The sequence below is a fragment of the Curtobacterium sp. C2H10 genome (assembly GCF_025407985.1).
Classification (GTDB): domain Bacteria; phylum Actinomycetota; class Actinomycetes; order Actinomycetales; family Microbacteriaceae; genus Curtobacterium.
The window spans coordinates 1-51,363 of record NZ_JABXGF010000023.1 but is presented as its reverse complement, the minus strand read 5'-3'; the positions used below and the strand labels follow the sequence as shown (position 1 = coordinate 51,363).

The window sequence follows — 51,363 nt, the reverse complement described above, 5'->3', positions numbered from 1 at the left end:
GCGAGGAGCCGTGAACTGTCGCGCAGCGCGAAACGTCGCGAACCGCGCCGCGCACCGCGCCGCGACCGCGACGCCGCGCACCGCGCCCGGACGAGCGGAGGCACGGCGCGACGTCCGAGACGGACGCGCACCGTGCCTCCAGGCAGCCAGCTCCTACGAGCCCGCGGGCTCCTTCGAACCGTCACCGGACGACGGCACGTCGCCCGAGATGATCGGGATCTCGCTCGTCGAGAAGTCCTTCGCCCAGTCGGACTGCGCCAGCTCGGACTCCGGGTCGTTGTAGTCCTTGATGACGCCGGCGATCTCGTCCTCGTGCGCCACCGTGGGGCCGGACCCCATCAGCGGCGTCGCGGCCGTCTCCTTGGTGAAGTAGACGGCGACGAGCCCGATCAGGGCGGCCAGCATCAGGTAGAACGCCGGGATGTCCTCGGCCCAGCCGTAGCCGGCGTCCTTCGCAGCGTTGATGAGCGCCGAGGTCGCGAGCGGGGTCGTCCCGCCGAAGAGCGACACCGACACGTTGAACGCGATGGCGAGCGCGCCGTAGCGGATGATCGTCGGGAACAGTGCCGGCAGGGTCGACGGCATGGTCGAGGTGAACGTCACGAGCACCACGCCCAGGATCAGGAGTCCCGCGAAGACCCCCACGCCGGTACCGGTCTGCACCAGCTTGAGCGCCGGCCACGACAGCAGGATGAACCCGACGCAGCCCGCGGCGAGCACGGGACGTCGGCCGAACTTGTCGGACAGGCGACCACCGAACGTGATGACGACCATCATGAGGATCATCACGATCACGATGAGGATCAGGCCGAACGTGGCGTTCTGGCCGAGGTTCTGCTCGAGGTACGTCGGCATGTACGACAGGAGCATGTAGTCGGTCACGTTGAACACGAGGACCAGACCGATGCAGATGATCAGCGAGCGCCAGTTCTCGGCGAAGAGCTTGAGGAACGGGGTCTTCTGCCCCTCGCGCTCGGCGGCCTGCTCCTGCTGCTTCTGGAACGCCGGGGTCTCCTCCAGCTTGAGGCGCAGGTAGAGACCGATCAGGCCGAGCGGACCGGCGATGATGAACGGGATGCGCCAGCCCCAGCTGAGCAGGGCGTCCTCGGAGAGGCCGAACTGCAGGCCCGTCACGATCGATGCGCCGAGCACGTAGCCGGCGAGGGTGCCGAACTCGAGCCACGAGCCCATGAACCCGCGGCGCTTGTCCGGCGAGTACTCGGCGATGAACGTCGCCGCGCCGCCGTACTCACCACCGGTCGAGAAGCCCTGCACGAACCGCGCCACCAGCAGCAGCACGGGCGCCCAGAAGCCGATCGAGTTGTACGACGGGATCAGGCCGATCATGAGCGTGCCCGCGGCCATCAGGATCATCGTGAGGGCGAGGACCTTCTGCCGGCCGATCCGGTCGCCGATCGGGCCGAAGACCGCACCGCCGATGGGGCGCACGATGAACGCGGCGGCGAAGAAGCCGAAGGTCGCGACGATGTTCGCGGCGGGGTCGCCCTCGGGGAGGAACACCTTCGAGATCGTCACCGTGAGGTAGGCGAAGATGCCGAAGTCGAACCACTCCATGGCGTTGCCGAGCGCGGCGGCCGCGACGGCACGCTTGAGCAGCGACTCCTCGACGACGGTGACGTCGTCCTCGGTCAGCTTGCGGCGTGCGCGCTTCGCGGCGCCCTTGGTGCGCAGCGGGCGGTCGCCCCGTGCGTTTCCTGCTTCGTTCGGTGCCAAGTGAGTTCCTCCGGTAGTGCTGTGTCTTGCCTTCGGGCGCCCGGCGGACGGCGACGCTGCAGTCCCTGCGAACCCCGCGTCCGCCGGACAAACTCCGACAGACTATCAGCTGCCCGGCGTGTCTGCCGGATCCGTGTGCTATTGGCCGCCGGAGGGTCGGTGCGAGCCGCTACGATCGTGGGACTGCGCAGCACGCGCACACACTCAGGCACCTCATCACGGACTCGGTGCCGCACACAGCGGTCGCAGCACCGCACCGAACGGAAGGCCCGCCATGTCGAAGCCCATGCCCGAGAAGCCCACGGTGGACGGACTCGAAGACGTCTGGGGCCCGGTCTGGGCGCAGGACGGCACCTACCGGTTCGACCGCGACGCCGCCGGCGACCGCAGCAACGTCTACTCGATCGACACCCCGCCGCCGACCGCCTCGGGTTCGCTCCACATCGGGCACGTGTTCTCGTACACGCACACCGACCTCAAGGCCCGGTACGAGCGCATGCGAGGCAAGCACGTCTTCTACCCGATGGGCTGGGACGACAACGGTCTCCCCACCGAGCGCCGCGTGCAGAACTACTACGGCGTCCGCTGCGACCCGCAGCTTCCCTACGACGCCACCTTCGTGCCGCCGTTCGAAGGCGGCGACAACAAGTCCTCGAAGGCGGCCGACCAGATCCCGGTGTCGCGCCGCAACTTCATCGAGCTGTGCGAGCGCCTGACCGTGCAGGACGAGCAGCAGTTCGAGCACCTCTTCCGTACGCTCGGCCTCTCCGTCGACTGGACGCAGTCGTACCGGACGATCGACGACACCTCGCGGGCGAGCGCCCAGCGTGCCTTCCTCCGCAACCTCGAGCGTGGTGAGGCCTACCAGGCCGACGCCCCGACGCTCTGGGACGTCACGTTCCGCACGGCCGTGGCCCAGGCCGAACTCGAGGACAAGGAGATGCCGGGCGCGTACCACGGCATCGCCTTCCACCGCACGGACGGCGGCGACGACGTCGTCATCCAGACCACCCGCCCCGAGCTGCTCCCCGCGTGCGTCGCCCTCGTCGCGCACCCGGACGACGAGCGCTTCCAGGACCTCTTCGGCACGACGGTCCGCTCCCCGCTGTTCGACGTCGAGGTCCCGGTGCTCGCGCACCACCTCGCGCAGCAGGACAAGGGCGCCGGCATCGCGATGGTCTGCACCTTCGGCGACACCACCGACGTCGTGTGGTGGCGCGAGCTGCAGCTGCCGAACCGCGCGATCATCGGGTTCGACGGCCGCGTCCGCTCCGACGAGCCGGCCTGGATCGAGTCCGACGGCGGCAAGGCGCTCTACGCCGAGATGGCCGGCAAGACCGTGTTCTCGGCGAAGAAGGTCGTCGTGGACGCCCTGACCGAGTCCGGCGAGCTGATCGGCGACGTGAAGACGATCAACCACCCCGTGAAGTTCTTCGAGAAGGGCGACAAGCCGCTCGAGATCGTCTCGACCCGCCAGTGGTACATCGTGAACGGTGCCCGCGACGAGCAGCTCAAGGCGACGCTCCGGCAGCGCGGCGACGAGATCGCGTTCCACCCGGACTTCATGCGCGTCCGGTACGACAACTGGGTCGGCGGCCTCTCCGGCGACTGGCTCATCTCGCGCCAGCGCTTCTTCGGCGTGCCGCTGCCGGTCTGGTACCCGCTCGACGCCGACGGCAACCCGGTCTTCGACCAGCCGATCGTCCCGACCGAGGCACAGCTCCCCGTCGACCCGGCGTCCGAGCCGGCCCCGGGCTACACCGAGGACCAGCGTGGTGTCGCCGGCGGGTTCCAGGGCGAGCTCGACGTGATGGACACCTGGGCCACCTCGTCGCTCACCCCGCAGCTCGCGGGCAAGTGGGAGACCGACCCGGCGCTCTACGACCTCGTCTACCCGTACGACGTCCGCCCGCAGGCGCAGGACATCATCCGCACGTGGCTGTTCACGACGGTGCTCCGCAGCCAGCTCGAAGCGGACACCGTGCCGTGGAAGCACGCGAGCATCTCCGGCTTCATCGTGGACCCCGACCGCAAGAAGATGTCGAAGTCGAAGGGCAACGTCGTCACGCCGCTCTCCATCCTCGAGCAGCACGGCGCCGACGCGGTCCGCTACTGGGCGGCCTCGTCGAAGCTCGGCACCGACGCGGCCTTCGACCCGCAGAACCCGAAGCAGATCAAGGTCGGTCGTCGTCTGGCGATCAAGGTCCTCAACGCCGCGAAGTTCGTCTACGGCTTCCCGCTGCCCGAGGGCGCCACGAGCGTCACCGAGCCGCTCGACGTCGACGTGCTCGCCGAGCTCGGATCGGTCATCGACCAGGCCACCACGGCGTTCGACGCGTTCGACCACGCCCGTGCCCTCGAGGTGATCGAGCGCTTCTTCTGGACCTTCTGCGACGACTACCTCGAGCTCGTCAAGGAGCGCGCGTACGGCACCGCCTCGGACGGGACGCACGAGACGCAGGCGAGCGCGGTCCTCGCGCTCCGCGCCGCGATCGACGCGCTGCTGCGCCTGCTGGCACCGTTCCTCCCGTTCGCGACGGAGGAAGTGTGGGCCTGGACCCACGAGACCAGCGTGCACCGCGCCTCCTGGCCGACCGTGGCCGAGCTGCCCACGCAGGCCGAGCCGACGGGGCTCCTCGGGGCGGTGGGCCAGGCGCTCATCGGCATCCGCGGGGCGAAGACGGCCGCCAAGGCGTCCCAGAAGACGCCCGTGACGCGCGCCGTCGTGCAGGCCCCGGCCGAGACGCGGGCGCTCATCGAGCGCGCTGCGGTCGACCTGGCGGCCGTCGGCCGCATCGAGAACCTGTCGTTCGAGGACGGCGCGGAACTGGCCGTCACCGAGATCGAGCTGGCGGAACAGCAGGCGTAACGTCGGTCGTCCGGGCCGGGTCGCGTGTGCGATCCGGCCCGTCCACCACCGGACTGGAGGCACGGATGCAGTTGGGCAGACGCTGGAACGTGGGTGCCGAGGCACCCGGGCAACTCCCCGAGGCGATGGTCGTCGCCGTGCGGGGCGTCGAGGACGAGCTCGCGTCGGAGTCGGTCGACACGGCGGGGTGGGGCTGGACCCTGACGTTCCTCGAGGGCAAGCCGATGGTCGCGCTCGACGACGGCACCTCGATCCACCTCGACGACGCCGGGCACGCCCAGGTCACGAACCCCGACGACGCCCCCGAGGAGGACTGAGGGCGCCGCGCGCGCCGCGCGCCGCGTGCCGCGTGCATCGCTTGGTGAGCAGAAACGGTCGGGTCCCGCTGGGGAACCCGACCATTTCCGCTCACGATGCGAGCACGCGCGCTACTTCGCGAGCCACCCCAGGAGCACCTCGTTCACCTCGGCGGTGTGCGTGGTGAGCAGGCCGTGCGGGGCGCCCTCGATCTCGACGTACTCCGCCGCGGGCAGGGCCTTGGTGAAGCGGCGGCCGGTGGCGTCGATCGGCAGGATGTTGTCCGCCGTGCCGTGCACGATGAGCGCGGGGACGGTGACCTTCGGGATGTCCTGACGGAAGTCGGTCGGCCACGTCAGCGGTGCTGCGGCGGACGCGATGGCACCCGACCCGGCAGCGACGTTCCACGCGTTCCGGACGGCCTCTTCCGAGATGCGGGAGCCGAGGTTGTCCGACAGGTTGAAGAAGTCCTGGTAGAAGTTCGTGAAGTACGCGTACCGGTCCTTCTTCACGTCGGCGGCGATGCCCTCGAAGAACGACATCGGGCCGGCGCCGTCGGGGTTGTCGTCGGTGATCGCCAGGAAGGGCTCGAGCGAGGCCAGGAACGCGACCTTCGCGATCCGGTCCTCGCCGTGACGGCCGATGTACCGGGCGATCTCGCCGGTGCCCATCGAGAAGCCGACGAGGATCACGTCGTGCAGGTCGAGGGTCGTCAGGACCGTGTGCAGGTCGTCAGCGAAGGTGTCGTAGTCGTACCCGGTCGACGGCTGCGAGGACTGCCCGAAGCCACGGCGGTCGTACGTGATGACGCGGTAGCCGGCGTCGAGCAGTGCCGGGACCTGGCCCTCCCACGAGTTGCCGTCGAGCGGGAAGCCGTGGATCAGCACGATCGGCTGGCCGGTGCCCTTGTCCTCGTAGTGGAGTTCGATGTCGACGCTGTTCTCGGTCCCGACGGTGATGGCACCCATGGTCGTTCCTTCCCTGAACCTCGCGGAGAACGGTCGTTCTCCGTCAATGTGGCTTACACTAGAGAACGGTCGTTCCCGGCGCAAGTCGAGAACGGTGAACACGCAGCGAACGGGGTACGCCATGGCAACCAGTACGCTCCCGACCGTCGACCCCGACGTCCGGGCACACATCGTCGACGTCGCCGACCAGCTCTTCTACGCGCGCGGCATCCAGTCCGTCGGCATGGACGAGATCCGCACCGGCGCCGGGGTGTCGCTCAAGAAGCTCTACGCCGCGTTCCCCGGCAAGGAGCAGCTGATCGCCGCGGTCCTCGCCGGACGCCACGACGTCTGGGAACACGGGGTCCACGGCGCGGTCGACACCGCCACCACCCCGCGTGACAAGCTGCTCGCGGTCTACGACTTCCTCGAGTCGTGGTTCGGCGACGACACCTTCCGCGGCTGCGGGTTCATCAACGCGTTCGGCGAGCTCGGAGCCACCTCCCCCGCCGTCGCCGAGATCGCCCGTGCCCACAAGGACTCGTTCCAGCGCTTCGTGCAGGACCTCGCGGCCTCGGTCGTCCGCGACCCCGCCACCGCCGAGGAACTCGCCGCCCAGCTCGCCCTCCTCGCCGAGGGGGCGCAGACCACGGCCGCCATCGCCGGGTCGACGACGCCGGCGCGGCACGCGCGGCGGGCGGCCGAGACCCTCATCGACGCGGCGACGCGCGCCTGAGACGCGACCGACCGTCGGACAGGAGGCGCGGGTCGGGTCCGCACCGCGCCTCCCGTCCGACAGCGTCACCGGTCCGTAGGGTGGAGCGATGGCAACCCCGTTCGATGGACCGAGCACCCTTCCGTACGCCCTCCCGCCGTTCCGCGAGGTACGGCTCGAGCACTACCGCCCCGCGTTCGACGCCGGCATGGCCGAGCAGCGCACCGAGGTCGAGGCGATCGCCGCCTCCCCCGACGAACCCACCTTCGAGAACACGCTCGTGGCGCTCGAGCGCACCGGGCAGCTGCTCGCCCGCGTGAGCCACGTGTTCTTCACGCTGTCGTCGGCGGACTCGACGCCGGAGCTGCACGACCTCGAGGCCGAGGTCTCCCCGCTCCTCGCTGCACACCGCGACGCGATCACGCTCGACGGACGCCTGTACGCGCGGGTGGCGGCGGTCCGTGATTCGCTCGACGACCGGGCCGACCTCACCGACGAGGACCGTCGGCTGGTCGAGCGGACGCACACCGAGATGACCCTCGCGGGCGCCGGGCTCGACGACGCCGGCAAGGAACGGCTCACCGCGATCAACCAGGAGCTCTCGACGCTCACGACGACCTTCGAGCGGAACCTGCTCGAAGACACGAACGACCTCGCCGTGCACGTGTCGGATGCTTCGGAACTGTCCGGCCTCGACGACGGCGCGAAGTCCGCCGCCGCCGCAGCCGCTGCCGACCGGGGGCTCGACGGCTGGCTCATCACACTGCCGCTCTACACCGGGCATCCGTGGCTGTCGTCGCTGGCCGACCGCGGGCTGCGTCGGCGGATCATGGAGGCGTCGCTCTCCCGTGGCCGTCGGGGCAACGACCACGACAACCGTGACGTCCTCCTGCGCATCGTCCGGCTCCGGGCCGAGCGCGCCGAACTCCTCGGCTTCCCGAACCACGCCGCGGTCGTCACGGCCGACGAGACCGCCGGGACGCCCGAAGCCGTCGACGGTCTGCTGTCGTCACTCGTCGGCGCGGCCGCCCGCAACGCCGACGACGAACGGGACGTCCGCGCCCGGGTGCTCGGTCACGAGGTCGAGTCGTGGGACTGGGCGTACGCGACCGAGCTCCTGCGCGGTGAGCAGTTCGCGGCGGACAGCTCGGCGCTCCGCCCCTACTTCGAGGCCGACCGGGTGCTGCACGACGGCGTCTTCCACGCTGCCGGCGAGCTCTACGGCCTGACGTTCACCGAGCGCCCCGACCTGCACGGGTACAACGACGAGGTGCGGGTGTTCGAGGTGCGCGGCGCCTCCGGTGAGGAGGTCGGGCTCTACCTGCTCGACCTCTACACGCGGGACGGCAAGCGCGGCGGCGCGTGGATGAACCCCGTCGTGGAGCAGTCCGCGCTGCTCGGCACGCTGCCCGTCGTCGTGAACAACCTCAACGTCGCGAAGCCGGCCGCCGGATCGCCGACGCTCCTGATCCAGGACGAGGTCGAGACGCTCTTCCACGAATTCGGGCACGCACTGCACGGCCTCATCGCCCGCACCACCTACCCCCGCTTCTCGGGCACGAACGTGGAGCGGGACTTCGTCGAGTTCCCGTCGCAGGTGAACGAGATGTGGGTGTCGTGGCCGTCCGTCCTGGCGAACTACGCCAAGCACCACGAGACCGGGGCGCCGCTGCCGCCGGAGCTCGTCCTGGGGCTCAGCGACTCCGCGGGGTTCAACGAGGGGTTCGCGACGACGGAGTACCTCGCCGCGGCGCTGCTCGACCAGGCGTGGCACCGGCTCTCCGCTGCCTCGGCGGCTTCCGTGATCTCGGTCGAGGACTTCGAGCGGGCGGCTCTGGAATCCGCGGGCATCGCGGTCGAGGCCGTCCCGCCGCGGTACTCGTCGACGTACTTCGCGCACACGTTCTCGGGCGGGTACGACGCCGGGTACTACGGGTACATCTGGTCCGAGGTGCTCGATGCCGACACCGTGGAGTGGTTCCGCTCGAACGGTGGGCTCTCGCGCGCAGCGGGTGAGCGGTTCGCGTCGAAGTTGCTCGGGGTCGGTGGGGCGAAGGACCCGCTCGAGGCGTACCGGGACTTCCGCGGGCGCGATGCCGAGGTGGGGCCGCTGTTGCGGCGCCGCGGGCTGGAGTAGGGGGGGCGCGCGGCGCGCGCGGCGGGCTGTCGCGCGCGCGGCGCTGCGGCGCAAGCTGCCGGCGCACAATCAAAGTCACCCCGAACCGCGCGCATACGCGGCTCGGGGTGACTTGGGTTGTGCGCGGGGGGCCGACGCGCAGCGTGGAACCACGTTTCCGAGGTCGAACCGCCACCGAAAGCCGGTTCGACGTCGGAAACGTGGTTCGAACGTGCGCCCGGCCCGCCGCCGCAGCCGGCGCACAACGCGGAGCGCAGCGGCGCGCAAGCGCGCGCCGCGCGCCCCCGCTACGCGGACTTCTCGACGCGCTTCGCCCTCGGCCGCGGGACGATCGTCGGCGCAGCGTTCTCGAGCACCGACTCGCGGGTGATCACGACACGTGCGACGTCGTCGTCCGACGGCACGTCGAACATCACCGGCCCGAGCACCTCTTCGAGGATCGCCCGGAGCCCACGAGCACCCGTCTGCCGCAGTACCGCGAGGTCCGCGATCGCCTCGAGCGCACCCCGATCGAACTCGAGCTCCACCCCGTCGATCTGGAACATCCGCTGGTACTGCTTCACGAGCGCGTTCTTCGGCTCGGTCAGGATCTGCATGAGCGCCGACTGGTCGAGCTGCGACACCGTGGTCACGACGGGGAGACGCCCGATGAACTCCGGGATCAGCCCGAACTTGTGCAGGTCTTCCGGCAGGACGTCGGCGTAGAGGTCCTGCTGGTCGAGCGGGCTGTGCAGGGGTGCACCGAAGCCGATGCCCCGCTTGCCGACGCGCGACGAGACGATGTCCTCGAGCCCGGCGAACGCCCCCGCCACGATGAACAGCACGTTCGTCGTGTCGATCTGGATGAACTCCTGGTGCGGGTGCTTCCGACCGCCCTGCGGCGGGACGGAGGCGACCGTGCCCTCGAGGATCTTGAGCAGCGCCTGCTGCACGCCTTCGCCCGAGACGTCACGCGTGATCGACGGGTTCTCGGCCTTGCGCGCGATCTTGTCGACCTCGTCGATGTAGATGATGCCGGTCTCGGCACGCTTCACGTCGTAGTCGGCTGCCTGGATGAGCTTGAGCAGGATGTTCTCGACGTCTTCGCCGACGTACCCGGCCTCGGTCAGGGCAGTGGCGTCCGCGACGGCGAAGGGCACGTTGAGCCGCTTCGCCAGGGTCTGGGCGAGGTAGGTCTTGCCGCAGCCCGTCGGCCCGATGAGCAGGATGTTCGACTTCGCGATCTCGATGTCGTCGCGGTCTTCCGCTGCCGTGATCTGTCCCTGCGCGCGGATGCGCTTGTAGTGGTTGTAGACCGCCACTGCGAGGGAGCGCTTCGCCGGGTCCTGCCCGATGACGTACTCCTGCAGGAAGTCGAAGATCTCGCGCGGCTTGGGGAGCTCGAAGTCACCGCTGGCGGTGTCCTCGCCGGCTTCGGCCAGTCGCTCTTCGATGATCTCGTTGCACAACTCGACGCACTCGTCGCAGATGTACACCCCGGGACCGGCGATCAGCTGCTGGACCTGCTTCTGGCTCTTGCCGCAGAAGGAGCACTTGAGCAGGTCAGCGCTCTCTCCGATGCGTGCCATGTCGGTGCCCTCCTTGGTAGACCGATGCAGGTCGACGACCTGCCCGACTCGTACCGAGCCTAATCGCAACCGGTGACACCGACCGCGACGCCGAGCCGGTTTCGCCCGGCGCGTTCGCCCAGGGCGTTCGATCCTGCTACCGTGTCCACGACTTCTCTACAAGTTGTAGAACCGCAGTCGCGGGTCGGAGGACCCGCAGTCCCGGAAGGAACCCCATGTCCAAGCGCCTCGCCGTCGTCGGCACCGCGACCCTCGGCGTCACCGCTGCGATCGTCCTCGGCACCGCGGGTGTCGCCAGCGCCCACGTCTCGGCGACGGCCACCTCGACCGCGGCGAACTCGTACACGACGGCGACCTTCTCGGTCCCGCACGGCTGCGACGGCTCCCCCACGACGAAGATCGAGTTCCAGGTGCCGGAGTCCGTCATCGAGGTCACGCCGACCGTCAACCCGAACTGGACGATCACGAAGGCCACGGCGCCGTACACGAGCCCGTCGGCCTCCGCGGACGACGAGTCCGCCGAGGACGCGGGCGAACGCGTCACGAGCGTCACCTACACGGCGAAGACCCCGCTCCCCGCCGACGAGCGCGACACCTTCGCGCTGTCCTTCTCGCTCCCGGACGGCAAGCCCGGCGACCTCGTCGAGTTCCCGGCCCTGCAGACCTGCGAGAAGGGCTCGGTCGAGTGGAACCAGGAGCAGAAGGCCGGAGAAGCCGAGCCCGAGCACCCCGCGCCCTCGATCACGCTGACCGCGGCCGAGGCCACCGACGACGACGGTGACCTCGTCGCCGCCACCCCCACGGCCGCAGCGGCAGCGGAGTCCACGCCCGCCGACCCCGACCTCGTCGGACGCTTCCTCGGCCTCGGCGGCCTGGTGCTCGGCGCAGCCGCCCTGGTCGTCGCCGTCGCCGGCACCCGCCGTCGGAGCGCCTCCAAGTGACGGAGCGCGACACCTCGACGAGGCGCGTCACGTCGACGGACCGCGTCACGTCAACGGAGCGGTCACCGCGCCTCCGGCGGGCCTGGAGGCGCGGTGCCGGTGTCGCCGCCACCCTCGCCATCGCAGGCGGTGCGGTCCTCGGCTTGGCCGGCCCCGCCAGCGCGCACAACTACATGATCGCCTCGACCCCGAAGGTCGACGGCACGCTGACCGCGCTGCCGAAGGCCTTCGAGATCACGACGAACGACAAGCTGCTCGACATCGACGACACGAACTCGGGCTTCGCCTACCGGATCGTCGGCCCCGACGGGAAGTACTACGAGGACGGCTGCCTCGACGTGGACGGCCCCTCGATGACCACGAAGGCGGCACTCGGCGCCTCGGGGAAGTACACCGTCGAGTGGCAGATCGTCTCCGCCGACGGGCACACCGTGTCCGACGAGTACCGCTTCACGTGGGACGCCCCCGCCGGGTTCACCCCGTCGAAGGGCTCGTCCACCCCGCCCGTCTGCGCCACGGCCGGCAGTGCGGCGAGTGCCAGTGCCGACACCACGGGCACCGCCTCGGGCGACACCGACTCCACGACGTCCGACGCCCTCTGGATCGGTGCCGGCGGCGTCGTGCTCGTCGGGCTCGTCGTCGCGCTCCTGCTGCTCCTGCGTCGTCGCCCCGCCCCCGCGGCCGACGACGACCCCACCGACGACTGACCCCACGGCACGACGAAGGCCCCGCACCGATCGGTGCGGGGCCTTCGTCGTGCGGGTCGCCGGTACTACTTGACGAGCGCCGGCAGGTTCTTGCGGCTCGTGAGGACCTGGTCGATCAGGCCGTACTCGAGCGCCTCTTCGGCGGACATGATCTTGTCGCGCTCGATGTCGTTGTTGACCTGCTCCGGCGTGCGGTTCGAGTGCTTCGACAGGGTCTCCTCGAGCCAGGTGCGCATGCGGAGGATCTCCGCTGCCTGGATCTCGATGTCGGAGGCCTGACCGCCGCCCTGCTGGACCGCCGGCTGGTGGATGAGCACGCGGGCGTTCGGGAGCGCCAGACGCTTGCCGGGGGTACCGGCAGCGAGGAGCACCGACGCCGCCGAGGCAGCCTGACCGAGGCAGACCGTCTGGATCTGCGGACGGATGTACTGCATCGTGTCGTAGATCGCCGTCATCGCGGTGAACGAGCCACCGGGCGAGTTGATGTACATGACGATGTCGCGGTCCGGGTCCATCGACTCGAGCACGAGCAGCTGGGCCATGACGTCGTCGGCCGACGCGTCGTCGACCTGGACGCCGAGGAACACGATGCGGTCCTCGAACAGCTTCGCGTACGGGTCCTGCCGCTTGTAGCCGTAGGCCGTGCGCTCTTCGAAGCTCGGCAGGATGTACCGATCAGTGGGGGCCGGGACGTTCTGCGCGCCACCGAGCATGGGGAGATGCATTCTCGTTTCCTTTTCTTCGGTGGGTGGGGTCAGGACTGGGCGTCGGGCTCGGCCGCGTCGGTGGGGGTCTCGCCGTCGCCGACGGTGCCACCACCGCCGATGACCTCGGTCGACGATGCGCGGAGGTGGTCGACGAAGCCGTACTCGAGGGCTTCCTGCGCCGTGAACCAGTTGTCGCGGTCGTTGTCCTTGAGGATCTGCTCGATCGACTTGCCGGTCTGCTCCGCCGTGAGCTCGGCCATCCGCTGCTTCATGTCGAGGATGACCTTCGCCTGCGTCTGGATGTCGGCGGCCGTACCACCGAACCCACCCGACGGCTGGTGCAGGAGCACACGCGCGTTCGGAGTGATGTAGCGCTTGCCCGGGGTGCCCGACGAGAGCAGGAACTGCCCCATCGAGGCGGCGAGGCCGATGCCCACCGTGACGATGTCGTTCGGCACGAACTGCATCGTGTCGTAGATCGCCATACCGGCGGTGATCGAGCCACCGGGCGAGTTGATGTAGAGGTAGATGTCCTTCTCAGGGTCCTCGGCGGCGAGCATCAGCAGCTTGGCTGCGATCTCGTTCGAGTTGTCGTCGCGGACCTCGGAGCCGAGCCACACGATCCGGTCTCTCAGAAGGCGGTCAAAAACACTGGGGTTCAGTGTCGCTTCGGCCATGGAAAAGCTCCCGTTCAGTTGTCGCTTGTTGTCGAACTTATCGGGTGCAACGCACCACTTCTCGTCTGTTCGCTGTCGGCAATGCGGTGGTGCCGAAATACGGGACGGGAGGCGCGGTGCCAGCTGGCACCGCGCCTCCCGTCCGTCGTGCTGGTGGCGTCGAGATCGTTACTCGGCGTCCTCCGCAGGCGTCTGCGCGACCCCCGCCGTGAAGGCGGAGAGGTCGACGTCGTCACCGTTGGTGTCCTTGACGGTCACCTTGGAGAGGACGGTCGCGACGGCCTTGGAGCGCGCGACCTCGCCGACCATGCCCGGGATCTGCCCGTTCTGGTCGATGACCTTGATGAACTCGCCCGGCTCCATGCCGTACTGCGCAGCGGCCTGGATGAGGTACTGCGTGAGCTCTTCCTGCGAGACCTGGATCTCTTCCTTCTCGGCGATCGAGTCGAGGAGGATCTGCGAGCGGAAGGCCTTCTCGCTGGACTCGGAGACCTCCTTGCGGTGCTCGTCGTCCTCGAGGCGGTTCTCCTGCTCGAGGTGGCGGTGCACCTCGTCCTCGATGAGCTGCTCCGAGATCGGGATGTTGACGTCCTCGATGAGCTTCTCGACGAGCTTGTCGCGAGCCGCGGCGCCCTGACCGAAGGTCTTGGACTTCGCGATCTGCTCCTTGAGGTCCGCCTTGAGCTCGTCGATCGTGTCGAACTGGCTGGCGATCTGCGCGAACTCGTCGTCGGCCTCGGGGAGCTCGCGCTCCTTGACGGCGGTGACGGTCACGGCGATCTGGGCGATCTCGCCTTCGCGGTCGCCACCGACGAGCTTCGACTCGAAGGTGGTGGACTCGCCGGCGGTGAGGGACTCGAGCGCCTCGTCGATGCCCTCGAGCAGGTCGCCGGAGCCGATCTCGTAGGAGACGCCGGTGGCCGAGTCGACCTCGTCGTCGCCGATGGTGGCGATGAGGTCGATCTGGGCGAAGTCACCCGTGGTCGCCGGGCGGTCGACCGTGACGAGCGTGCCGAAGCGGGTGCGCAGGTTCTGCAGCTCCTCTTCGATCTCGTCGTCCGAGACCTCGACCGCGTCGACGGTGAGCTCGTACTTGTCGTACTCCGGCAGGTCGAACTCGGGACGGACGTCCACCTCGAAGGTGAGGACGAGGTCGCCCGTGAAGTCCTTGACGTTCGGGAGCTCGGCGACGTCGGCCTCGGCGCGACCGAGGATGCGCAGCTCCTGCTCCTCCACCGCCTGGCGGTAGAAGTTGTCGATGGCGTCGCCGACGGCGTGGTTCAGGACCTCGCCGCGGCCGACGCGCTGGTCGACGATCGCCGGCGGGACCTTGCCCTTGCGGAAGCCGGGGATGTTGATCTGCTCGGCGATGTGCTTGTACGCGTGGTCGATGCTCGGCTTGAGATCTTCCGGCGTCACGTTCACGGTGAGCTTGACGCGGGTGTCGCTCACCTTGTCGACGGTGCTGGTGGCCAAGGGATGTTCTCCTGTTGGTTGACGTTCGTGTGGTCCTGGTCGGGGCGACAGGATTTGAACCTGCGACCTCCCGCTCCCAAAGCGGGCGCTCTACCAAGCTGAGCTACGCCCCGTTTGACTGGGCCAGGGGTGTCCGCGCACGCCGGTGGGGCGCATGCGACGCCGATGAGTCTAGCGGTCCCCGGGCGCGCGGTTCCCGGCAGGTTCGGAGCCGTCTTCGGCGTCGTCCTGCGCGCGTCGTCGCAGGCCCGTCCGCCACCGCACGCCGACGACGACCTGCACGCCGAGCGCGGCCACCGCGAGCAGGATGCCGGCGACGATGCGCCACGCGTGCAGGAGCGCGTGCGCGGGCTGGGTCTGCGGGTCCCCGAACAGCTCCGGCCGCAACGAGAGGACGATCGCGGCGAGGACGACCAGCACGTAGGAGAGCACGCGCGAGCGCTTGATCCGCCGGGCGTCCCGGTCGCTCGGCGGGAGCACGACCCGGGACGACACGGTACGTGGTGACATGTCGGTGCTCGTTCGTCCGCTACGATGGTCGGGCTGCGCCTGGTGCGCAGGCGCGGGGATGTAGCTCAATGGTAGAGCCCCAGTCTTCCAAACTGGCCACGCGGGTTCGATTCCCGTCATCCCCTCCACTCCTCGCTCTCGGCCCTTCCGTGCCGTCGATCGGTGTGCGGTGAACCGGATGCAAGGAAGTGTTTGCAACGAACTGTTTGCAAACATCTCTTTGCGGTGTACGGTCGAGCCATGACCGACGAGACCCGCATCCTCGACGTCGCCGCCCTCAAGGCGCTGGCGCACCCGCTCCGAGCGCGCTTGCTCGACCTGCTCTCGCAGCAGGGCCCGTCGACCGCGACGTCGCTCGGCGCGAAGCTGGGCGAGTCGAGCGGCTCGACGAGCTACCACCTGCGGCAGCTCGAGCGCCACGGGTTCGTCCACGAGCTCCCCGACCGCGGCAACGCCCGCGAGCGCTGGTGGGAACGCACCGCCGGTCGGATCAGCATCGGCAGCCCCGACGAGGGCCCGGCCTCCCCCGCGCAGCAGACGGCGACGCAGCTCGCGAGCCTCGCCGTGATGGACGCCGAGAACGACCTGGTGCGCGAGTGGACCACCCGTGACCCCGACACCGTCCCGGCCGACTGGCGTGGCGTCTCGGGGTCGTCGACCTACGTCGCGCTCACTCCCGACGAGTACGGCGCGATGTGGCGGGAGTTCGAGGCCGTCATCGAGCGGTACCGCGCCATCCGCGGGCAGGCCGCCGATCTGCCCGAGGGCGTCCGTCGTGTGTTCGCCCAGGTCCGCAGCGTCCCGATCATCGACGAGGAGCCGACACCGTGACCACCTACCAGCCCCGCACGCTCCCGGTCCCGCCGATCTCGCCGGTCGAGGTCCTGACCAACCGACTCGGCACCGCGCTCGTCCGCTGGAGCCTCCGGCACGCCGAACGCCGTGCCCTCCGAGCCGTCACGGCCCGCGAACGCGCTCTCCGTCGCGCGCTCGGTGAGCAGGCCCCGGCGATCACGAGCACGACGACCGACCTGGTCGCGGCCGAGCTCCGACGCCGCTGGTGACCCGGCCGGCACAGTTCCCGCCGGATCTCGGGACTGCTAGCGAGCGCCCACCGGCTCCTCTTCGACTTCCTGCCGCAGCATCCGGTAGTGCCGCTCCCATCCGGGCGTACCCCGGCCGGCGGCGTGCAGCGCCGTCCTGACGGCGCCGAGCGCCCGATCGAGCGCACCGAACTCGTCGTCCGCGACGACACCGATCGAGAAGGTGAGTGTGCCGGTCGCGAGGTCGGTGGTCAGGTCCTGATCGTGGACGTCCTCGAGATCGAACAGCGCTTCGGCGATGACGTCGAAGTCCGTCGGGAGCTCTGCCCGGAAGTCGTCCGATGCTCCGAGCAATGCTGCGCACTCGACGCGTACGAGGTAGTTCGTCATGACGTTCTCCTGTCCCAGCAGTCTGTTCGCGCGAGCCGATACTTCAGATGCACAACGTACCAGGGGTTCGACGGCGTCATGTGGACCGTGTGCAGGTGCACACCACACGGGCAGTAGGCCTTGTAGTACTTCCGCGCCTTCACGAAGCGCCACCCGCGCGCTTCGGCGGTGCGCATCACGTGCTCGATCTCCTTCTTGGGATGTCGTGGCCGTTCGACCATCGGCACCTCCCCTCCACTGCCTGCGACGGTAGGGAGCGACGGGGAGGTGCCGAAGTTCGGCGGGAGACGTTGTGGAACTGGTCCGAGACAGCCCACGCTGTGGAGGAGTGTCAGGGACCTGCGAGCTCGAGGGTGATCGCCGGTTCGTCGCCCAGCTCGACACCCGCGCGACGACGTTCCGCTGCCCGGAGGGGCACGAGGTACCCGCCGTCCTTCGGGAAGAGCGAGGTCGTCCAGGTCACCGACCCGATCGTCACGCGGGCGGGGATCACGCCCCAGCCGTAGGTGAGCATCGGAGCGAGGTCGTGGATCAGCTCGGCGGCGTCCGGCGGCACGACGGCGTAGAAGAACGGCGCCGGACCGCGCCACTCGATGACCTCGCCGGTGAACTGGAGCTCCACGTCGCGATCGTACGGCGCACCGCACGCGGACGGGCGGGTTCGGCCGCGTTCGTGACCGTTCCGGTTCACGATCCTCGGGTTCCTCGAACCAGGACGGTCAACGCGCACGCGCGAATCCTGCTCCAGCGACGGGAGGCGAGGGACGGGACGGACGCGCCCCGCGCCTCCTGGACCGTGCCGAGGAGACGTGGGGCGCGAGCCGCCGCACCGGACGCGACGTCAGTGGTACGTCGCGGCCTGCCCGTAGAGCACCTGCGTCATCGACGACACGTACGACGAGACGTCACCGTCCGGCAGGTTGTACGTCATGAAGACGCCGTACCCGTCGGCCTTCGTGCGCTGTGCGAGCGACACCGCGGTGGACTGCGCCGTGTTCTGGATGTCGACCGCGGCGGCGGACAGCTTCGCCTTCCCGAGGCCCGGGATCGACGGCGCCGAGTAGGTGCCGTAGTACGGGTTCCAGGCGTAGTCGAGCTTCGAGCCGATGGTGCTGCTCGACGACGAGAGCGACGAGGACGCCGGGCCGATGTCGTAGAACGAGATGAGCTTGCCGGGCATCTGGGCACGGAGCGCGGTGATGAGCCAGCCGATCGACTGCTGGTTCGGCTGCGGCGTGCCGTTCGTGCCGTAGTCGGAGTACTCGTCGTCGAGGTCGACCCCGTCGAGGCCGTACTTCGTGACCGTGGCGGTGACCTGGGACGCGAAGTCCGCGGCGGCTGCCTGGGTCGGGAAGTTGGCGATCCCGGCGCCCTGGTGGTTGCCGAGGATTGACAGCGAGACCTTGATGCCCTTGGCCTGCAGCGGCTTGATCTGCGTCGCCGCGGCGTCGAGCGTCGCCTGCACCTTGTCGTTGTTGTACATGACGGCCTTCGAGCCGTTCCAGTTGATGTTCGCGGCGAAGATGATCGCCACGTCGAACGCGTTCGCCCCGTTCGCCAGCTGGTAGCGGCCGACGTTCGCGAGCTGGTCGTTGTTGACCTCGACGTACGCGATGCTCGTGGGCCCGGACTTCGTCGCGCTGGTCGCAGACGCGGTCGCTCGCGCCGGGTCAGCCGACGCTGCGGACGGCACGAGTGGTGCCGCCACCATCGCGGCGATGGCCGCCACGATCCCGAACGTCATCCTCTTCTTCATCACATTCCTCCTTGAATGGGTCGGTCGTTCAGTTGTGTGGGAAGCGGAAGGTGCGGACCTCGTAGGCGTCGACGGCGAACGAGGACGCGTCGACGGTCCCGGCCGAGGCCAGTGGCTCCTCGAGCAAGGTGACCTCCGCCCCCGGACCGAACGGGCCGTCGACCACGATCCCGCCGGTCCCCCGCTGCCCGGACGGCTCGTACACCCGCACGACCAGGTCGCCGGACCGGTCGTCGGCGAGCTTGACGCTCGACAGCACGACGTCCCCGGAGACCTGCACGAGCGGGTCGAACCCGTGCCCACCGGTGGTCACCCGTGCAGCGGCGTTCATGACCACGCCGGCCGCCGTCGCCCCGAGCTGGTCGGTGCCGATGACGATCCCGTACCGGTGCGTCTGCACGCCCTGGTCGGTCTCGGGGTCGGGGAACCGCGGTGCCCGCAGCAGTGAGAGCCGCACGGTGGTGGTCACGTGCCCGTCGACGGCGTCGCGCGTGGTGTCGAACCCGTGGATCGAATCGTTCACGAGGGCGACGCCGAAGCCCGGCTCGGACACGAGCACGTAGCGGTGCATCGAGGTCTCGAACTTCGCGGCCTCCCACGAGGTGTTCGTGTGCGTCACCCGCTTCTGCGCCCCGAACTGCGTCTCGGCGACGGTGTGCTCGGCGCGGACGTCGAGCGGGAACGCGACCTTGAGGAACTTCTCGGTCTCGTGCCAGTCGGTCGTCTGGTCGAACTCCAGCGTGCGGGAGTCCGGCGCGAGCACGAGCTCCTGCCGGACCGTCGAGTCGCCGAACGCCCGCTCGACGACGACGCGCGCGACGCCGTCCGCGTCGACCGAACCGTGCAGCCCGGTGACCGACACGAGGTCCTCGACCCGGTTCCGGTAGTAGCGGTCGACGTCCCACGCGTCCCACATGTTCGGGAAGTCCTGGTGCAGCTGCAGCAGGTTCGCCGCCTGCCCGGGAGCGATCGACTCACGCCCGGTCGCCCGGTCGACGGCGCTCGTCACGAGCCCCTGCGCGTCGACGACGACCCGGACGAGGTCGTTGGCGAGCACGTACCCGCCGTCCTCCTCGGTCAGTGCCACGGCGGTCGGCTCCGGCACGTCGGTCGCCAGGACCGCGCCCTGCGCGGGTGCGCCGGCCTGGAGGAACGGGGCCGGGTTCACGACGACGGCCGCGTCCCCGGTACCGGCGAGCGCCGACAGCGCCTGGTCGATGATCGCGGTCAGGGCGCGGTCCGTCTCGGCGTACTTCGCGACCGCTTCGCGGTGCACCCACGCGATCGAGGTCCCCGGCAGGATGTCGTGGAACTGCTGGAGCAGGACCTGCTGCCAGAGCGCGTCGAGCTCGTCGTACGGGTACTCGAACTCGGTCCGGGATGCGGCGGTCGTGGCCCAGAGCTCGGCCTCGATGAGGAGCTGCTCGGAACGGCGGTTGCCCTGCTTCGTGCCGTGCTGGCTGGTCAGGGTCGCACGGTGCAGCTCGAGGTAGAGCTCCCCCACCCACACCGGCGGGTCGGGCAGCTCGGACTTCGCCCGGTCGAAGAACGTGTCCGGGTGCTCCCATCGGACCTTGGCACTCCCCTCGAGGTCGGCGAGGCGCTTCGCCGTGCCGGTCATCTCGCGGGTCGTGCCACCGCCGCCGTCGCCCCAGCCGACCGGCGCGATCGACCCCGAGGCGAGCCGGTTCTCGCGGAACTGCCGGGAGGCCTTCGCGACCTCGCTGCCGGACAACCGCGAGTTGTAGGTGTCCATCGACGGGAAGTGCGAGAACACCCGCGAGCCGTCGATGCCCTCCCAGAGGAAGGTGTGGTGCGGGAACTTGTTCACCTGGTTCCACGAGATCTTCTGCGTGAAGAACCACTCGAAGCCCGCGCGACGCATGAGCTGCGGCAGCGCCGGGGAGTACCCGAAGCTGTCCGGCAGCCAGACCCCCTTCGGCCGGATCCCGAACTCGCGCTCGAAGAACCGCTGCCCCTGCGAGAACTGGCGGACGATGCTCTCGCCCGTCGGCATCACGGTGTCGGACTCGACCCACATACCGCCGATCGGCAGGAAGCGTCCGGCGGCCACGGCGGCCTTGACCCGGGCGTAGACCTCGGGCCGGTGCTCCTTGATCCACGCGTACTGCTGCGCGCTCGACATCCCGTACAGGAAGTCGTCGGTCTGGTCGATGAGCTCGGTCATCGTCGAGGTGGTGCGGGCGACCTTGCGGATCGTCTCGCGGACCGGCCAGAGCCAGGCGGAGTCGATGTGCGCGTGCCCGACGGCGGAGATCGTGTGGGCGGAGGCCTCGGCGGGCGCGGCGAGGACGTCCGCGAGGGCCGCTCGGGCCTCGGGGGCGGTCGCGGCGATGTGCTGCAGGTCGAGCCGGTCGAGGGCGTCGTCGAGGGCCTGCAGGATGCGCATCCGCCGCGGCCCCTCCGGGAGCTCGGCCTGCAGTTCGAGCAGGACGTCGATGTCGAGCGCGAGTTCGTGCACCTCGGACTCGAAGACGGCGAGGTCCATCCGGCGGCTCGTGTAGAGGCGCGTCGACGACGAGGTCTGGACGTCGCCCTCCTGCGTCGGCAGGAAGGGGTGGTAGTCGAGCAGGACGGGGTTCGACGCCGCCTCGACGAAGAGCTCGACGGTCTCGCCGCCGACGGCCTCCTCCGCGACGAGCACCCACTGGTTCCGGGGGTTGATCGACTTCACGGGCGTGCCGTCCGCGCGGTAGACGAGTCCCTCGCACTGGAACCCCGGCATGTTCTTGTCGAAGCCGAGGTCGACGACGGCCTCCACACGGCGGCCGGCCCACTCGTCCGGCACGGTCCCGGTCAGCCGGAACCACGTCGTCCCCCACGCGGCACCCCACGTCGTGCCCACCTCGTACGGCGTGAACTCGAGCGCGAGCCCGGCCGCGGGCGGGATCGGCTCCCCCGGCAGCTCGTGCCACGCGGTCTCGAGCGGCGTCGCGGTGGCGTGCACCGCCGGCAGGATGCGTTCGTCGAGGACGCGTCGAGCCCGGCCGGTGGTGAGGGGGATGTCGTCGTGCATGGGACCTTCCTGTCGTGCGGTGGTGCTGGACGTGCGGGGTGTGCGGGGCGTGTGGGGTGTGCGGCTCAGGCCATCGTGGCCGGGTGGGCCACCGACAGGAGCTCGGTGGCGGTGTCCTCGGGGACGTCGACGCACCGGGTGATGCCCCGGGCGGCGAGCAGCGCGTGGTCGTCGACCCGCGAGCGCAGGACCACCTGGGGACCGCGTCCGTCCGGGGCCGTCGAGGCGAGGCCGAGCCAGGCGGCGGCGAACTGGCCTCCCGGCGCGCAGTCGGCCCGGAGCCCGCCGCGTGCGGTGTCGTCCGCGAGCACGTCGTCCAGCACGAGGGCGGTGGCCGGCGGCGCGGACACGGCACCGGTCGTGTCGGCCCGGCCGCGGGTGCCGTGCTCGCGGGCGAGGGCGGCGAAGGCCTCCCCCGCCGGCTTCAGCCGACCGTCGTTCGTGAAGAGGCCGAGGTCGTACTCGAGCTCCGGGAAGTCCGCGAGCGACCGCGAGACGTCGTGCGAGCACCACCACGTGACGCCGAGCACGTGCTGCGCATCGAGCACGTGCCGGATCGTCTGCTCGGTGAACGCGGCGGCGTCGGCGGGGTCGACCACGTTCGTCGGGGCGCCCACCTCCTGCAGCCAGTTCGGGCGCTCGGGGTCACGGTTCCACGCGCTCGCGAGCTGCAGCAGGTACTCGCCGTGGCGGACCGAGCCGGCCCCGAGTGCGCCGTGCAGGGTCGCCGAGCCGTTGAACACCCACGAGTGCGTGACGGTCGCGTCGCCGTGGTCGGCCGCGTGTTCGGGGCCGAACGGCTGGGCGTCGTCGTACCAGGCCGCGTCGTACTGCGCGACGGTGACCAGGGGCCGTGGACGCGACCCGGTGCCGGGGCGGGCGGGCGGTGCCGAGCCGAGCCGCGCCTCCAGGCCGACCGGACTCGACAGCCCGGCCCGCGCTGCCGCGACCATCGCTGCCGCCCACGCGTGCCCCTGCTCCGCCGTGATGTCGTGCGGCGTCGGGTGCGGCGCGTGCGCGAACTGGTTCACCTCGTTGCCGATGGTGATCCCGAGCAGGTTCGGCTTGTCGGCGACGGACGCGGCGAGCGCCTCGACGTAGGCCGCCGTCGACGCGACCACGTCCGGGTCGGTGAACATGTTCCGGCGATGCCAGCTCTCGAGCCACGAGGGCACGAAGTCGAAGCTCGACAGGTGCCCCTGCAGCGCATCGACGTTGACGTCGAGCCCGAACGAGCCCGCGATGTCGACGACCGTCGCGACGTCCCGGAGCGCCGACTGCCGGATGAGCGTCCGGTTCGGCTGCACGACCGGCCAGAGCGGGAAGATCCGCACGTGGTCCGCGCCGAGCGACGCGATCTGCTCCATGTCCCGCGCCGTGTCCGACGGCGAGAAGTCGAGCCACGAGTGGAACCAGCCGACCGAGGGGGTGTGGTTGACGCCGAAGCGCATCAGCCCTTCACCCCGCCCTCTTCGACGCCCTTGAAGAAGAACCGCTGCAGGATCGCGAAGATCACCGCGATCGGGATGAACGCGATCATCGTGCCGGCCGCGATCATGCGCTGGTCGGTCGCGAACGTGCCCTGCAGGTACTGCAGCCCGACGGTCAGCGTCAGCTTGTCCGGCGACTGCAGCACGATGAGCGGCCAGAGGAAGTCGTCCCACGCGCCGATGAACGAGAAGATCGCGATGACGGCGATGGTCCCCTGCACGGCGGGCAGCGAGATGTACCGGAGCCGCTGCAGGGCGTTCGCGCCGTCCATCACGGCTGCCTGGTCGATCTCCTCGGGGATCTGCCGGAACGCGTTGAACATGAGCAGGACGTTGAGCGCCGCGATCATGCCGGGCAGGGCGACGCCCACGAGGGAGTCGGCGAGGCCGAGGTCCTTCACGGTGACGAACTGGGAGATGATCGTCGCCTCGCCCGGGAGCACCAGGGTGGCCAGGAAGAGCCCGAGCACGGCCTTGCGGAAGCGCCACTGCAGCCGGGCGAGCGCGAAGCCCGCGAGGGTCGCGAACACGATGTTGCCGAGCACGTCGATCGCGGCGACGACGAGGGAGTTGCCGATGTACCCGAACACGGGGATCGCTTCGCCCACCCGCAGGTAGTTGCCGAAGGTCGGCTGCGTCGGGATGAAGGACGGGTTCGCCGTGTAGATGTCCTCCCCCGTGCCCTTGAGCGAGGTCGACAGCTGCCAGAGGAAGGGCCCGATCGTGATGAAGAGGACCACGACGAGCAGGACGTAGCGGAGCACCTTCTCGCGGGTGGACATGACGCCCCACGCGGCGCGGCGCCGCTTGCGTCCGTTGCGCCCGTTGCGTCCGTTCGGTCGGGAGGCGCGGCTCCCGTCGGTCGCGCCGGTCACGTCCGGCGCGGGTGCGGCCGCGCCGGCGGCGCCCCCGAGGACGGGTTCGGTGGTCGAGGTCGTGTTGGTCACTTGTCCGCCTTGCTGTTCATCCGGGCGAGGGCGAGCATCGGGATGAGCGTCACGACGAAGAGCAGGAGGCTCAGGGCGGACGCGTAGCCGAGGTTGCCGGTGAAGCCGCGGGCGTACTGCTGGATGAGCATGACGAGCGAGTTGTCCTGCCCGCCCGGTCCGCCGGTGCCGTTGGTGAGGATGTAGAGCTCGCTGAACACCCGGAGCGCGCTCACGCACACGAGGATGCCGACGAGGGTCATGGTCCCCCGGACGCCGGGCATGGTCACGGACCAGAACCGGCGGACGGAGCCGGCGCCGTCGAGGGCCGCGGCTTCGTGCAGGTCCTTGCCGACGTTCCCGAGGGCCGCCAGGAAGATGATCATGTAGTACCCGAGGCCCTTCCAGACCGTCAGGCTGATCGCGCTGAAGACGAGCAGCCACCGGTCGGTGAGGAACGGGATGGAGCTCTGCACGATCCCGAGGGACTGCGCCATCTCGTTGATGACCCCGCGGTCGTCGAGGATCCAGTTCCAGATGAGCCCGACGACCACGGCGCTGGCGATCACCGGCGTGTAGTACGCGGTCCGGAAGAACGCGATGCCGGGGAGCTTCCGCTCGACGAGCACCGCCATGAGCAGCGGGAGCACCGTCAGCAGCGGCAGGCACACCGCCATGTAGATGACGCTGTTGAGGAGCGCCTCCCACACCTGCGGGTCGGCGAGCAGCGTCTCGAAGTTCTTGAGGCCCACCCACTGGCTCACGCCCCCGAGCGGGCTGGCGTTCGTGAACGACAGCCGGACGGTGTTGATCGACGGCCAGAGACTGAACGCGAGCAACCAGACGAGCGCCGGCAGGACGAGCAGCCAGGGCGTGAACCAGCGGTTGGCGCGCATCAGCTGTTCGCCAGCAGGCTGTTCATCTTGGTCTGCGCGGTCTGCAGCGCCTGCTTCGGCGTCGTGCCGCCCTTCATCGCCAGCGCGATCTGCTGGTCGAGGAAGTCGGTCATCGCCGAGTTCGCCTCGACCGGGTTGAGGTTCTTCGCCGTCTTCAGGGCGTCGTTGGCGAGCACGCGGGCCTTGGCCTCGACGGTGCCGTCGTCCTCCGAGAAGTACGGGTCGGACTGCGACGAGGTGGTCGACGGGAAGATGTTGACCAGGTGCGCGAAGGCCTCCTGGTTCTTCGCGTTCGTCATGAAGGCGGCGAGCGCCTCGGCCGTGGCGATGTGCTTGCTCTTCGCGCTGACGCTGAGGCCCTGCACGTAGAGCGGCGGGTTGTCGAGGGCCGACGACACGACGATGTTGCCCTTGAGCGACGGGTTGTTCTTCTCGAAGTCGCTGATCGCGGTGGCGCCACCGGTGGTCCAGGCGACCTTGCCCTGCGTGAACAGGGTGGAGTTGCCGAGGTAGTCGGTGTTCAGGACGGACGAGGGCATCAGGCCCTCCTTGTAGGCCTTCGCGTACTTCGCGATGAGGTCGGCCGCCTTCGACGAGTTCGCGAAGGTGAACTTCGTGCCCTGGTCGTTGATGATCTTGACGCCGGCGAGCGAGAAGTCCGACAGGCCGGGCTTGCGGCTCATCAGGTAGTCGTCCGGGCACTTCTGGTGCATGGTCTCGGCCTGCGCGAACAGCTCGTCCGTGGTCTTGGGCGGGTTCGCCGGGTCGAGGCCGCACTGCTCGAACATCGTCTTGTTCCAGTAGTCGACGTCGGTGTTGAGGTACCACGGGTAGCCGAAGGTGCCGTCGACGCCCTTGTAGTTGTAGGCAGCGAGCGCACCCTTGACGTAGGTGTTCGAGAGCTTCGAGTCGTCCTTCGCGACGTCCTGCAGGAAGCCGCGCTTGGCGAGGGGCAGGGCGATGTCCGGCGGCAGGTTGACCACGTCGGGCAGGGAGTTCGACGACGCCTGGCTGAGGACCTTGTCGGCGTAGCCGTCGCCGGGCTGGTCGACGAGCTTCACCTTCGCGTCCGGGTACTTCGCCTCGAAGTCCTTGATCACGCCGTTGAGGTAGTCCGTGTAGGTCGGGGTCAGCGCCCAGGTCTGCAGGGTGATCGATCCGTCGACCTTGCCGCTCCCGCCGCCGCTGCCGGCGCTGCTACCGCTCGAGCAGGCGGTCAGCGCGAGGGCCGTGACGGCCGCTCCGGCGAGGATCGCGAGGGCGCGTCCCGTCGTCCTGCGTGTGGTGTTCTTCATCGCTCGTGACTCCTTCGTCGTGGTGCGCGTCGTGCTGAACCGGTTCAGTCCCCGTCACCGATCCGTGTGAATGGAGCGATGATTTCCGACTAAAGCGTTATAGTCAACCCCGTGGCCCAGAACCGTCGTACGACGATCGCCGACATCGCCGCACGAGCCGGCGTGTCCATCAGCGCGGTCTCGTTCGCGCTCAACGACCGCCCCGGCGTGTCCGACGAGACCCGCGCGCGGGTGCAGGCCATCGCCCGCGAACTCGACTGGCAGCCGCACACCGCCGCACGCGCCCTGGGCGGTGCGAAGGCCGGGTCGATCGGCTTCGTGCTGAACCGGCCGGCCCGGACGCTCGGCACCGAGTCGTTCTTCGGTGACCTCATCTCGGGGATCCAGCTCGGGCTCGCCGGCAGTCACGTCGGCATGAACCTCCTCGTCGCGCGGGACGCCGCCGAGGAGCTCCAGACCTACCGGGACTGGTGGCGCGGACACCGGGTCGACGGCGTGATCGTGATCGACCCCCGCCGCGACGACGACCGGCTCACGCTGCTCACCGAGCTCGGGATGCCCACCGTCGTCGTCGGGTCGCACCCCTCGGCCGAGCCCGCGGCACCGACGGTCTGGATCGACGACTCCGACGCGACCGACACCGTGCTGCGGTACCTGCACGCGCTCGGGCACCGGCGGATCGCGCACGTCGCCGGACGACCGGAGTTCGAGCACACGGCGATGCGGATCGATCGCCTCCGCGAGTTCACCGCGGCCGAGGGGCTCGAGGACGCCGTGTCGATCCCGACCGACTACTCCGCCGAGGCCGGGGCGAGCGCGACCAGGTCCCTGCTCTCGCGGAGCGTCCGCCCCACCGCGATCGTGTACGACAACGACGTGCTCGCGGTCGCCGGACTGGGCGTGGCGAGCGAGATGGGCGTGCGCGTGCCGGGTGACGTCTCGATCGTGTCGTTCGACGACTCGGCGATGGTCCGGCTCGTGCGGCCGTCGATCACCTCACTCACGCGTGACACGGTCGAGCTCGGGCAGCGGGCAGCGACGCTCCTGCGCGAGCAGATCGACGCCGGCTCGCCGCTGCCGTCGCGCCCGGGGCCGTCGCTGACGCTGAGCGTGCGCGAGTCGACCGGCCGCGTGCGCCCCTGACCCGCCTGCGGCGCAGGCACGTCGACACGCCGATCCCGGGCGCCGCGTGCGCACGGGCAGCGCGGCCGACTTGACGCCGGTTCGAACACACGTTCGAATACTCTCGTGGGACGGCGTCGCGAGAACCGGTGGCAGCCCCCGGAACACCCGGAGGTCGAGCGTCCGCGCGCCTACTCCCTCTCCGAGGACGCCCGCGGTCCGGACGTCTGCCACGCCGTCACCCCCGTGCCGGTCTGGGCGTGGATCCAGTTCCCCACGTTCCACGTCCGCGTGAAGGCCTTCGCGAAGAGCTGGACCCGCGACGCCGTCCTCGTCGAGTGGGCGCAGTTCGGGCAGCAGGCGAACGCGTGGGTGTGGCGGTCCGCGGTGAAGCACCGCACCCTGCGCGCGGATGCGACGCGGCGCAGTCCGCAGAACGCACCGCCGCATTGACTTGCCCGGACATGGCGAGGATCGTTTACGGAACACCGGTACAGCAAGTAACTCACTGATCGAGACATTCGGTCCGAGTGCTGACACTGGGAGGAGGCACCATGAAGAAGAGCGAGGTGCCGTCCTGGGTCGCCCACGTGCTCACCCCACCCGAGGTCATCGCGGCTTACGTCGAACGACGGGTCAACGACCCGGCGTTGCTGACGGGTGAACACACGGAACCCACGTACGCGGACTTCCTCCGCGACGAGTAGACGGTCTTCCCGGAGGCGCGGCACACGTTCCGGACTCACGGAACGGGATCCGCGCCTCCCGTTCGACCGCCCCGATCACGACGTGCGGACAGCGTCACGCCCACGCTCGCGGCGGTGACGCACGCGAGGGCGACGACCTCGAGCAGCGCGAGCGCTTCGTGCAGGATCAGCAGGCCCGCGAGGGCCGCGATCGCCGGCCCGAGGCTCTGCAGGACACCGAAGACACGGGTCGGCATCCGCCGGAGCGCGAGCATTTCGAGCGCGTAGGGCAGGACGCTCGACAGCACGGCGACGCCGCCGAACACGAGGAGGAGCACCGGTTCACGGACGACCCCGTCGACCGCCGACCGGAGCCCGAACGGCAGCGACACGAGCATCGCGACGAGCATCGACACGGCGAGCCCGTCCACGCCGGGGATCGCGGCGCCCACGTGCCGGTTCATGACGATGTAGCCCGCCCAGCACACCGCGGCGAGGACGGCGAACACGACACCGCCGACCGCGGTCACCGCGGCCGGACCGACCCCGAGCAGCACGACCCCGGCGAGCGCCAGCACCGCCCAGAGCACGTCGCGCCACCGTCGGGTGTGCACGAGGGAGAGGGCGAGCGGGCCGAGGAACTCGATCGTCACCGCGACCCCGATCGGGATGCTCGCGAACGCCACGTAGATGAAGACGTTCATGCCGCCGAGCGCCAGCCCGAGACCGATCGCACCGAGCCACTGCTGCCGGGTCCAGTGCCGGACGCGCGGCCGGACCACGAGCGCGAGGACGACGGCCCCGATGACGAGCCGCAGCGTGGCGGCGCCGACCGAGCCGACGTCGTCGAACCGGGTCTTCGCGATCGCGGCGCCGAGCTGCACGGACACCATCGCCGCGAGAGCGAGGAGCGGCGCCGGGACGCGGTTCACCGGTGCGCCGTCACCCGAGGTAGGCGAGCACGGCGAGGACCCGACGGTGGTCCTCGCCCGTGTCCTCGAGCGCGAGCTTGCCGAAGATGCTCGAGACGTGCTTCTCGACCGCGCCGGTGCCGATCACGAGCGCGCGGGCGATCGCGGCGTTGGTGCGGCCCTCGGCCATCAGCCCGAGGACGTCGCGCTCGCGCGGCGTGAGCGCTGCGAGCGGGTCACGGCGGCGGCTCATGAGCTGGGTGACGACCTCGGGGTCGAGGACGGTGCCGCCGGCGGCGATGCGGCGGACGGCGTCGTCGATCTCCTCGAGCCGGGTGACGCGGTCCTTGAGCAGGTAGCCGATGCCGGTCGCGCCCGCCGCGAGGACGTCCTCGGCGTAGGTGGCCTCGACGTACTGGGACAGCAGGAGCACGCCGGTGCGCGGAGCCCGGCGCCGGGTCTCGACGGCGGCGCGGACGCCCTCGTCGGTGAAGGTCGGCGGCATCCGCACGTCCATCACCACGACGTCGGGGGCACCGTCGGGGAGCGTGGCGAGGAAGGAGTCGGCGTCGGCGTACTGCCCGATGACGTCGATGCCCGCTTCGTCGAGCACGCGTGAGAGTCCTTCGCGCAGGAGCACGGCGTCGTCGACGACGACGGCCCGGATGCGTGCTGCATCCGGGCCGTCGCTCATGCCGACCAGCCTAGTGGGAGCGCGGACGCTCCCGGGGGCTCACGAGCGCGTCGTGGGCACGCCGTTCAGGGCGCCGAGCGGGATCCGTGCCGTCGCCTCGGTCGGACCGCCCTCGGGGCTCGAGACCGTCAGCTCGCCGTCGAGGGCGCGCATCCGACCCATCAGCCCCTCGATGCCGTGCCCCTCCTGCGGGCGGGCACCACCGCGGCCGTCGTCGGTGACGCTGACCGTGAGGTACCAGAGTCCGGAGGCGTCGACCACGAGTCCGAGGTACACCCCGGCGGTCGAGGCACCGGCGTGCTTCGTGGTGTTCGTCAGCAGCTCGCTCACCGTGAAGTACACGTTGCGCTGGATCTCGGTCGCGAGCTCGAGCCCGTCGGGCAGGCGGACGTCGAGGCCGACGGGGATCGGGGTCCGGGCGACGAGGGCCTCGAGCGCGGCGACGAGCCCGCGGTCGAGCAGGATGGGCGGTGCGAACCCGCGGGACAGTGCACGCAGTTCGTCGAGGGCGTCCTGGGCGTGCTCCGACGCCTCGCCGATGAGCTGCTTCGCCTTCACCGGGTCCTTGTCGAAGGCGCGCTCGGCAGCGGACAGGTCCATGCGCAGGCGGACGAGTCGCTGCTGCGGGCCGTCGTGCAGGTCGCGCTCGATCTGGCGGAGTGCCTGGCCCTCGGCGGTGACGGCGCCGGCACGGGAGGCCTGGAGCCCGGCGACCCGACGCTCGAGCTGCTCCGCACGGAACCCGCCGAGCAGACCGAAGTCGATCCAGAAGTGCGCGATCACGGAACCGCGGGCCCACAGCGGGAAGAGCACCACCGAGGCGGCCATCGACAGGAGTCCGAGGAACCCGAAGCCCACGACGGACGTCATGTCCCACCCGAAGTACTGCGCGCTCATGCCGTTCACGAACGCGACCCCGGCGAGCCCGATCGGCCAGAGGAAGCCGGCGAGGAGCAGTGCGCCGGCGCCCACCGTGCAGAGCGCCGCGATCGGGTACACGACCGCCGCGTGCAGCAGGTACAGCCAGTAGTGCGGGTTGGCGACGGCCGAGCCCGTGCGCGTCCACCAGTTCTGCTGCCACCGGGGCGTCCAGTCGACCGGTCGGATCGGGCGGTCGTCGGCCCACCCGATGCGGAGCTTCTCGAACTGGCCGAGCCACCGCGCGACGAACAGCGCGATGAAGAACATCAGCAGAACGAACGGGTTGAAGAGGTCGCGGAAGCCGCCGCCGAAGATCGCCGCGGGGAACGCGGCGTAGAGCGTGCAGAGCAGCACCGCCGTGAGGGCCATGTAGCCGAAGTCGCGCGGCAGGCGCTTCCACGCCTCGCGGTAGAACGCACCGGCGGTCATGCCCGTGCCCGATCCGGACCCACCGGGCGCGGTCGGGTGCGCCGGCGGGACGCTCGGGCCCTGGCCGCTCGCGGGCGGCGTCGAGGACCACGTCGGGGGCGTCTGGTTCGGCTGTGCGGGCATCGGTTCGGTGGCTCCTGGCGGGACGGAGTCGTGCAGCGGGACGGTCTCGGCCTGGTCGAGGCGGGCGGTGTCGGTCATGACACCAAGCCTCGCGATCACCGGCTCGATCGCCCATCCTGCCCCCTCCCGAACCGGAGGTGGGGTTATCCCCCGCACCGGCGTACCGTGTGGCCATGGGGAACACCACGGGGGTCCGGGTCGTCTCGGCGGCTGCCACGGTCGCAGCACTCGTCTTCGGGGTCGAGGGGCTCAGCGACGCGTCGGGGGTCCTCGCCTTCGGACCACCGGCACTGCGGCTCGTCGCCACCGTGGTGGCGGGTGTCTGCGGAGCGGTCGTGCTCGTGGCCGCGCTGCGGTCCCGTGACCGCCGTGCCGTCGCGCTAGGGGTCACCGTGCTCGCGTTCGCCCTCGCCTGGGCCGTCTCCGGGCCGATCGCAGCCGCGCTCTACTGGATCGCCCGGGCGGCACTGGTGGCGTTCGGCGTGCTCACCGTCCGTGGTCTGCGCGGACCGCAGCGCGTGCTCGGCTGGGTCGTGACGATCGCCGCGGCGCTGTGGTTCGTCGCGTCCCTCCTGACGCAGACGGTGCCACCGCCGTCGACCGCGCAGGAAGTGCTCGTCGTGGTGTACGCGATCCCGAGTCCGCTGCAGGCGGTCGCGTTCCTCGCGGCGGCCGTCCTCGTCGCCGTGCCCCTGCTCCGCCCGGTCGGTGCCGGCGCGGGGTCGCTCTGGTCCTCCGCCGAGGTCCGCTGACCCGGACCGGTCCCCCGCTCAGACCAGACCCGCGGCGACCTCCGGCGTCTCCTCCGGGATCGCCCACGGCTCCGACGTCATGCCGCCGCCGGCCCGGATCGACAGCACGGAGCCGTCGGCGTCGCGGCGGTACGTCACGTCCTCGTCGATCGACCCGAACCGGTTGCCGTGGGTCATCCGGAGCGTGTCCGCGTCGACGACCTCGAGCCGCGTCGGGGTGACGAGCGGCTCGGGTGCGGACGGGTCGACCTCGACGAGCCGGTCACCGATCCGGGCGATGTCGCTCACACCCCAGGGGTTCGCGAACCGGCCGGTGAACGTGCTCGTGTCGACGTCGGCCGACACCGGGGTGCCCGGGGCGTCCGCGTCGGCCGCTGCGTCGAGGAACTGCACGATGGCGGTGGCGATGAGCGTCGCGGGGCCGGCCGCCGCGCTCGTCAGCACGGAGACGACGAGCCCGGACGCGGGGTCGAACAGCGACTGTGTGATGTGCCCGGGGAACCCGCCGGAGTGGCCGCGGACCTCTCGCCCGCCGATCCGGTCGACGATGAACCCGGCGCCGTACCCGCGGGCCGCCGGGTCCTCCGTGGCGCTCCACGCCTTCCGCTGGGCGAGCCGCTTCGAGTGGTCGTCGAGCAGGGTGCCGTGGCCGATGACGTGCTGCGAGAAGTACCGGACGAGGTCGGACGCCGTGCCGTGGAACCCCGTCGCCGCAGCCATCGCTCGCGTGTCGACGTGGTCGAGGCGGTGCCGGGTGCGCGCGGTGTGGAACCCGGAGTAGCCGACCACGAAGTCGTCCGCGCGGGCGGGGTCCCAGTCGGGACCGGTGTTCCGCAGCCCCAACGGCTCGGTGATCGACTCGCGGACGAAGTCGCCGTAGGACTGCCCGGAGACCGCCGCGATGACGAGTCCGAGCAGCGAGTACCCGAGGTTCGAGTAGTTGAACGACGAGCCTGCGGGGACCTTCTGGCCCCGGTCGAGGACGAGCGCGAGGAGCTCCTGTTCGTCCGGGAAGGGGCGCAGCTGCGACCAGTAGTCGCCGTCGTGGCCGTCCCGGATGACCCCGGCGCCCATCTCCATGAGCTCGCGGAGGGTCGCGTCGGCGAGGGGCGAGCCGCCGTCGACGAGTGCGGGGACGTACGTGCCGACCGTGTCGTCGAGCCGGAGTGAGCCCCGCTCGGCGAGCTGCAGGAGCGCGGTCGAGGTGAAGGTCTTCGAGTGCGAGGCGATGCGGAACAGGTCCGTCGTCCTGAGGCGCCGGCCGGCCTCGACGTCGGCGTAGCCCCAGGCCTCGTCGAGGAGGACCTCGTCGTCGTAGCCGATCGCGACCTGCACGCCGGGGATCCGGAGTTGCCACACCTTGTACGCGATCCACTCGCGGACGTAGGGCAGGACGGTCTCGTACGCAGCGCGGTTCGACATGCCCTCCACCCTCGCATGTGCCACGCTGGCGGGCATGCGACACACACCGCACTTCCTGATGACCGACGTCGACGAGGTGCGACGCCTCATCGGGGGCAACCCGTGGGCGACGATCGTCTCGCACACCGAGGCCGGGCTGGTCGCGTCGCACTACCCGTTCCTGCTCGAGACGCCCGCACCGGGCGGCGCTGCCGACCCCGACCCCGACGAGCTCGTCCTCGTGTCGCACGTCGGCCGCCCGGACGAGGTGGCCCACGAACTCGGTCGACACGAGGTGCTCGTCGTGTTCCAGGGCCCGCACGGCTACGTCTCGCCCGCCTGGTACCCGCCGGAGCAGTTCGTGCCGACCTGGAACCACGTGACGGCGCACTGCTGGGGCACGCCGGAGATCCTGTCCGACGAGGAGAACTTCCGCGTCCTCGGCGAACTCGTCGACCACTTCGAGCGGGTGATGCCCGAGCCGGTCTCCCTCGAGGTCGACGAGGAGACGGCACGCCGGATGGCGAAGGGCACCGTCGGGATCCGCATCCGCGTCAGCCGGTTCGACGCCCGCGCGAAGCTCCCAGAACAAGGCACCGGAGGTGGTGGACCGGATCGTCGCGGGGCTGCGCGGCGACGGTCCGTACGCCTCGCCGGCACTCGCCGACGAGATGGCCCGTGCACACGGCCTGGAGGCGCGGTGAAGGAGATCCTGCTCCGCACCGTCCGGCGGGTGGGCACGTCCGGCGCCCCGTCCGACGTCCGGATCGTCGACGGGCTGGTCACCGCGATCGCGCCGGCCGGCACGCTCGACCCCACGGACGCCGACACCGACGTCGTCGAGACGGCCGGCGCCTGGCTCGGTCCCGGGCTCGTCGACCACCACGTGCACTTCGACCAGTGGGCCCTCGTCCGCCGTCGCGTCGACGTGTCGGCCTGCGACTCGGCGGAGGCGACCGCCGACCTGCTGGCGGAGGTGGCACGCACCGGTGTGGCGGACCGCGTCCTGATCGGCCACGGCTACCGCGACGGGATGTGGCCCCGCCCTGCACGACGTGCGCTGCTCGACCGGATCGACCCGCGCCTCCCGATCGTCGTCATCAGCGGTGACCTCCACGCCGTCTGGTGCAACGCCGCTGCGCTGGAGCACTTCTCCGGCATCGTCGGCCGCCCGCTCGTCGCCGGTGACGACGGGGTGCTCCGCGAGCAGGACGCGTTCGACGTGACCGGCGCGCTCTCCCGCGTGCCGGACGAGGTGCTCGACGGCTTCGTCGCCGACGCCGTCGAGGCGGCCGCCGCCCGCGGCGTGACCCGGGTGACCGACCTCGAGATGACGTTCGGACTCGACCGCTGGACCCGCCGTGTGCAGGCCGGCACGGACGGCCTCCGCGTCGACTCCGGGGTCTACCCGGCCGACCTCGACGCCGCGATCCGTCGGGGACTCCGCACCGGCGACGTCGTCGATGGCACCCGCGGACTCGTCCGGACGGGCCCGTTCAAGGTGATCACCGACGGCTCGCTCGGCACCCGGACGGCGGCGACGGCCTCCGGCGACGGCGTGCTCGTGTGGTCGTTCGAGGACCTCGTGGCGATGGTCCGTCGGGCGGTCGATGTCGGGCTCGTCCCCGCGGTGCACGCGATCGGCGACCGGGCGAACACCCTCGCGCTCGACGTCTTCGAGGCCGTCGGCGCACGCGGCACGATCGAGCACGCGCAGTTGCTGGCGGACACCGACCTCGAGCGGTTCGCACGGCTCGGGGTGGCCGCGTCGGTGCAGCCCGAGCACGCGATGGACGACCGCGACATCGCCGACCGCTACTGGGCCGGGATGACCGAGCGGGCGTTCCCGTTCGCGTCCCTCGACCGTGCCGGTGCCCGGCTGCTGCTCGGCTCGGACGCGCCGGTCGCGCCGCTCGACCCGTGGGTGTCGATGGCCGCGGCCGTCGGACGCGACCGGGACGGCCGCGAGCCGTGGCACCCGGCCGAACGCCTCGGCGTGCTGACGGCATGGCACGGGTCGACCGAGGGTGGTCGGGTCGGGGTGGCCGTCGGCGACGTCGCGGACCTCGTGCTGCTCGAGGCGGACCCGCTCGCGGCGAGCGGTTCGGAACCGCTCCGCCGGGCGCGGGTCCTCGGGACCGCGATCGCCGGGCGGTTCACGTACCGGGACGTCTGACCGGCGCTACTTCTGGTCCTTCGGGCACCAGTAGAGCTTGCGGCCGGCCATGTCGGCCATCCGGACCTCGGTGCCGCACACCCGGCAGGGTTCGCCCTGACGGTGGTAGACCCAGTGCCGGTCCTTCCGGGACCGGACGGCCTTCGCGTGCTCGCTCTTCGACAGGCCGTCCATGGTCAGCATGAGGCCGTCGCGGACACCCTCGTGCAGGAGCTTCGACCAGTCGTGCCAGAGCGCCTTCGCCTGCTTGACGGTGAGCTGCTTGCCCGGCTTGTAGGGGTCGATGCGCTGCCGGAACAGCAGCTCAGCGCGGTAGATGTTGCCGATGCCGCTCACGACGGCCTGGTCCATGAGCAGCTGCCCGATCGCGACGTTCCGCTTCCGGACGTTGTCGACGAAGGTCTTCTCGGCCTCGGGGCCGTCGTCGTTGATCGGGTCCGGGCCGAGCTTGTCGAGCGCCTTCTGCACGCCGGCCGGGTCCTCGACGACACACGCCGTCGGACCGCGCAGGTCGGCGACGGTGTCCTCGGTGAGCAGCCGCACGCGCACCTGTCCGACGGGGTCCGGCGGGAACGCCTCGATCGGGTCCTCGACCTTCTCCTGCTCGGCCATCCGGTAGCGGGCGAGACGGGGAGCACCGATCGACGTCAGGGACTCCTCGCGGTCGTCGTCCGACAGCGCCCCGGCGGTGGAGAGGTCCCCCGCGAAGTCCCACGCCCCGTAGAGGCCGAGGTGGACCCGCAGGAACAGATCGCCCTCGAACTCGAGGAACATCTGCTTGCCGACAGCCCGGGCAGCGACCATGCGCGTGCCGTCGAGCTGGGCGGCACCGGCGGCGAACCGTCCCTGCGGACTCGACACCTCGCAGCGTTTGCCGACGAAGTGCCGGGTGAACTGGTTGGCGATGCGGTGGACGGAGTGACCCTCGGGCATTGCTCTTGTCTACTCGGCCTTACTGGTCGATCTGCTTGCCGGCGATCAGGCCGGTGGTCTCGTACTCGGCGAGCTGCGCGATGCGGCGTGCGTGACGCTCCTCGCCCGAGAACGGCTCGGCGATGAACAGGTCGACGAACCGGATCGCTTCGTCCTCGGTGTGCTGGCGGGCGCCGATCGAGATGACGTTGGCGTCGTTGTGCTGGCGGGCGAGGAGCGCGGTGGACTCGTTCCACACGAGCGCGGCGCGGACGCCCTCGACCTTGTTCGCGGCGATCTGCTCGCCGTTGCCGGATCCCCCGAACACGACGCCGAGCGCCTGGACGCCCGCACGCTGGTCCTGCACCACGGCGTGCGCGGCGTTGATGCAGAACGAGGGGTAGTCGTCGAGCGCGTCGTACTCGGTCGGACCGTGGTCCACCACCTCGTGCCCGACCTCCGTCAGGTGGGTGGCGAGGGTCTTGTTGAACTCGAGGCCGGCGTGGTCCGTTCCGAGGTGGATGCGCATGGGATCGATCCTATTCCTGCGACTACTGCCCCCGGACCACGACCACGACGTACCGCGTGGGCTCCTCGCCCGGGTTCCGGTAGACGACGTCGGCAGGGTCCCCGAGCTCGATGCGGTCCCCCGCGGCGAGCCGCGTCGGCTCGCCGCCGACGACGAGTTCGAGCACGCCGTCGACCACCCAGATGCAGTGGCGCAGGAACGCGTACGCGGACGCCGGGTAGGCCACTTCGCGGCCGGACGGGAGGCGTACCTCGGTGACGTCCGCGGGGAATGCCGCACTCGAGATCGGTCGACGCCGGTACCCGGTCGCGGGATCGGTCCAGGAATCGGCGGTCGCGCCGCGCTGGACGCCCCGCGCGTCGTCGGGATCGGTCGCCCAGGGCACCTCGTGGTCGAGGGACTCGTCGAGGAGCTGTGAGACCGTGAGCCCGAACGCTCCCGACAGCCGCCCGAGGATGGTCGCCGTCGGGCTCGACACCCCGCGTTCGACGCGGTTGATCATGGCGCGGGAGACCCCGGACTCCTCGGCGAGCTCGGTGAGGCTCCACTTCCGTTCCGTGCGGAGGCGCTGCAGGCGCTCGCCGAGCCGCCGCTGGTCGGCGTCGTCCGCCGTTTCCGGTTCCGACTCCGGTGCGTCTACGATGTGAGACATGACGACAGCATATGCGACGAACGGGTCGGGTCCGGCCACCGTCCGGGAGTGCGAGCCGCGCGACCTCGACGTCGTCCACGCTCTGCACGTCGACGCCGTCCTGCACTCCACCGCCATCTGGCAGGAGGAGCCGCACCCGCGCTCGTACTTCGACGGCTGGCTCGCCGAGCGTCGCGCCGACGGCTACCCGGTCCTCGTCGCCGAGGTCGGCGGGCAGGTCGCCGGATACGCGACGTACTCGCAGTGGCGGCCGCACCAGGGGTACCGGCTGACGGTGGAGCACAGCGTGTACGTCGTCGAGGCGTTCCGCGGGCGGGGCATCGCGACCGTGCTCATGGACGCCCTCGTCGCACGGGCACGGGCGGAGGGGCGGCACGTCCTGATGGCGGGGATCTGCAGCGAGAACGCCGGGTCGATCGCGCTGCACACCAAGCTCGGGTTCGACACGGTCGCCGTCGTGCCCGAGGTCGGACGCAAGTTCGACCGCTGGCTCGACCTGACGCTCATGCGGCTGCCGCTCGCCTGAGCCGCGCCGGCGGGGCGGACGCGCGCCGCGCCTCCTGGCCCCCGCCGGGCCGACGTCAGTCGGTGGTGTCGAAGATCGGTCCGACGGTCCGCGAGCGCTTGAGCTCGAAGAAGCCCGGGTACTTGGCGACCGCGACGACGCCGTCCCAGAGGTCGAGCGCCTCCTGGCCCTTCGGCGCGGGCGAGATGACCGGGCCGAAGAAGGCGGTGCCCTCGACGGCGATGACCGGCGTGCCGACGTCCTGGCCGACCCGGTCGATGCCGTCCTGGTGGCTGGCACGTACGGCCTGGTCGACCTCGTCCGTCCAGGCGTACTCGAGCAGGTCGGCGTCGAGGCCGAGCTCCGCGAGCACCGCCGGCACGACCTGCTCCGGGTCCTGCTCCTGGCGGTGGTGGATGTGCTCGCCGAGCGCGTCGTAGAGCGGCTTGACGATCTCCTGGCCGAGGCGGAGCCGTGCCGCGGTCACGATGCGCGGGTAGACCTGCCCGGCCACGAGCCGCTCGCGGTAGGTGTCCGGGACGTCCTGGTCCTCGTTGAGGACGAACAGGCTCATCACGTTCCAGGTGACGTCGAGGTCGCGGTGCCGGGCGACCTCGCCGACCCAGCGGCTCGTCATCCAGGCCCAGGGGCAGTTCGGGTCGAACCAGAACTCCACAGCGGTGCGGTCGGCGGTCGTCTTGTCCACAGTCGTGTCGGTCACGGATGCGAGCGTACGCGTGCTCGCTAGGCTGGAGGCGACCGTCCCGCCGGTGCACGACGCCGTGCCGGGACCCCCCTCACGCGGACAAGGACCGTCCGTGTGCAACCGCGAAGATGGAGCGTCCGTGCCCGGAGAGAACCTCACCCGAATCGAAGCCCAGGAACGTGCCGCGATCGTCGACGTGCAGACGTACGACGTCGAGCTCGACCTGACCCGCGGCGCCGAGACGTTCGGCAGCACCACGCGGGTGCGCTTCACCGCCACCGACGGTGCGTCCACGTTCATCGACGCCATCACGAAGTCGGTGCACTCGATCACGCTGAACGGCACGGCGCTCGACGTCGCCGCCGTGAACGACGGGGTCCGCATCCAGCTCGACGGCCTGCAGGAGCAGAACGAGCTCGTGGTCGTCAGCGACGCGCTCTACACGAACACGGGCGAGGGCCTGCACCGCTTCGTCGACCCGGTCGACGACGAGGTGTACCTGTACTCGCAGTTCGAGGTGCCCGACTCGCGTCGCATGTTCGCCGTGTTCGAGCAGCCCGACCTCAAGGCCGAGTTCACCTTCACCGTGACGGCGCCGTCCCGGTGGCAGGTCGTCTCGAACTCCCCCACACCCGAGCCGCACGTCGACGGCGACATCGCCACGTGGGCCTTCCCCCCGACGGCGAAGATCTCGAGCTACATCACCGCGCTCGTCGCCGGCCCGTACGAGGTCGTTCGAGACGAGCTGACGAGCCGCGACGGCCGGACCATCCCGCTCGGCGTCTTCGCGCGGAAGTCGCTCGCCGAGTACCTCGACCCCGAGTACGTCTTCGAGACCACGAAGAAGGGCTTCGCCTACTACGAGGAGAAGTTCGACGTCCCGTACCCGTTCGAGAAGTACGACCAGCTGTTCGTGCCGGAGTTCAACGCCGGCGCGATGGAGAACGCCGGGGCCGTCACCTTCACCGAGACCTACGTCTTCCGGTCGAAGGTGACCGACGCCATCAAGGAGCGCCGGGTCGTCACGATCCTGCACGAGCTCGCCCACATGTGGTTCGGCGACCTCGTCACCATGAAGTGGTGGAACGACCTGTGGCTCAACGAGTCCTTCGCCGAGTGGGCCTCGACGATCGCCACGGCCGAGGCCACCGAGTGGACCGAGGCGTGGACCACGTTCCAGGCGATGGAGAAGTCCTGGGCCTACCGCCAGGACCAGCTCCCCTCGACGCACCCGATCGTCGCGACGATCAACGACCTCGAGGACGTCCAGGTCAACTTCGACGGCATCACGTACGCCAAGGGCGGCTCCGTCCTGAAGCAGCTCGTGGCGTGGGTCGGCATCGACGCGTTCTTCGCGGGCGTCTCGGCGTACTTCAAGAAGCACCACCACTCGAACACCGAGCTGCGCGACCTGCTCGTCGAGCTCGAGGCCACCAGCGGCCGTGACCTCTCCGAGTGGTCGAAGGCCTGGCTCGAGACCGCCGGGGTGAACACGCTCCGCCCGGAGATCGAGGTCGACGAGTCCGGCGCGATCACGTCGTTCGCCGTGCTGCAGGAAGCGCCGGCCGACTACCCGACGCTCCGTCCGCACCGCCTGGCGATCGGCGTCTACGCCGTCACGCAGGACGCGGACGCACCGTTCGGCGCCGACACCGCGTCCTCCGGCGGCAAACTCGAGCGCGTGCACCGCGTCGAGATCGACGTCGACGGTGCGCGCACCGAGGTCCCGGAGCTCGTCGGCGTGCAGCGCGGCGACCTCGTGCTCCTCAACGACGACGACCTCGCCTACGCCAAGATCCGTCTCGACGAGCACTCGCGCCGGACCGCCATCGAGCACCTCGCCTCGATCGCGAACCCGCTCGCCCGCTCGATCGTGTGGGGCGCGATGTGGGACGCCACGCGCGACGCCGAGTCGCCCGCCAGCGACTACGTCCGCCTGGTGCTCGGCAACATCGCCACCGAGACCGAGTCGACCACGATCCGCACGACGCTCTCGCAGCTGCTCCTGACCGCGCGCAACTACGTCGCGCCGGCGAAGGTCGACCAGACCGTGCGCACCGTCGGCGACACGCTCTGGAACCTCGCGTCGAGCGCCGAGGCCGGTTCCGACGCGCAGTTCCAGTTCGTGAAGTTCTTCGCGCAGATCGCCTCCACGCCCGAGCACGTGGCCACCCTGAGCGGCCTGCGCGACGGTTCGGCGACGCTGAACGGGCTCGAGATCGACACCGACCTGCGCTGGGAGCTGCTCGAGGGCCTCGTGCTCGCGGGTGCCGCCTCCGGAGCCGAGGTCGACGCCGAGCTCGCTGCGGACAAGACCGCGTCGGGTGAGCAGGCCGCCGCGCGTGCCCGTGCGACGATCCCGACGGCCGAGGGCAAGCTCGCCGCGTTCTCGTCGCTCGTGGACTCGTCCGAGCTGCCCAACGCGATCGTGCGCCAGACCACGGTCGGGTACCAGCACGTGAACAGCCCGGTCGTGCTCGAGGGGCTCGTCCCGAAGTACTTCGACGTGCTCACGCGCATCTGGGCCGAGCGCAGCTACCACATGGCCGACACCATCGTCTCGGGGCTCTACCCGGCGCCGCTCGCGTCGGCCGAGCTGCGGGACGCCGCGGCCGCGTGGCTCGAGGCGCACCCGGAGACCCCGGCGCTGCGTCGCATCGTGTCCGAGAGCCTGGCGGGGACCGAGCGTGCCCTGCGGGTCCAGGCGGCGGACGCCTGAGTCTCGGATGAGGATCGGCGGGGTCCTGGCGTTCCCCAGGGGACGCCAGGGCCCCGCCCTCTAGCATCGACCGGATCATGACCTTGGTTGCAGTTCCCTCCCCGACCCCGTCAGGCCCGGCAGAGGCCGTCTCGCAGACGTTCGGCGAGTTCGTCGCCACCTGGCACATCCCGATCACGATCGTCATCACGATCCTCGCCGCGCTGGTCCTGCGGATCATCCTGCGGCACTCGATCAAGGGCGTCGTCGACCGCGTCGTGAACGGCGTGAAGAAGCGTCAGGGCGCGACCGACACGCAGGCACTCATCGCCTCGCCGATCCAGACCGCCCGCGTCGTCCAGCGCACCCGCACGCTCGGCAGCGTGCTCGAGAACCTCGCGACGGTGATCGTCGTCGTGCTCGCACTCGTCGTCATCATCCCGCTCGTCATCCCGAACGCGGCCGTCGGGATCGTCGGTGGCGCCTCGCTCGTCGCCGCCGGGCTCGCGGTCGGCGCACAGAGCATCGTGCGCGACCTGCTCTCCGGCGTGTTCATGATCCTCGAGGACCAGGCCGGCGTCGGCGACGTCGTCGACACCGGCCAGGCCACCGGCGTCGTCGAGAACGTCGGGCTGCGGGTCATGCAGATCCGCGACGTGAACGGCATCCTCTGGTTCGTGCCGAACGGGCAGATCCTGCGCGTCGGCAACCTCTCGCAGGGCTGGTCGCGCGTCCTCGTCGACATCACGGTCCCGTACGACACCGACATCGACGCCGTGCAGGACGCCCTCCTCAAGGCCGCGGTCACGATGTCGCAGGAGCCCCGGTGGCGCCAACGCATCGTCGAGAAGCCGGAGATCTGGGGCCTGCAGTCGATCACGGACGCCGGCATGGTGTTCCGGCTCGTCGTGAAGACGCGGGCGTCCGAGCTCGACGTCGTCGGCCGCGAGCTCCGCGTCCGACTGAAGCACGCCGTCGACGAACTCGGCGTGACCCTGCCCGCGATGGCGATGATCATGCCCGCCGGGTGGGAGAACGCGACCTCGATCAACGGTCTCCGCACCGTGCGGACCCAGCCCACGCCGGCGCCGACCAAGCCCCGACGCGGCCGCAAGAACGTCCTCGGTCAGCCGATCCGGACCGACGACCCCGACGCCGGGAAGGACCCGCGATGACCGACCCCACCCCGCCCGCACAGCCGATCACGCTGCGGGTCGGCGAGCACGGCGTCTCGGCCACCGGCTCCCTCTACGAGCGCATCGGCGGCGCACCCACCTTCGACCGGCTCGTCCGGCGCTTCTACGAGGGCGTGCAGCAGGACGACGTCATCTGGCCGATGTACCCGGCGGACGACCTCGAGGGGGCGATCTGGCGTCTCTCGGCCTTCCTGCAGCAGTACTGGGGCGGCCCGGGGACCTACAGCGAGGAACGCGGGCACCCCCGTCTGCGGATGCGGCACATGCCGTTCCGGATCACGTCCGAGGCCCGTGAGCGCTGGCTCCACCACATGCGCGAGGCGGTCGAGTCCCTCCAGCTCGCGCCCCTCGACGAGGCAGAGCTCTGGGCCTACCTCGACCGGGCGGCGCACGCCATGACCAACACGTTCGACTGACGGACGTGCGCGGCTGACGGACTGGAGGCGCGGTGCCAGCTGGCGCCGCGCCTCCAGTCCGTCACCGGTCGCGTCAGCGGACGTAGGAGCCGTCGGCGAGGTCCTCGACGAGCGGGGGCCGGGTCGGGTTCCACCCGAACGCGCTGCGCGCGTGGGCACCAGAGGCCTCCTGGTGGAGCAGCAGCGCGTCGGCGTACTCGGTGCCCAGACGCTCGCGGCTGGCGTCGACGCTCTCCGCCACGAGCGGCGAACCGTGCGCTCCCGCCTCCGCGATCTCGCGGACCGTCGGGTTGTCCCCGGTGGCCGCGACGACGTAGCCGTCCTGCTCACCGCGGTGCAGGGCGAGGACGTAGAGCTCGCCGAGGTCGTCGGTGTGCACCGTCGTCCAACGCTGCGAACCGTCACCGACGAGTCGGACCTCGTGCTCGCCGTCCCCGACGAACATCGCGGGGATGCCGGCGCCGCGGCCGTACACGATGCCGGGCGCGATGATCGTCGTCCGGACGCTGCTCGCGCGCACCGTCGCCTCGTTCGGCACGCGCCAGGCGGTGAGTGCCGGCGGCGACAGCGGCGACTGCTCGGAGATGTCGGTCGAGTCGCCGAAGGTGAAGATCCCGCCGGTGTGCACGAACGGCTTCGGGGTGCCCTCGAGCGCCGGGAGCACGGTCGCGATGAAGTCCGCGTCGATGCCCTGGGCCGAGGCCGTGTGCACGACGGCGTCCGCCTCGTGTGCGAGCCGGCGGACGACGTCGGTGTCGGTGACGTCACCGACGAGGGCGCGGCCGCCCGCGTCGCGGACCGCCTGTGCCTTCTCGTCCGTGCGGACGAGGGCGGTGACCTCGTGCTCGTGGGCGACGAGTGCGCGGAGGACCGAGGAACCGATGTACCCGGACGCGCCGGTGAGGAAGACGTGCATGGAGCCAGCCAACCACGCCCGGTCCGGGAACCGGCTGCCTACGAGTTGAGGGTCCAGGCGCGACGCTTGACGAGCACGTGCCCGCGGGAGGTGGTCAGGCGGCTCCAGGGGCCGGTCTCGAAGAGCCGCACCGGGTCGTGGCCGAGGAAGCCGAGGCTCTCCCCCGCGAAGCCCGCACCGGCGGGGACGTGCTCGATGCCCGCGACCGGACGGCCCCAGACCTCGGAACGGACCTTGCGGACGATGGCCTCACCGGCGTTCGTCGGGACGGCGTCGGCGACCTCGGCGATGCCGTCGCGTGCGGCACGGCGGAGGAGCTCCGGCGAGACGTCGGGCAGCGGGACCCAGCCACCGCGGGGCGGCGAGATCGCTGCCCAGGTGACGGTGTGGACCTCGAGCGGGAGCTCCACCTCGATCGGGGTCGCCCGGGTGGGGTCGGCGCCGTCGGCGTGCTCGGCGTCGTGCGCGTCGGCGAGCAGCCGCAGGCGTTCCTGCAGCGAGGCCAGCGGGACGACCGCGTCGACGGTCGCCGGCTGCGCGAGCGAGAACGTCCGCAGCCCGAGGACCGTCGGCAGTTCGTCGAGCAGCCCGAGCGGGTAGAGGATCGCGGTGTAGACCGCGAGGACGCCGGAGTCCGCGATGAGTCGGACGGAGCCGTCCTCGATGCGGGCGGCCCGTCCGAGGTAGGTGCGCAGGTCCCCGAGGGAGGCTGCGTCGGGAAGCGTGAACGAGGTGCCCATGTCACCCAGCAGCCTACCGGGCACGGCTCGGCGCCGGGGCGTTCGTAGACTGCTCGGTGTGAACGGCGAACCGGACTTCCTGCGGACCCTCAGACTCGAGGACACCGGCGCGAGCACCGGCGAGACCATCCTCACCGGCGCGAGCCACTGGTCCCCCGGTGGCCGGGTGTTCGGCGGGCAGGTGCTCGCGCAGTGCATCGTCGCCGCGCAGGCCACCATCGAGGACCGCGACATCCACTCGATGCACGGCTACTTCCTCCGCCCCGGCGACATCGACGTCCCGATCACCTTCGGTGTGGAACGCATCCACGACGGGCGGTCGTTCGCCGCGCGGCGGGTGCAGGCCTACCAGCGCGGTGTGCCGATCTTCTCGATGATCGCCTCGTTCCAGCGCCCGGACGTCGGCGTCGAGCACCAGGACCCGTTCCCCGTCGACGTGCCCGAACCGGAGTCCCTGCCCTCGGCCGCGTCGATCCTGTCGGCCATCGACCACCCGGTCGCTCGGGCGTGGGCCGAACGTTCCATCGACCTGCGGCACGTCGAGGGCCCGGTGTTCGTCGACGTGCAGGGCGAGCACATCGCCCACCAGGCGGTGTGGTTCCGGGTCGACGGCGACCTCCCCAGCGACCCGGCGCTGCACCGTGCCGTCCTCGCCTACGCGAGCGACCTGTCCATCCTCGAGCCGATCATGCGGCGTCACGGGGTGGCCTGGGGCACCCCCGGTGTGAAGAGCGCGAGCCTCGACCACGCGATGTGGTGGCACCGTGACGGCCGGGCCGACGAGTGGGTGCTCTACACGCAGGAGTCCCCGAGCGCGCAGGGCGGTCGGGGACTCGCGTTCGGGCGGATGTTCTCGCCGGACGGACGGCTGCTGGCATCGGTCGCGCAGGAGGGGATGATGCGCGTCCCGCGCTGACCCGGCCGACGGTGCTGCGGTCCGTCCTACGGGCGGGAGAACTCCACCGGGGCTTCGACGTAGGCGGCGCACGCGTCCCGCTCGGCCTCGGTCAGCCGACGCGGACGGTTGCTGACGGCGTCGACCATCACGAGCGCGGTCGTCGCCCGGGTGTACAGCACCGCGGGTTCGTGGCCGACCGGCGACCAGACCTCGTACGAGACGTCGATGCTCGCGCCGCCGAGCCGCCCGATCCACATCTGGATGTCGAGCGGCTGCCGCAGGTACGGGATCGACGCGAGGTACTCGAGGCGCTGCGCCGCGATCACGGTCATGGTGCCGGAACCCGGCCGCCCGTCGATGATCGGCTCCGGGACCGACCCGTCCGGAGCGCGCTCTTCCGGGTCAGGTCCCCAGAACCCCACGATGCGCGCCTCTTCCAGGAGGCGCAGCATCGCGGAGTTGTTGACGTGACCGTAGGCGTCGATGTCGCTCCACCGCATGCGGACCGGAGCGTGCAACCGCGCCACGGTCAGTCGCGGGTGAGCTTGCGGTAGGTCGCCCGACCCGGCTTCGCCGCGTCGGCGCCGAGCCGCTCGATCTTGTTCTCCTCGTACGCCTCGAAGTTGCCCTCGAACCAGTACCAGTTCGGCGTGCCGTCCTCGTTCAGGCCTTCCCACGCGAGGATGTGCGTCGCGATGCGGTCGAGGAACCACCGGTCGTGCGTGATGACCACGGCACAACCCGGGTACTCGAGCAGCGCGTTCTCGAGGCTGCCGAGGGTCTCGACGTCGAGGTCGTTCGTCGGCTCGTCGAGGAGCAGCAGGTTGCCGCCCTGCTTGAGCGTCAGCGCCAGGTTCAGACGGTTGCGCTCACCACCGGAGAGCACCCCGGCCTTCTTCTGCTGGTCCGGACCCTTGAACCCGAACTGCGACACGTACGCACGCGACGGGATCTCGGTCTTGCCGACCTGGATGTAGTCGAGTCCGTCGGACACGACCTCCCACAGGTTCTTGTTCGGGTCGATGCCACCACGGCTCTGGTCGACGTACGAGATGTCGACCGTGTCGCCGATCTTCAACGTGCCGCCGTCGAGCGGCTCGAGGCCGACGATCGTCTTGAACAGCGTGGTCTTGCCGACGCCGTTCGGGCCGATCACGCCGACGATGCCGTTGCGGGGCAGCGTGAAGGACAGGTCATCGATGATGATGCGCTCGCCGAACTGCTTGTGCAGCTTCTCGGCGTCGATGACCTGCGAGCCCAGGCGCGGGCCGACGGGGATGACGATCTCCTCGAAGTCGAGCTTGCGCGTGCGCTCGGCCTCGGTGACCATCTCCTCGTAGCGGGCGAGACGCGCCTTGGACTTCGCCTGGCGGCCCTTCGTGTTGCTGCGCACCCAGTCGAGCTCCGAGGAGAGGCGCTTCGCGAGCTTGGCGTCCTTCTTGCCCTGGACCTCGAGCCGGGCACGCTTCTTCTCGAGGTAGGTCGAGTAGTTGCCCTCGTACGGGTAGAGACGACCGCGGTCGACCTCGGCGATCCACTGTGCGACGTGGTCGAGGAAGTACCGGTCGTGGGTCACGGCCAGGACGGCACCGTGGTACTGCTGCAGGTGCTGCTCGAGCCAGAGGACGGACTCGGCGTCGAGGTGGTTGGTGGGCTCGTCGAGGAGGAGCAGGTCCGGCTTCTGGAGCAACAGCTTGCAGAGCGCCACGCGACGCTTCTCACCACCGGACAGGTGCGTGACGAGCTCGTCCCCCGGGGGGCACTGGAGCGCGGCCATGGCCTGCTCGAGCTGCGAGTCGAGATCCCACGCGTCCGCCGCGTCGATGTCCTCCTGCAGGGTGCCCATCTCGGCGAGGAGCGCGTCGAAGTCGGCGTCCGGCTCGGCCATCTGCGCGGAGATCTCGTTGAAGCGCGTGATCTTCGCGTGGATCTCGCCGACGCCTTCCTGCACGTTCTCGAGCACCGTCTTCGACTCGTCGAGCTCGGGCTCCTGCATGAGGATGCCGACGGTGAAGCCCGGGGTGAGCTTCGCCTCGCCGTTGGACGGCTGGTCGAGACCCGCCATGATCTTCAGGATCGTCGACTTGCCCGCACCGTTCGGCCCGACGACGCCGATCTTGGCGCCGGGGAGGAACGACATCGTGACGTCGTCGAGGATCAGCTTGTCGCCGACCGCCTTGCGGGCGCGGACCATCTGGTAGATGTACTCAGCCATATCGCGCCAAGTGTACTGACAGTGCGGGGCGTCCGTCTGCCCGCTCGCCGGTTCGCCGGATCACGCACGGGGGCTGTTGCGCTCGCCGACTTCGACGTACCGTTTCCCCGCTCCGCACCGGGAGCACGGTCGATCGACCACCGGAGAGGATCAGGACATGTTCACCAAGCGTCTGCGCCGTCTCGCGCTCCCCCTCGCGGGAGCCACCGCGCTCACCGTCGCGCTGCTCGCCCCGGCGACGGCTGCCTCGGCAGCGTCGCCCGTCCCGCGCGGAAACCCCTACGTCCAGTACACCGCGCACCTCATCGAGAGCGGCTCGGGCACCGGGTACTCGTCGTACATCAACGTCCACGACGCCCACAACAACGCGTTCGCCGTGGGGATCCAGTCCGACACCGCCTCGTCCGTGAGCAAGGGGCAGCCCCGGTTCATCTGGGAGCGGGTGCAGAACGGCAAGTTCACGTACGGCTACATGGGCGGCGCCTCGCACAGCAAGACGTCGGTCGGGCTGCGCTGGTACAAGAACGACGTCGCGTCGGTCATCCTCAACAACCGCACGGTCGGCACGATCGCCCTGAACCTCGACGGGCGGCTCTTCTTCAACGCCGAGGCGAACGCCCGACTCAACGGTGACGTCGTGCACTCGCAGGTGAACGACATCTCGATCAAGGTCGGCGACTCGTCCGGTCGGACGGGGCTCGCCGGCACGTGGAACACGAGCTTCTCGTTCCACGGACTCAAGGCGAAGCAGACGAACAGCCCGAAGGTCCAGGGTGCGAGCTTCTCGATCGACGGACGGGTCTCGGGGCTCCCCCGCGGCGGCAACTGGGACACGACCGAGGTCGCGGGCATCGCGATGATCGCCCAGAACTGGCGGTAGGCGCCCGGGAGCGGGGACGGGGACCGGCTCAGGCCGCGGCACGCTCGTCCCCGTCCACCACCGGGTCGACGCCGGCGACGACGTCGAACTCGTGACCGATCGCCGCCGCGGCGTGGCGAGCGGCCTCGGCGCCGTCGGGCAGTTCCTCGCGGACGTCCGGCTCCGTCGGGTCGGGGTCGACACCCGGCACGGGGGTGCGGTCCGTGCCCGCCGTGCCGACCTCGCCGGTGAGCGGGTCGACGTTCGGCAGGACGCCCGAGGTGCTCCCCGGAGGCGCGGTCGCCTCACCCGTGTGCCGCGGGACGCGCACCCAGTTGCTGATGCCCCAGGCGAGGTCGTGCCCGAGTGCCTCTGCGTCGATCTCGACGGAGGTGCCGCCGCGACCGTCCCGCTCCCACGTCCGGATGCGGATGCGCCCGGTGACGACGATGCGGTCGCCCTTCTTCAGGGAACGGTGCACGTTGGCCGCGAGCGATCGGAAGGCCGTGACGGTGTACCAGTTCGTGGCGCCGTTGGTCCAGGTCGAGGTCGCCCGGTCCCAGCGTCGGGACGGTGAGGCGAGGCGCATGCTCGTGATGGCGATGCCGGTGTCGGTCACGAGGTGACGTGGCTCGGTGGCGATGATCCCGCAGACGGTGATGGTGTCGTTCATGCGTCGATCGTCATCGAGCCCCGGGTCGCGCACGCGACCCGGGGCTCGATCTGTGACTGGATGACTCGATCAGGTGCGTTGTGGAGGACGAGTCCCCCGCGCCTCCTGGTCGAGACGTGGCACCGCGCGTTCAGTGCGCGCGGAACTCGGGTCGGTCCGCCAACGGGCCGAGCGCTGCGTGCACGGCGCCCTTCGCCGACTCGAGCGACGGGTACGTCCCGCCGCCCGCGCTCCGACCGTAGAGCTCGACGCGGAACCCGCCGTCTGCTCGGTGGATGCTGCCGACCGCTCCCGCTGGTCCGACCGCGACCCAGGTCCCGGTGTTGTTCGTCATCGTTCGACCACCTCCTCGTGGCCCCGACGTCCGGAGTCTCAGGACGCCAGGATGTACTGACTGTAGGCCTTGCGGACCTTGTTCACCTTGGGCAGCGCCACCGCGAGGCAGTAGCCCTGACCGGGGTTCTTCGCGAAGAAGTCCTGGTGGTACTCCTCCGCACGGTAGAAGGTACCGAGCGGTTCGATCGTCGTCACGATGCCGCCGTCCCAGATGTCCGAGGCGCGCGCGATCGCCCGCTCGAACAGGGCCTTCTGGTCGTCGTCGGCCGGGAACATCGCCGAGCGGTACTGCGTGCCGACGTCGGCGCCCTGGCGGTTCAGCTGCCGCGGGTCGTGCAGCGTGAAGAACACGTCGAGGATGACGTCGGCCGGGATGACCGTCTCGTCGAAGGTGACCGCCACCGCCTCGGCGTGACCGGTCGTCCCCGTGCACACGGACTCGTACGAGGGGTTCTCGACCTCGCCGCCGACGTAGCCGGACACCACGTCCTGCACGCCCTGGAGCGTGCGGTACACGGCGTCGAGACACCAGAAACATCCACCTGCGAGCACGAACGTCGTCATGGCCGCAACCTACCGCTCCCCGCTCGGAGCGAGCCACGACCGGGGCACGCCTCCTCCACAACGCGCACTCCCCCGGCAGCGCTCCCCGGATCGTCCGAGCGCACTCGGCGTGTCGGTGGTCGGCCGTACCGTCGGGGACACACCGACGAGCAGGAGGCACCACGATGCAGACGACGAACGAACCGGTCTTCCGGATCCGTACCGCGCCCGTGGCCCGCTCGCGCGGCGACCTCCGGATCCTCGACGTCCGCGACGACCTCAGCCGCGTGACCCGCGCGAACGGAGAGATCGTCGGGTACGTGGACCGCGTCGACGTCGCCGGGGGCACCGCCTACCGCGCCCGTCGGTACGTGTCGACCGAGCGACGCTTCGTCGAGCTTCCGAATGTGTGGTCGGCCGACGACGCCGTGGACTGCCTGCGCTGGGGCTGATCCGGCCTCACCGGACGACATGATGTTCCACATTGGAATCATGTCCGGTCGGATGCGCGGAACGCCGCCCGACCTCCCCGATGCCTGACCGTTTCGTGAGTAGGGTGCGCGCATGGACTGGTGGAACGACCTGACCGACTGGATCTCGTCCGACAACGGCTGGCGCGTGATCTCCGGCGCGCTCATCCCGTTCGTCGCGATCGTCGTGGCGGGCATCATCGCGGCGCTCATCGGCCGCGGGGCGACGAAGCGGGTCGTGGCGATGCAGGAACGCGAAGCGCGGAACGCCGCCGTCGCGGGCATCGTATCGGCTGCACGCAAGGCCGCGACCTGGGGTTCCCTCGGGCACGACGAGCGCGCGTACGCCGACCACCTCGCCGAGGACGCCGACATCCGACTCCGTCTGCTCCCCGTTGCCGGTGCGCCCCTCGCGGCGAACTGGACGCAGCACGAGATCGCGGACATCAAGAAGAACTCCTCGACCTTCAGCTTCCAGGCGGAGCAGTCGCTCGCCGAGTTCCGTGATCGCATCCTCGAGTGGCAGGCACGACCGAACCGGGCGCGCAAGCTCTTCAAGAGCGACCTCGAGCGCTGGAAGTTCGATTCGCCCGACCCCGACGCCGAGCTCATCACGCGGCAGCAAGACTGGAACGCCGACCAGGCCGCCCCCGCGCGACCGACGGACGCCGGTACGACCACCGCCGTCCCCGCCGAGCGCCCGACGCCGACGACGACCTCCCTCCGGCCCGCTCCGGCGAGCACGCCCGCCCCGGCGAACGCGCCC

At 70.3% G+C, this 51,363-nt stretch carries 51 protein-coding genes, 2 tRNA genes and 1 pseudogene; 23 read left to right on the top strand and 31 right to left on the bottom strand.

Translation table 11 applies throughout. From position 1 onward, the window contains the following. Positions 1-153: 153 nt before the first annotated feature. A complete protein-coding gene (gene proP / locus HWD93_RS10380; protein WP_254790819.1) occupies positions 154-1,734 on the bottom strand; it encodes a glycine betaine/L-proline transporter ProP in 1,581 nt (526 codons plus the stop codon). A 274-nt stretch (positions 1,735-2,008) separates the two neighbouring features. On the opposite strand from proP, the gene valS reads away from it, so the two are divergent. Next, positions 2,009-4,603, top strand: a complete 2,595-nt coding sequence (gene valS / locus HWD93_RS10375; RefSeq protein WP_261646772.1) for a valine--tRNA ligase — start codon at positions 2,009-2,011, stop codon at positions 4,601-4,603. Between the two features lie 65 nt (positions 4,604-4,668). Beyond that, positions 4,669-4,920 (top strand): hypothetical protein, encoded by a 252-nt coding sequence (locus HWD93_RS10370; RefSeq protein WP_071301756.1) that lies wholly within the window; start codon positions 4,669-4,671, stop codon positions 4,918-4,920. A gap of 111 nt (positions 4,921-5,031) precedes the next feature. On the opposite strand, the gene HWD93_RS10365 is transcribed toward HWD93_RS10370, so the two are convergent. Continuing rightward, positions 5,032-5,868, bottom strand: coding sequence for an alpha/beta fold hydrolase (locus HWD93_RS10365; protein ID WP_071295388.1), 837 nt, complete (start codon positions 5,866-5,868; stop codon positions 5,032-5,034). Between the two features lie 121 nt (positions 5,869-5,989). Between HWD93_RS10365 and HWD93_RS10360 the strand changes: the two genes are divergently transcribed. Both HWD93_RS10360 and HWD93_RS10355 read left to right on the top strand, forming a co-directional pair. Next, positions 5,990-6,583, top strand: coding sequence for a TetR/AcrR family transcriptional regulator (locus tag HWD93_RS10360; protein WP_070416569.1), 594 nt, complete (start codon positions 5,990-5,992; stop codon positions 6,581-6,583). A gap of 88 nt (positions 6,584-6,671) precedes the next feature. Further along, positions 6,672-8,699, top strand: a complete 2,028-nt coding sequence (locus HWD93_RS10355) for a M3 family metallopeptidase (protein ID WP_071301708.1) — start codon at positions 6,672-6,674, stop codon at positions 8,697-8,699. A 287-nt stretch (positions 8,700-8,986) separates the two neighbouring features. Here HWD93_RS10355 and clpX read toward each other — a convergent pair whose 3' ends face one another. Further along, positions 8,987-10,267 carry an ATP-dependent Clp protease ATP-binding subunit ClpX gene (gene clpX / locus HWD93_RS10350; RefSeq protein WP_022907244.1) on the bottom strand — a complete coding sequence of 427 codons (1,281 nt, stop codon included), beginning with the start codon at positions 10,265-10,267 and terminating at the stop codon, positions 8,987-8,989. 215 nt (positions 10,268-10,482) lie between these two features. Here clpX and HWD93_RS10345 point away from each other — a divergent pair, with 215 nt between their 5' ends. Both HWD93_RS10345 and HWD93_RS10340 read left to right on the top strand, forming a co-directional pair. Continuing rightward, positions 10,483-11,208 carry a YcnI family protein gene (locus HWD93_RS10345; protein WP_229085084.1) on the top strand — a complete coding sequence of 242 codons (726 nt, stop codon included), beginning with the start codon at positions 10,483-10,485 and terminating at the stop codon, positions 11,206-11,208. Between the two features lie 143 nt (positions 11,209-11,351). Continuing rightward, positions 11,352-11,915, top strand: coding sequence for a copper resistance CopC family protein (locus HWD93_RS10340; protein WP_229085083.1), 564 nt, complete (start codon positions 11,352-11,354; stop codon positions 11,913-11,915). A gap of 65 nt (positions 11,916-11,980) precedes the next feature. On the opposite strand, the gene HWD93_RS10335 is transcribed toward HWD93_RS10340, so the two are convergent. The 5 genes from HWD93_RS10335 to HWD93_RS10315 form a co-directional block, all read right to left on the bottom strand. Then, positions 11,981-12,640: an ATP-dependent Clp protease proteolytic subunit gene (locus tag HWD93_RS10335; RefSeq protein ID WP_070416572.1), complete on the bottom strand. Its 660-nt coding sequence runs from the start codon at positions 12,638-12,640 to the stop codon at positions 11,981-11,983. A 29-nt stretch (positions 12,641-12,669) separates the two neighbouring features. Next, positions 12,670-13,299 (bottom strand): ATP-dependent Clp protease proteolytic subunit, encoded by a 630-nt coding sequence (locus HWD93_RS10330; protein WP_070416573.1) that lies wholly within the window; start codon positions 13,297-13,299, stop codon positions 12,670-12,672. Between the two features lie 168 nt (positions 13,300-13,467). Then, positions 13,468-14,775 carry a trigger factor gene (gene tig, locus HWD93_RS10325; protein ID WP_261646771.1) on the bottom strand — a complete coding sequence of 436 codons (1,308 nt, stop codon included), beginning with the start codon at positions 14,773-14,775 and terminating at the stop codon, positions 13,468-13,470. 36 nt (positions 14,776-14,811) lie between these two features. Continuing rightward, a tRNA-Pro gene (locus HWD93_RS10320) sits at positions 14,812-14,888 on the bottom strand. A gap of 58 nt (positions 14,889-14,946) precedes the next feature. Further along, the gene (locus HWD93_RS10315; protein ID WP_261646770.1) at positions 14,947-15,285 is read right to left on the bottom strand and encodes a hypothetical protein; all 339 of its coding nucleotides are present in this window, start codon (positions 15,283-15,285) and stop codon (positions 14,947-14,949) included. A 54-nt stretch (positions 15,286-15,339) separates the two neighbouring features. On the opposite strand from HWD93_RS10315, the gene HWD93_RS10310 reads away from it, so the two are divergent. From HWD93_RS10310 to HWD93_RS10300, 3 genes are all read left to right on the top strand, one after another. After that, a tRNA-Gly gene (locus HWD93_RS10310) sits at positions 15,340-15,413 on the top strand. A gap of 112 nt (positions 15,414-15,525) precedes the next feature. Beyond that, positions 15,526-16,116, top strand: a complete 591-nt coding sequence (locus HWD93_RS10305; protein WP_261646769.1) for a transcriptional regulator — start codon at positions 15,526-15,528, stop codon at positions 16,114-16,116. Beyond that, positions 16,113-16,349 carry a hypothetical protein gene (locus tag HWD93_RS10300; RefSeq protein ID WP_070416577.1) on the top strand — a complete coding sequence of 79 codons (237 nt, stop codon included), beginning with the start codon at positions 16,113-16,115 and terminating at the stop codon, positions 16,347-16,349. The genes HWD93_RS10305 and HWD93_RS10300 overlap by 4 nt, the downstream gene beginning before the upstream one ends. Positions 16,350-16,385: 36 nt before the next feature. On the opposite strand, the gene HWD93_RS10295 is transcribed toward HWD93_RS10300, so the two are convergent. The 8 genes from HWD93_RS10295 to HWD93_RS10260 all read right to left on the bottom strand — a co-directional run bounded on the left by HWD93_RS10295 (position 16,386) and on the right by HWD93_RS10260 (position 26,118). Next, positions 16,386-16,718, bottom strand: a complete 333-nt coding sequence (locus tag HWD93_RS10295) for a hypothetical protein (RefSeq protein WP_261646768.1) — start codon at positions 16,716-16,718, stop codon at positions 16,386-16,388. 331 nt (positions 16,719-17,049) lie between these two features. Then, positions 17,050-17,340: a DUF1905 domain-containing protein gene (locus HWD93_RS10290; RefSeq protein ID WP_261646767.1), complete on the bottom strand. Its 291-nt coding sequence runs from the start codon at positions 17,338-17,340 to the stop codon at positions 17,050-17,052. Positions 17,341-17,559: 219 nt separating this feature from the next. Next, on the bottom strand, positions 17,560-18,474 hold the full coding sequence (locus tag HWD93_RS10285) for an endo-beta-N-acetylglucosaminidase H (protein ID WP_261646766.1): 915 nt from the start codon (positions 18,472-18,474) through the stop codon (positions 17,560-17,562). 28 nt (positions 18,475-18,502) lie between these two features. Then, on the bottom strand, positions 18,503-21,511 hold the full coding sequence (locus tag HWD93_RS10280; RefSeq protein ID WP_261646765.1) for a glycoside hydrolase family 38 C-terminal domain-containing protein: 3,009 nt from the start codon (positions 21,509-21,511) through the stop codon (positions 18,503-18,505). A 65-nt stretch (positions 21,512-21,576) separates the two neighbouring features. Then, positions 21,577-22,962 carry a cellulase family glycosylhydrolase gene (locus HWD93_RS10275; protein WP_261646764.1) on the bottom strand — a complete coding sequence of 462 codons (1,386 nt, stop codon included), beginning with the start codon at positions 22,960-22,962 and terminating at the stop codon, positions 21,577-21,579. Continuing rightward, complete coding sequence (locus HWD93_RS10270) at positions 22,962-23,948, bottom strand: carbohydrate ABC transporter permease (protein WP_139199164.1); 987 nt, start codon at positions 23,946-23,948, stop codon at positions 22,962-22,964. Before HWD93_RS10270 ends, HWD93_RS10275 begins: the two co-directional genes overlap by 1 nt. Continuing rightward, complete coding sequence (locus HWD93_RS10265; RefSeq protein WP_070416584.1) at positions 23,945-24,823, bottom strand: carbohydrate ABC transporter permease; 879 nt, start codon at positions 24,821-24,823, stop codon at positions 23,945-23,947. Before HWD93_RS10265 ends, HWD93_RS10270 begins: the two co-directional genes overlap by 4 nt. Further along, positions 24,823-26,118, bottom strand: coding sequence for a sugar ABC transporter substrate-binding protein (locus HWD93_RS10260; protein ID WP_261646763.1), 1,296 nt, complete (start codon positions 26,116-26,118; stop codon positions 24,823-24,825). The genes HWD93_RS10265 and HWD93_RS10260 overlap by 1 nt, the downstream gene beginning before the upstream one ends. Before the next feature lie 111 nt (positions 26,119-26,229). Between HWD93_RS10260 and HWD93_RS10255 the strand changes: the two genes are divergently transcribed. From HWD93_RS10255 to HWD93_RS10245, 3 genes are all read left to right on the top strand, one after another. After that, the gene (locus tag HWD93_RS10255) at positions 26,230-27,261 is read left to right on the top strand and encodes a LacI family DNA-binding transcriptional regulator (protein WP_083413705.1); all 1,032 of its coding nucleotides are present in this window, start codon (positions 26,230-26,232) and stop codon (positions 27,259-27,261) included. A 105-nt stretch (positions 27,262-27,366) separates the two neighbouring features. After that, a complete protein-coding gene (locus tag HWD93_RS10250) occupies positions 27,367-27,693 on the top strand; it encodes a hypothetical protein (RefSeq protein WP_261646762.1) in 327 nt (108 codons plus the stop codon). A gap of 101 nt (positions 27,694-27,794) precedes the next feature. Next, positions 27,795-27,947, top strand: a complete 153-nt coding sequence (locus tag HWD93_RS10245; RefSeq protein WP_156794738.1) for a hypothetical protein — start codon at positions 27,795-27,797, stop codon at positions 27,945-27,947. A 35-nt stretch (positions 27,948-27,982) separates the two neighbouring features. On the opposite strand, the gene HWD93_RS10240 is transcribed toward HWD93_RS10245, so the two are convergent. The 3 genes from HWD93_RS10240 to HWD93_RS10230 are packed head-to-tail and all read right to left on the bottom strand — an operon-like array spanning position 27,983 to position 31,082. Then, positions 27,983-28,858 (bottom strand): DMT family transporter, encoded by an 876-nt coding sequence (locus HWD93_RS10240; protein ID WP_229085070.1) that lies wholly within the window; start codon positions 28,856-28,858, stop codon positions 27,983-27,985. Between the two features lie 10 nt (positions 28,859-28,868). Further along, on the bottom strand, positions 28,869-29,531 hold the full coding sequence (locus HWD93_RS10235; RefSeq protein WP_070416588.1) for a response regulator transcription factor: 663 nt from the start codon (positions 29,529-29,531) through the stop codon (positions 28,869-28,871). Positions 29,532-29,570: 39 nt separating this feature from the next. Continuing rightward, positions 29,571-31,082: a sensor histidine kinase gene (locus HWD93_RS10230; protein ID WP_261646761.1), complete on the bottom strand. Its 1,512-nt coding sequence runs from the start codon at positions 31,080-31,082 to the stop codon at positions 29,571-29,573. 95 nt (positions 31,083-31,177) lie between these two features. Here HWD93_RS10230 and HWD93_RS10225 point away from each other — a divergent pair, with 95 nt between their 5' ends. Further along, positions 31,178-31,756: a hypothetical protein gene (locus HWD93_RS10225; RefSeq protein WP_261646760.1), complete on the top strand. Its 579-nt coding sequence runs from the start codon at positions 31,178-31,180 to the stop codon at positions 31,754-31,756. 18 nt (positions 31,757-31,774) lie between these two features. Here the strand turns inward: HWD93_RS10225 and HWD93_RS10220 are convergent, their stop codons facing one another. After that, entirely contained in the window at positions 31,775-33,178 is a 1,404-nt protein-coding gene (locus HWD93_RS10220; RefSeq protein ID WP_261646759.1) for a serine hydrolase, read from the bottom strand. Between the two features lie 34 nt (positions 33,179-33,212). Here HWD93_RS10220 and HWD93_RS10215 point away from each other — a divergent pair. After that, a pseudogene (locus HWD93_RS10215) lies at positions 33,213-33,861 on the top strand (FMN-binding negative transcriptional regulator). Beyond that, positions 33,858-35,333: an amidohydrolase family protein gene (locus HWD93_RS10210; protein WP_261646758.1), complete on the top strand. Its 1,476-nt coding sequence runs from the start codon at positions 33,858-33,860 to the stop codon at positions 35,331-35,333. Before HWD93_RS10215 ends, HWD93_RS10210 begins: the two are co-directional and overlap by 4 nt. A 6-nt stretch (positions 35,334-35,339) precedes the next feature. On the opposite strand, the gene HWD93_RS10205 is transcribed toward HWD93_RS10210, so the two are convergent. From HWD93_RS10205 to HWD93_RS10195, 3 genes are read right to left on the bottom strand one after another with little or no spacing between them, the layout of a single operon-like run. Next, positions 35,340-36,266 carry an Fpg/Nei family DNA glycosylase gene (locus HWD93_RS10205; protein WP_261646757.1) on the bottom strand — a complete coding sequence of 309 codons (927 nt, stop codon included), beginning with the start codon at positions 36,264-36,266 and terminating at the stop codon, positions 35,340-35,342. A gap of 19 nt (positions 36,267-36,285) precedes the next feature. Continuing rightward, a complete protein-coding gene (locus HWD93_RS10200) occupies positions 36,286-36,774 on the bottom strand; it encodes a ribose-5-phosphate isomerase (RefSeq protein ID WP_261646756.1) in 489 nt (162 codons plus the stop codon). A gap of 22 nt (positions 36,775-36,796) precedes the next feature. Continuing rightward, positions 36,797-37,426, bottom strand: a complete 630-nt coding sequence (locus HWD93_RS10195; protein ID WP_261646755.1) for an XRE family transcriptional regulator — start codon at positions 37,424-37,426, stop codon at positions 36,797-36,799. Here HWD93_RS10195 and HWD93_RS10190 point away from each other — a divergent pair. Next, positions 37,425-37,952, top strand: coding sequence for a GNAT family N-acetyltransferase (locus HWD93_RS10190; protein ID WP_261646754.1), 528 nt, complete (start codon positions 37,425-37,427; stop codon positions 37,950-37,952). The two genes, HWD93_RS10195 and HWD93_RS10190, sit on opposite strands and share 2 nt — an antisense overlap. Before the next feature lie 55 nt (positions 37,953-38,007). Here the strand turns inward: HWD93_RS10190 and HWD93_RS10185 are convergent, their stop codons facing one another. Beyond that, entirely contained in the window at positions 38,008-38,568 is a 561-nt protein-coding gene (locus tag HWD93_RS10185) for a disulfide bond formation protein DsbA (protein WP_217637385.1), read from the bottom strand. A 208-nt stretch (positions 38,569-38,776) separates the two neighbouring features. On the opposite strand from HWD93_RS10185, the gene pepN reads away from it, so the two are divergent. The 3 genes from pepN (at position 38,777) to HWD93_RS10170 (ending at position 42,947) form a co-directional block, all read left to right on the top strand. Further along, entirely contained in the window at positions 38,777-41,356 is a 2,580-nt protein-coding gene (gene pepN, locus HWD93_RS10180) for an aminopeptidase N (RefSeq protein ID WP_261646753.1), read from the top strand. Between the two features lie 77 nt (positions 41,357-41,433). Next, positions 41,434-42,510, top strand: a complete 1,077-nt coding sequence (locus tag HWD93_RS10175; protein WP_261646752.1) for a mechanosensitive ion channel family protein — start codon at positions 41,434-41,436, stop codon at positions 42,508-42,510. After that, entirely contained in the window at positions 42,507-42,947 is a 441-nt protein-coding gene (locus tag HWD93_RS10170; protein ID WP_258027684.1) for a globin, read from the top strand. Before HWD93_RS10175 ends, HWD93_RS10170 begins: the two co-directional genes overlap by 4 nt. Positions 42,948-43,020: 73 nt before the next feature. Here the strand turns inward: HWD93_RS10170 and HWD93_RS10165 are convergent, their stop codons facing one another. Together HWD93_RS10165 and HWD93_RS10160 are read right to left on the bottom strand one after the other, a co-directional pair. Next, a complete protein-coding gene (locus HWD93_RS10165; RefSeq protein WP_261646751.1) occupies positions 43,021-43,863 on the bottom strand; it encodes an NAD(P)H-binding protein in 843 nt (280 codons plus the stop codon). 38 nt (positions 43,864-43,901) lie between these two features. Further along, positions 43,902-44,603 (bottom strand): hypothetical protein, encoded by a 702-nt coding sequence (locus tag HWD93_RS10160; RefSeq protein ID WP_071295907.1) that lies wholly within the window; start codon positions 44,601-44,603, stop codon positions 43,902-43,904. Positions 44,604-44,661: 58 nt separating this feature from the next. Here HWD93_RS10160 and HWD93_RS10155 point away from each other — a divergent pair, with 58 nt between their 5' ends. Further along, positions 44,662-45,519 carry an acyl-CoA thioesterase II gene (locus HWD93_RS10155; protein ID WP_261646750.1) on the top strand — a complete coding sequence of 286 codons (858 nt, stop codon included), beginning with the start codon at positions 44,662-44,664 and terminating at the stop codon, positions 45,517-45,519. Positions 45,520-45,545: 26 nt separating this feature from the next. On the opposite strand, the gene HWD93_RS10150 is transcribed toward HWD93_RS10155, so the two are convergent. Then, positions 45,546-46,001, bottom strand: a complete 456-nt coding sequence (locus tag HWD93_RS10150) for a thioesterase family protein (RefSeq protein ID WP_070416602.1) — start codon at positions 45,999-46,001, stop codon at positions 45,546-45,548. A 29-nt stretch (positions 46,002-46,030) separates the two neighbouring features. After that, positions 46,031-47,716, bottom strand: a complete 1,686-nt coding sequence (gene ettA, locus HWD93_RS10145) for an energy-dependent translational throttle protein EttA (RefSeq protein ID WP_071295909.1) — start codon at positions 47,714-47,716, stop codon at positions 46,031-46,033. 157 nt (positions 47,717-47,873) lie between these two features. Here ettA and HWD93_RS10140 point away from each other — a divergent pair, with 157 nt between their 5' ends. Further along, a complete protein-coding gene (locus HWD93_RS10140) occupies positions 47,874-48,596 on the top strand; it encodes a hypothetical protein (protein ID WP_070416604.1) in 723 nt (240 codons plus the stop codon). A 28-nt stretch (positions 48,597-48,624) separates the two neighbouring features. On the opposite strand, the gene HWD93_RS10135 is transcribed toward HWD93_RS10140, so the two are convergent. From HWD93_RS10135 to msrA, 3 genes are all read right to left on the bottom strand, one after another. Continuing rightward, the gene (locus tag HWD93_RS10135; protein ID WP_261646749.1) at positions 48,625-49,248 is read right to left on the bottom strand and encodes a single-stranded DNA-binding protein; all 624 of its coding nucleotides are present in this window, start codon (positions 49,246-49,248) and stop codon (positions 48,625-48,627) included. 130 nt (positions 49,249-49,378) lie between these two features. Then, positions 49,379-49,582: a hypothetical protein gene (locus HWD93_RS10130; protein ID WP_070416606.1), complete on the bottom strand. Its 204-nt coding sequence runs from the start codon at positions 49,580-49,582 to the stop codon at positions 49,379-49,381. A 38-nt stretch (positions 49,583-49,620) separates the two neighbouring features. Further along, the gene (gene msrA, locus HWD93_RS10125) at positions 49,621-50,148 is read right to left on the bottom strand and encodes a peptide-methionine (S)-S-oxide reductase MsrA (protein ID WP_070416607.1); all 528 of its coding nucleotides are present in this window, start codon (positions 50,146-50,148) and stop codon (positions 49,621-49,623) included. A 164-nt stretch (positions 50,149-50,312) separates the two neighbouring features. Between msrA and HWD93_RS10120 the strand changes: the two genes are divergently transcribed. Then, the gene (locus tag HWD93_RS10120) at positions 50,313-50,579 is read left to right on the top strand and encodes a hypothetical protein (RefSeq protein WP_070416608.1); all 267 of its coding nucleotides are present in this window, start codon (positions 50,313-50,315) and stop codon (positions 50,577-50,579) included. Between the two features lie 112 nt (positions 50,580-50,691). Then, positions 50,692-51,363, top strand: a 672-nt coding sequence (locus HWD93_RS10115; RefSeq protein ID WP_261646748.1) for a hypothetical protein, incomplete at its 3' end; no start/stop codon positions are given.

What these genes read in the sequence shown, in the direction of transcription:
- HWD93_RS10205 (WP_261646757.1), bottom strand. Translation starts at nt 36,266, where the DNA reads ATGCCCGAGGGTCACTCCGTCCACCGCATCGCCAACCAGTTCACCCGG.
- HWD93_RS10295 (WP_261646768.1), bottom strand. Translation starts at nt 16,718, where the DNA reads ATGACGAACTACCTCGTACGCGTCGAGTGCGCAGCATTGCTCGGAGCA.
- HWD93_RS10260 (WP_261646763.1), bottom strand. Translation starts at nt 26,118, where the DNA reads ATGAAGAACACCACACGCAGGACGACGGGACGCGCCCTCGCGATCCTC.
- HWD93_RS10365 (WP_071295388.1), bottom strand. Translation starts at nt 5,868, where the DNA reads ATGGGTGCCATCACCGTCGGGACCGAGAACAGCGTCGACATCGAACTC.
- HWD93_RS10370 (WP_071301756.1), top strand. Translation starts at nt 4,669, where the DNA reads ATGCAGTTGGGCAGACGCTGGAACGTGGGTGCCGAGGCACCCGGGCAA.
- HWD93_RS10355 (WP_071301708.1), top strand. Translation starts at nt 6,672, where the DNA reads ATGGCAACCCCGTTCGATGGACCGAGCACCCTTCCGTACGCCCTCCCG.
- HWD93_RS10235 (WP_070416588.1), bottom strand. Translation starts at nt 29,531, where the DNA reads ATGAGCGACGGCCCGGATGCAGCACGCATCCGGGCCGTCGTCGTCGAC.
- HWD93_RS10190 (WP_261646754.1), top strand. Translation starts at nt 37,425, where the DNA reads ATGACGACAGCATATGCGACGAACGGGTCGGGTCCGGCCACCGTCCGG.
- HWD93_RS10280 (WP_261646765.1), bottom strand. Translation starts at nt 21,511, where the DNA reads ATGCACGACGACATCCCCCTCACCACCGGCCGGGCTCGACGCGTCCTC.
- HWD93_RS10165 (WP_261646751.1), bottom strand. Translation starts at nt 43,863, where the DNA reads ATGCACGTCTTCCTCACCGGCGCGTCCGGGTACATCGGTTCCTCGGTC.
- HWD93_RS10220 (WP_261646759.1), bottom strand. Translation starts at nt 33,178, where the DNA reads ATGTCGAACCGCGCTGCGTACGAGACCGTCCTGCCCTACGTCCGCGAG.
- HWD93_RS10195 (WP_261646755.1), bottom strand. Translation starts at nt 37,426, where the DNA reads ATGTCTCACATCGTAGACGCACCGGAGTCGGAACCGGAAACGGCGGAC.
- HWD93_RS10135 (WP_261646749.1), bottom strand. Translation starts at nt 49,248, where the DNA reads ATGAACGACACCATCACCGTCTGCGGGATCATCGCCACCGAGCCACGT.
- HWD93_RS10330 (WP_070416573.1), bottom strand. Translation starts at nt 13,299, where the DNA reads ATGGCCGAAGCGACACTGAACCCCAGTGTTTTTGACCGCCTTCTGAGA.
- HWD93_RS10130 (WP_070416606.1), bottom strand. Translation starts at nt 49,582, where the DNA reads ATGACGAACAACACCGGGACCTGGGTCGCGGTCGGACCAGCGGGAGCG.
- HWD93_RS10305 (WP_261646769.1), top strand. Translation starts at nt 15,526, where the DNA reads ATGACCGACGAGACCCGCATCCTCGACGTCGCCGCCCTCAAGGCGCTG.
- HWD93_RS10230 (WP_261646761.1), bottom strand. Translation starts at nt 31,082, where the DNA reads ATGACCGACACCGCCCGCCTCGACCAGGCCGAGACCGTCCCGCTGCAC.
- HWD93_RS10170 (WP_258027684.1), top strand. Translation starts at nt 42,507, where the DNA reads ATGACCGACCCCACCCCGCCCGCACAGCCGATCACGCTGCGGGTCGGC.
- HWD93_RS10140 (WP_070416604.1), top strand. Translation starts at nt 47,874, where the DNA reads ATGTTCACCAAGCGTCTGCGCCGTCTCGCGCTCCCCCTCGCGGGAGCC.
- HWD93_RS10120 (WP_070416608.1), top strand. Translation starts at nt 50,313, where the DNA reads ATGCAGACGACGAACGAACCGGTCTTCCGGATCCGTACCGCGCCCGTG.
- ettA (WP_071295909.1), bottom strand. Translation starts at nt 47,716, where the DNA reads ATGGCTGAGTACATCTACCAGATGGTCCGCGCCCGCAAGGCGGTCGGC.
- HWD93_RS10245 (WP_156794738.1), top strand. Translation starts at nt 27,795, where the DNA reads ATGAAGAAGAGCGAGGTGCCGTCCTGGGTCGCCCACGTGCTCACCCCA.
- HWD93_RS10315 (WP_261646770.1), bottom strand. Translation starts at nt 15,285, where the DNA reads ATGTCACCACGTACCGTGTCGTCCCGGGTCGTGCTCCCGCCGAGCGAC.
- HWD93_RS10265 (WP_070416584.1), bottom strand. Translation starts at nt 24,823, where the DNA reads ATGCGCGCCAACCGCTGGTTCACGCCCTGGCTGCTCGTCCTGCCGGCG.
- HWD93_RS10345 (WP_229085084.1), top strand. Translation starts at nt 10,483, where the DNA reads ATGTCCAAGCGCCTCGCCGTCGTCGGCACCGCGACCCTCGGCGTCACC.
- HWD93_RS10225 (WP_261646760.1), top strand. Translation starts at nt 31,178, where the DNA reads ATGGGGAACACCACGGGGGTCCGGGTCGTCTCGGCGGCTGCCACGGTC.
- HWD93_RS10150 (WP_070416602.1), bottom strand. Translation starts at nt 46,001, where the DNA reads ATGCGGTGGAGCGACATCGACGCCTACGGTCACGTCAACAACTCCGCG.
- HWD93_RS10160 (WP_071295907.1), bottom strand. Translation starts at nt 44,603, where the DNA reads ATGGGCACCTCGTTCACGCTTCCCGACGCAGCCTCCCTCGGGGACCTG.
- valS (WP_261646772.1), top strand. Translation starts at nt 2,009, where the DNA reads ATGTCGAAGCCCATGCCCGAGAAGCCCACGGTGGACGGACTCGAAGAC.
- msrA (WP_070416607.1), bottom strand. Translation starts at nt 50,148, where the DNA reads ATGACGACGTTCGTGCTCGCAGGTGGATGTTTCTGGTGTCTCGACGCC.
- clpX (WP_022907244.1), bottom strand. Translation starts at nt 10,267, where the DNA reads ATGGCACGCATCGGAGAGAGCGCTGACCTGCTCAAGTGCTCCTTCTGC.
- HWD93_RS10275 (WP_261646764.1), bottom strand. Translation starts at nt 22,962, where the DNA reads ATGCGCTTCGGCGTCAACCACACCCCCTCGGTCGGCTGGTTCCACTCG.
- HWD93_RS10360 (WP_070416569.1), top strand. Translation starts at nt 5,990, where the DNA reads ATGGCAACCAGTACGCTCCCGACCGTCGACCCCGACGTCCGGGCACAC.
- HWD93_RS10335 (WP_070416572.1), bottom strand. Translation starts at nt 12,640, where the DNA reads ATGCATCTCCCCATGCTCGGTGGCGCGCAGAACGTCCCGGCCCCCACT.
- HWD93_RS10175 (WP_261646752.1), top strand. Translation starts at nt 41,434, where the DNA reads ATGACCTTGGTTGCAGTTCCCTCCCCGACCCCGTCAGGCCCGGCAGAG.
- HWD93_RS10185 (WP_217637385.1), bottom strand. Translation starts at nt 38,568, where the DNA reads ATGACGAGCCGCTGGGTCGGCGAGGTCGCCCGGCACCGCGACCTCGAC.
- HWD93_RS10285 (WP_261646766.1), bottom strand. Translation starts at nt 18,474, where the DNA reads ATGAAGAAGAGGATGACGTTCGGGATCGTGGCGGCCATCGCCGCGATG.
- HWD93_RS10200 (WP_261646756.1), bottom strand. Translation starts at nt 36,774, where the DNA reads ATGCGCATCCACCTCGGAACGGACCACGCCGGCCTCGAGTTCAACAAG.